Source organism: Methylocaldum sp. 14B (assembly GCF_002005105.1).
Lineage (GTDB): Bacteria > Pseudomonadota > Gammaproteobacteria > Methylococcales > Methylococcaceae > Methylocaldum.
Genome location: NZ_MSCV01000047.1, coordinates 1 through 43,019, shown reverse-complemented (window position 1 = coordinate 43,019; position 43,019 = coordinate 1). Strand labels below are relative to the sequence as shown.

Below are 43,019 nucleotides of genomic sequence, written 5' to 3'. Positions count from 1 at the left end.
CCCGGATTTCCCCTGGTGCGGGCGGTTCGGGCCGCAGGTATTCGCGTCGTTCCGATTCCGGGGCCATGTGCTCTCATCGCAGCCCTTTCGGCGTCCGGCCTCCCCGCCGACCGTTTTGCCTTCGAGGGATTTCTGCCGCGAAAATCGTCGGCGCGCAAGGCCAGCCTGGAGGTCCTGCGGAATGATTCGAGAACGCTGATTTTTTACGAATCCAGTCATCGCGTGTTCGAAAGTGTAGCGGACATCACGGCGATTTTTCCGTCTGATCGGCGATTGGTCATTGCCCGAGAGTTGACCAAGCTATTCGAAACGATAGTGGATACACGGGTCGGCGAGGCGCTCTCGCTCCTCGAAAGCGATCCGAATATGGAAAAAGGGGAATTCGTCCTGGTACTGGAAGGCGCGCCCGATCTCGGCAGGACGGAAGGGCTTACCGTGGATGAGGAACGAGTATTGCGGATTCTGCTCGAGGACTGTTCGGTCAAGACGGCAGTGTCCTTGACCGTAAAGATCACCGGAGCGCGTCGGGAAACGGTTTACCGGACGGCGCTCCGATTGACTGAAGAGTGGCGTAAGACCGATTGACTAGCCGTGTCTAGCGAAACTGTGAGTGGAGGTCGATCTTTGAGCCGATTTATTGAGGACGATCCGGACGCTCGGAGTCGCGTAAGGAGTGATCGGAAGAGGCATTGGGACGAGCGGACGGCTTCCTTCCATTACCATTGGTCAGCTTCTGAATCATATCGTCCCACGAGGTGTATTGCTTGAAATCGGGATGGCCGGCTGCAATCTTGGTGTTGACCTCTTGCTTCGCCATTTCGATGACTTCGTCGGGTGTCTTTCCGTCCACGGTGTTGACGAAGGCATCCGGTCCTTCTTCCGATTTGATTTTGTCTAAAATTCCCAAGGCGGTATCGAACAAAACGCGTTCGTCCGTATTGAGGTAGCGTTTGACTTGGATTGCCGATTTATAAACCGCTTCCCGCGAGGTCCCGTTGATTTCGTCGGACCGCGACATAAACGCGGGCAGAAAGTAAATGACGGCAAGCAATGCCAGAAAAAGACCGGCTAGTATTTTCATTGTTTATCTCCGAAAGTATTGGGGGCGAACATTATATAATCTCGCTGCAACATTGATGTCAAAAGCTCTCGCAGCGTCACGCCGAAGTCAAAGTCCTGCCTCGCGCCTTTTTATCATTTATTAATTTGGGGTACTTCTATGGCTCGAGATCGCGTTTTCAGGACAATATGGATCGGTTTAAGTTTTGCGCTTGTAGCATGCGCCCACGACATGAGGGTGATGAAAATGGAGGAGGCACTGAACAGCTATGGTTCAGCTATTCGATGGGGAGCTTTCCAAAAAGCCTGGGATTTTCAGACCGACAAACAGAAACGGGCGCCTGATTTCAAGGCGCTCAAAAATATAAAAGTTACCGGCTACGATTCAGTATTCCGGAAGGTGCAGAACGAGGGGACAATCGTGCTGCAAACCGTCGAGATTCGCTATATCGATAATGAGCGGCTCGTGGAAAAAAGTCTGACCGACGAGCAAAAATGGCATTTTGACGTCGAAAAAAAGCAGTGGCTATTGGATAGTTCTTTTCCAAAATTCGAATAGCGTGATTCAAGCGTTCAAAATCTAAAGCCATATCCCATCGCGTGACGAGCCAGCAAGCGCTTCGCCGGCGGGAAGCAATCCAGGGCGATCATGGCGGCATTACGCGCCAAGGCGAAGGGTGGAAAATCGGTGCAGAACGCCCGTATCAGGCCGTCGGTAAAATGGATCGTATTGGCCAGATCTCTCTGCCGGGCTCGGGCGTAACGATCGAGGAACGCTTTTTCGCCGATATCTTCGTTGAACGCCAGTTTGGTGAGCAATCGCTCCGCCAGGGATGCCGCATCACGGAGACCTAAGTTGAAGCCTTGACCGGCAACGGGGTGAACCTGATGCATCGCGTTGCCGATCAAGAGGACACGGTCGTCCGCCATCTTCTCTGCCCGGATCAGCTTGAGCGGAAAACCTTGCCGTCGCGATGCCAGTTGAATTTTCCCTAGCCAATAACCGAATGCCGACTGCAAGTTTGCGGTGAAGTTCGCGTCGGATTCACTCAAGAGTTCGTCGGCCTCCTGATCCTTCATCGTCCAGACCACCGAGCATTTTTTGCGCTCCAAGGGCAGCAGGGCCAACGGGCCGGCGGTCGTGAAACGCTCGTAAGCCGTGAAGTTCACATCTGCCTCCGTGCTGACTTCAGTCACGATCGCCGTCTGTCCATAGTCCCGGACGTTTTGTTCTATTCCCAGGAGCCTTCTCACTGTGGAATTTCCGCCGTCGGCGGCAACCACCAGAGCGGCCGTGAGATTGAGGCACTCCTCGCCTTTCTTGAGGGTGACGCACACGCCATTCGGGCCTGCTTTGAGACCGATGACCCTCGCCGGGCATATCAGCTCCGCATCGAGTCCGCGCAGTTCCCGAGCAATGCGATCCTCCAGCGTTCGGGCGACGATGACATGGCCCAGCGCGTCGACTCCTTTTTCAAGAGCATGCAGCCGCGTTTTTCCGAAACGGCCGCGATCGGAGACATGGATATGACGGATGGGCATGGCTTTGGGCGCCACGTCTTGCCATACGCCGAGCCGGTCGAGAATTTGGACCGTGCCTCGCGCTAGGGCCAAGGCGCGATCGCCGGCCGTCAGGGCCTGTCGTTGGGTTTCCGTCAGCGCTTCGACGATTCCCACGCGAAGCGGCGCGTCCCGCAGGGCCAGAGCGAGACTACCTCCGACCAGTCCGCCGCCCACGATCAATAGATCGAAATCGTGGTTCATTCGGGATTCGCCATGAATGCTTCGATTTCCGCTGCCGTTTTGGGCAGTCCGGCCGTGAGGATTTCACAACCGTCTTTGGTGACCAAAACATCATCTTCGATTCGGATGCCGATGCCGCGCCATTTGGGATCTACGTCATGGCAGTCCGGCGCGACATAAAGGCCGGGTTCCACCGTCAATACCATTCCGGGCTCCAGCGAACGCCATTCGCCATCGCTCCGGTATTCCCCGACATCATGCACGTCCATGCCCAGCCAGTGGCCGGTTCGATGCATATAGAACTTCTTGTAGGCTTCGTCCTTGATCAGCTTCGAAACACGCCCTTCCAACAAACCCAGCTTGACCAGCCCTTTGGTCAAGGTGTGTACGGCAGCATCGTGAGGCGCATTCCAGCGGTTGCCAGCACGCACCTGCTCGATAGCGTCGAGTTGGGCCTCCAGAACCAAGTCGTAAAGGAGTCGCTGACTTTCGCTGAATCTTCCATTGATGGGAAAAGTACGGGTGATGTCAGCAGCATAGTTTTCATACTCTGCCCCGGCGTCGATCAGAAGAAGGTCGCCGTCCTTCAGTACGTCCTTGTTTTCGGTGTAATGGAGTACGCAAGCGTTGTGTCCTCCTGCGACGATGCAAGGATAGGCAGGCGCTCGCATGCCATGCCGGGTGAATTCGTAGAGCAACTCGGCTTCGATTTCATATTCGTACTTTCCCGGTTTACAGACTGACATCGCGCGTTTATGAGCGCGTACCGAAACCTCGGCGGCCTTCTGCATCAATTGGATTTCATGCGACGTTTTGATCAGGCGCTGCTCATGAAGCAGATGCTCCAGAGATACGAATTCGAACGGCGCACGTACACCGGTACGGACTCTCGCCCGCACGTTGTTTACCGCGGAAAACACCTGACGATCGATCTTCGGATCGTGCCCGATGGGGAAATAAACCCGCTCGCGATTTTCCAGAAGGCCGGGCAAAACCTTGTCCAGTTCATCAATGGGGAATGCTTCGTCCGCTCCGAATGCGTTGCGAGCGCCCTCGAGCCCGGCATGCCTTCCGGTCCAGATCGCTTTTTCACGATCGAATTCGCGACAAAAAAGAATGTACTCCCCTTGTTTTCGGCCGGGGGCGAAGACGGCCACCGCTTCGGGTTCGTCGAATCCGGTCAGATAATGAAAATCGCTGTCTTGACGATACGGATATTCCACATCCCGGTTGCGTACGCTCGCAGACGCACTCGCGATCAGAGCTACGCTTTTCTTCTTGATACGGCGCGCTAGCTGTTTACGGCGCTGTTTGAATTCGCTCGGTTGAAGCATGAGTTTGCAATATCAGTGAAGTCGCGAGGGCGGTTGCTGTTGCAATTCGGTACGGATCAACTGTACGCCGATGCGGACATATTCCGTGATCTCGGCATAAGCCACTTCGTCCGACTCTCCGGCGGAATCCGGACTCAGGCGGGAGATTTCCAGAAGGTCGTGGAGGACTTCGGTGCTTTCTCCCGGCCAGTCGGCGCCATCCGACCGATAACCGAGGCCGTATAAGAAGCCTTGGCACCATTCTCCCAAAGCATTGGCGCGGTCACTCAGGGGGAGCGTGTCATCCGGCAGCAGCAACTCGAACGAAAAGTCGAAATCGTCCAATTGATGCCGAGTCGTCTCGCACAGCGCCGAAAGCAAGGCATGTTCCGCCGGGTTAAGGTTGGTCCTGCTTTCGCCGAAAACGGCTTCCAGCCACTGATCGCAATCGGTCTGGCTGTTCAGGCACAGCAATCCCGATAGCACCCCATGCACTTCGGCTGCGCTAGCCGCCGAGTCGTTGTTCAGGACGACGTCCTGGACATTCTGATAGGATAAATCGTTGCTCATTCCAGCCTTGTCGACCCTGCTCTAATTCTTTATGCTAACACTTCGAATAGCCGGATCGAAAGCTAGCACCGAAGTTTAACCCCATCTTTAAGGCTCCAAAATCATGATAGCCGATATGTTTGATTTGGATGCCGAGCTAGTACGATTGGAAAATAAGATCGATTCACTGGCCGCCATGTGCGAAAGGCTACGTGATGAAAATCAGGTGCTGAAGTCCACGTTAGACGAATGGATGCGAGAGCGGGTGCAACTATCCGATAAAACCGAGATGGCGAAGAGTCGCGTTGAAGCGATGATTTCCCGCCTGAAATCCATAGGACACGAATGATGAGCGAAATGAATCCGCCGATTAAAGTTCAGATCCTCGGCAAGGAATATCCTATTTCCTGCCCTGAAGACCAACAGCACGATCTTTTGATTGCAGCACGTTATTTGGATGAAAAAATGCGTCAAATACGCGGTACCGGCCGCGTGATCGGCACCGAACGCATTGCCGTGATGGCAGCGCTGAATATCGCGCATGAGCTATTACAAGCGCAACAGCAGAACAAATTGTTATCGCAGGATTTGCGGGATCGCTTTTCGTCGCTGCACGAAAGGCTAGACGCAGCCCTGGATACGGATTAAAGCTGTTTCGGCGCTGATACGTATTGCATCAATTTGTCGACCTAGTAGAATTTGATTCACGTATTCCCTGCGGCGTGCGAAAGCAGCTGGGTTACTTCTTGAGCCTAATCTAAAACCCCGGGAACCATCGAACGAGCGATGTGCGCAAGTCCGCTCCGAGCGGAAAGCCTAATTCGCCGTTCCTACGCTCCCACCTGAACCTTCCGGTTCAAGGGCGAAAGCGGTTTACGGCGCAGGCGGGGAATACTTCACTTCTCCTCGTTCTAGAGGAACTCCCTTTGCTGGATGTGCGAATATGCACTCGCCAGTTTCATCCGATCTATCTGAATGAATCTTCCGGCGGATATCCGGCGCCAGAGTCGAGCTCTTCGACAAAGCATGCCGCTCGTATTGGCTAGTAAGAAGAGTCTCCGCATCGCGGAACGCTTCATTACATCGCCGATTGCCGAACGCGGCCAGCATGTCGCGGCTTATCTCAGTAACGACGGCGAGGTCGAAACCCAGGCTATTATCGAGAGCTTGTGGGCATGTGGCAAAGCGTGTTACCTACCGATTCTCCGTTCGTCGCCCCAGCGTTCGCTATGGTTCGGGCATTACGGGCCGGGCACGGCGTTGACTCCGAATAAATTTCGGATTCCCGAGCCGTCTATCGGGGAAGATACGATTACTGAGCCGTGGATGCTGGATATGGCGTTCGTTCCCCTGGTGGCTTTCGATCTTTTCGGTAACCGCATCGGTATGGGCGGCGGCTATTACGACCGTACGTTCGCTTATCTTAAGAATGCAAATCAACCGCGCACGCCGATTCTCATCGGCCTGGCGTTCGAATGCCAGAAATGGGACCAAATACCGGCGCAGCCTTGGGATGTGCCGCTGAATGGCGTGATTACCGAAGAGGCTTATTACCTGTTCGACGACCTCTGTCGTTAAGATAAAGTGCAATGTGGCAGCGGCTGACGCGCTGGAGGCGGGACGAAAAGAGGTGGTCAGGAACCGGCCCACAGGTCGCTGAGGGCGATCGTGACGGCCTCGAAGGGTGCAGCGGAAACTTCGTCGTGGTCCTGGTATAAGCCGGTTACGGTCCACTGCCCGTCGGCCAAGGCATAGGTTTCCGAAATCCGCGCCAGGGGATCAACAAGCCACAAAAACGCTACGCCGTAGCGCGCGTAAGCTCTCGTTTTTGTGACCCTATCCTTTTTCTGGGGCGTCGGCGAAAGGATTTCGCACACCCAGTCCGGAACCACCTCGAAGCGATGGTCTTCCGGCAAGCTCGACATGCGCTCGCGGCGCCAACCGGCGATATCGGGGACCAGCACTTCGGTATCGCGGACGAAATGGAATTCCGGCTCATCGATGATCCACCAACCGCCCGGACCGCCCCGGCCGCGATGATAGGCTGAACCGATATCGATCCCGAGCACAGGGGCGACTGAAGCATGAGGCCCGGCTCGGCCGGGCTGGGTGTACAGTTCTCGGCCGATGATTTCTCCGACCAGATTTTCCGGCAGCGCCAGCAAGCGCTCATACGGGCTCGATTCCTGAATTACGGCGGACATCAGTTACCTCCGTTCTTTACGTCAAACATAGTCATTATCCACCGGCTCGACCAACAGTTGAGTCCCCGCTGTATCGGCCTCCCAATGTTCGACGGGCCGCTGGGACGGAAATTCGAGCAGCGTCGGACCATGCTGGCGGACTACAGCAGCCATTTTCCACAGATCTCTTTTTCGCGTGAACAATGGGGTTTTTGCTGCCGCGTCAGGATGTTTTAAGACGGCCACTTCCGCTAACATGCTGTAGTTAATAACGTTATTGAGAAATTACTTTTCGCGGGGGGAAGACAGATGCGTTACTGGTTGATGAAATCCGAACCTTCGGAGTTCAGCATCGACGACCTGGAGAAACGGCCTCATCAGATCGAGCACTGGGACGGCGTGCGCAATTATCAGGCGCGAAATATGATGCGCGATGAAATGAAAGTGGGGGACCTGGTGTTTTTTTACCATTCTAATTGCGATACGCCGGGCATCGTCGGCATCGCGAAAATTTCGCGTGAAGCCTATCCGGATTTCACCGCGTTTGACGCCGATAACAAGCATTACGATCCCGGCAGCAAGCCGGATGATCCGCGGTGGTTTATGGTGGATGTGCAGTTCGTCCGCAAGCTCAAACGCACTATCACTTTAAGCGAACTAAAAGACCGGCCGGAACTCGACGGTCTGGCGCTCGTTCGCCGCGGCAACCGGCTGTCCGTCATGCCGGTTACCGAGGCGCAGTGGACGTATATTTTGTCGCTGGAATAAACACTCCCACTGGATGCCTTTGTGCCGGGATATGATATGGCTTGCCGTCTTCTCCAGCCGTACCCGAAAACAATGGTGTGTCTGGGCGGGACGAGAAATCAGATGATAGAAATCGTGCTTGAGGTAATCGCTCTGGAAAGCCTGATCGTCCGTTTCTGCCGAATGACCGGCTGCAGCGCCGAACATATGCCAGATCGTGGAATACCTCGACGATGCGGTCGGTGTGAAGAAATTCGGAGTAATAGATTTTTTCCGGTACCTCCCGGCCCGGTAGTTCCCATTCGGCATAGAAATCGACCGAATTGAGATTCCCGTCGACCCAAGCGAAAAGGCACCCCGGGGAAACGGCACCAGTTCGCGCAACGCTCTCAAGCTCGGGTACGAATACACGGTTGTCCAATCCCAGCGAGCAGAGCTGTTTAATGTAACTTTCTTTTGCCGTGAAGACGCGAAAGCCGAAAAATGATGAGGCGTTCGGGCTATCTCTTCGATCTTGCCACCATGTTGCGGTGAAGCAAAGGAAATCAAGAGGTCGCGTTTCCGCCTGCGAACAGTCGATAGGCCGGGTTGTCCGTCTCCTCCCGATAGGCGAAGCCGATGGCGTCGAGAAATTCCTTGAAGGCTCGCCGTTCCGTCTTCGGTACCTGAATTCCCATCAGCACCCGCCCGAATGCAGCACCGTGGTTCCGGTAATGGAACAGGCTGATGTTCCAACGTCCGCCCATAAAAGATAAAAATTTCAAAAGCGCGCCGGGGCGTTCGGGAAACTCGAAGCTGTATACGGTTTCGTCCAACAGGCGCGGTGCATGGCCTCCCACCATGTAGCGGATGTGCTCCACCGCCAATTCGTTGCCGGTCATATTGGTAACCGTGAAGCCGTGTTCGCGCAGTTGTGCGATCAGTTCCTCGCTGTCCCGGCTGCCGTTGGCGATCGCCACGCCCGCGAAGATATGGGCGGCATTGTCGTCGAAATAGCGGTAGTTGAATTCGGTAATGCTGCGCCGACCTAGAACGCGGCAAAATTCGAGAAAGCTGCCGGGCTTTTCCGGAATCGTTACCGCCAGGAGCATTTCCTGGTGTTCGCCAACCTGGGCACGCTCCGCCACATGGCGCAGCCGGTCGAAATTGATATTGGCCCCGCTTTCAATGGCGATCAGGCACTGATCCCGCACCCCGGTCATCGATGCGTATTTTTTCAAGCCGGCAACACCCAAAGCGCCCGCGGGCTCGGCGACCGATCGGGTATCGTCGAAGATATCTTTGATGGCCGCGCAGATCTCATCCGTATCGACCGTAACGACGTCATCCACGTATTGATGTGCGACGTGGAACGGTTCCTTGCCGATTTGCCGGACGGCGACGCCATCGGCGAACAGTCCGACTTGTCTCAGGATGACCCGGCGTTTTGCCTTCAACGCCCGATTCAAGCAATCCGCATCGTCCGGTTCGACGCCGATGATCTTGATATCCGGGCGAACAAACTTCACGTAAGTCGCCACGCCCGCGATCAATCCGCCGCCCCCCACCGGGATGAAGATGGCGTGAATGTCGCCCGTGTGCTGCCTCAGAATTTCCATGCCGATGGTGCCTTGGCCGGCAATAACCTCGGGATCGTCATAGGGGTGGACGAAGCTCAATTTTTGCTCTTCGGCAAGACTCATAGCGTGCTCGTACGCTTCGTCGTACGAATCGCCGAACAAAACGGTTTCCGCCCCGAAATTCTGCACCGCCCGCACTTTGATGGCCGGCGTGGTGCAGGGCATCACGATGACCGCCCGGATGCCCAGTCGCTGGGCCGAGAGCGCAACGCCCTGAGCATGATTGCCGGCCGAGGCTGCGATTACGCCGGCCCGTTTTGCTGCATCATCCAGTGAAACGATCTTGTTGTAAGCGCCTCGAAGTTTAAAGGAAAAGACCGGCTGAAGGTCTTCGCGCTTGATGTAAACCGAGTTGTCGAAGCGGCGCGTCAGCCCCGGCGCGAAGTCTAGGGGAGTTTCCGAAGCAACATCGTAAACTCGGGCGCGCAAAATGCGCTCGATATACTTATGAATCATTTTTTAGTCTTAAAAGATACAAGTGAGAAACGCGGCCGGGACCGCTATGAAGCATGACAGCGCCGGCATGATCACGCTATTATCCCGCAATTTTCAAGTAACCACATGATGGAGCGACGAAAATGACCCAAGACGAGCTTAAGAAGAAAGTGGCGGAAGCCGCCCTAGACTATGTAAAGGGCGTGTCGGTGCTAGGCATCGGCACAGGATCGACGGTCAATCATTTCATCGATTTGCTGGCCGATTTCAAACAGGATATCGAAGGTGCCGTATCGAGCTCGGAGACGAGCACCGTTAAGCTCAAGAAAATCGGCATACCGGTTCTGGATTTAAATGCCGTGGGCTCATTGGAGGTGTACGTCGATGGAGCCGACGAGGTCAATCCTCACAAACAGATGGTCAAGGGCGGCGGCGGAGCCTTGACCCGGGAAAAAATCATCGCGGCGGCCAGTCGTAAATTCGTCTGTATCGTGGACGAGAGCAAATGTGTGGATGTCCTGGGCAAGTTTCCGCTGCCCGTGGAAGTCATCCCTATGGCCCGGAGCTATGTGGCCCGTCAGCTCGTAAAGTTGGGTGGGCAGCCGCAGTGGCGCGAGAACTATATCACCGATAACGGCAACCAGATTCTCGATGTGCACAATCTGAACATCCTGAATCCGGTGGAGATGGAGCGGGAGATCAACAACATCCCCGGTGTCGTGACCGTCGGCCTTTTCGCTTTGCGCGGCGCGGACATCGTTCTTCTCGGCAGCGAAAGCGGCGTTAGAAAGTTGGATTAGCCATCTTGTTTTGGCGGGTTACGCCCTTCGCCTTCGCTACTGCTACGCTCAGGGCTAACCCGCCCTACGATATCTTCAAGACAATTTTCCCGGTGGCATGCCCCGTCTCGATCAGGGCGTGAGCGGCGGCGGCTTTTTCCAGCGGCAATACCTGGCTGACATGAATGTCCAACACGCCTTGGTCTATCCATTCGCCGCATTGCTGCAGAATTTCCACGTGGTGATCGCGGGCTTCATGCAGGTTGCGCAGCATCGGGGTCAGCATCAGCTCGAAGCCTATCCGGAGATTGCGCATCCGCGCTTCTTGCAAAGAGATGTTGCCCGGGTCCAGCAGCGTGACCAGATCGCCGAAATGGGCGGTGCAGTCGATGCTATGTCTGAACACATCGGGTCCGACCGTGTCGATCACCAGATCCGCGCCCTGTCCGTCGGTCAGCTCGTTTACGCGCTGTGCGAAGTCTTCCTGTCGGTAATCGATCGCCGCATCCGCGCCCCAGTTCTTGGCGAGTTCGGCTTTCTCCGCCGAACCGACGGTGGCGAGCACCCGCGCATCGCGGAGTTTTGCCAGTTGGACCGCCACATGACCGACGCCGCCCGCTGCGGCGTGAATCAGAACGGTTTGGCCGGCTTGTAGCCGTCCGCGGTCGTAAAGGGCGCCCCAAGCGGTAATCAATACCAAGGGCGCTGCGGCGGCGTGTTCGAAATCGAGCGATTGCGGCATGGGAGCGGCCCAGCGCTCGTCCAACACGGTGTACTCGGCATAATTGCCCTGGTCGCCGCCCAGTCCGCCATGGCAGAACCATACCGAGTCGCCGATGTTGAATCGGCTTACGGCTCCGCCGATTTCGACCACTTCTCCGGCACCGTCGCAGCCGAGCACCGCCGGTAAGGGATTTGGGTAAAAAAGACCATTTCGCCGTATTTTGGTGTCGACCGGATTGATACCGGCCGCCCTGAGCCGGACTTTGATTTGGCTGGGCTCGGTAATACCTGGTTCTTCGATATCCCGCAGTTCGAGCAAATCCGGCAGTCCCGGTTGCGTCATCAAGATCGCTTTCATGGCTTTCCTACCCTGTGATGATTAAGTTCGTGTCTCTCGGCACTAGCGGCGACTGACGCACCGTTCGGGCGGTAAGGTCTGCGTACGCCCAAAAAGCGCTCCAACCAATAAGGACGTTCAAGACTGGAGACGATCACTTTCCCTTTCACGCTGCTGGAATGTACGAATGTATCGTTACCGATATAAATCCCGACATGGGAGAATGGCTGTCCGGTCGTATTGAAGAAGACCAAGTCGCCGGGCTGTCGGTTCCTGCTGTCGACACGCGGGGTCGCAGCAGCCATTTGATAAGCGGTTCGCGGCAGGCGAACGCCGTATTTTTCATAGACGTATTTGACGAAGCCGCTGCAATCGAATCCTTCCCGCGGCGATTCGGCACCGTAGCGATAGGGTGCTCCTTGCAAGCTGAGGGCGTAACGTGCCACTTCGTTCGAAGCGGGAAAATGGACCGTCCGCTTGACTTCCCGTGTCCCGGCGCATCCAGCGAGCAGAACCGAGACGGCGGCTAGTGCGAGCAGTTGCGAAACGATGGGTTTGCGGAAAAGTTGATAGATAGCCGACTCCATCTGTTGGCTCCGGGTGTTTGATTCGGGCTGGCGAAGTTGCCTTAAATTTAGTCTCGGCTGCGATTGGCGGCAAGATCGGGTTCGGAGGCCATCCATTGGTTTCGATAGTCTTCGTACCCGAAACGCTTCATTGCCTTGAGTCGGCCGTAACGATCGGATGCGAAAATCACGGGCAAATCGTAACCGTTGAAGCGGTTGGCCTTGATCAGGCTGTAAGCTCCCACATCGGGAAAGACCACACGGTCGCCGACTCTCAATGGTTCGCGAAATCGATATTCGCCGAAGACATCGCCGGCCAGGCAGGTGCTGCCGACGAGCAGGCATTCGAATGCCCCATCCGGCCGATGTTCAGCAACCGGAGGGACCTTCTGATATTCGAAGACCTCCGGAAGGTGGTTTACGCCCGTATCCAGGACGGCAATGAATTTGCCGCCCCGCTCGAATCGGTCGACAACGCTAGCGACGAGATAACCGGCGCGACCGACGACGGCTTTGCCCGGTTCGAAATAGATCTCGACGTCGCGCCGCCGTTTCAAGGCTGCGACCAACTCGGACAGTTCGTTCAGATCATCGCCATTTTCGAAGAGATAGCCGCCGCCCAGATTGATCCATTCGAGCCTGTTCATAAACCCGCCGAGCACGTTTTCGATCCGGTCGAGAGTTGACTTCAGGGGAGCGAAGGAGCGCGATTCGAACGAAGTATGAAAATGGAGTCCGGCAATACGGCTCATTAAAGACGGATTCCGATCCAGAATGCTGGCGAGATTATCGACAGGAATGCCCAATTTCGAGTGCGGCCGGCAAGGATCGTAGCGGCCATCGGCGAGGAACGAAAGCTGCGGATTGACACGCAGCCCGATGCTCGCCCGCCCGGCCACGCATGGTCCGAGCCGTTCGAACTGCTCCAGAGAATTGAAGCTGATGAAATCGCAGTGCGCGGCGACTTCTTCGATTTCGCTTGTTCTGAGGCCCGGGGTGGTGATATGCAGAGAGCTCTTCTGAGGCGGATGACCGCTCGTTTCGACAATTTCGGAGGCCAGGCGGGCTTCGAACAGAGAGCTGACCGAAAAACCGTCGATTCTGGGCTGAATCAGGCGCAGTGCCCCGGCGAAAGGAAATGCCTTGATCGAGTACAAGACACGTAAGCCGGAGGTTTCGCGTACTCGATCCAGGAGGTCAAGCATTTGAATGACCCGCGCTTCGTCGTAGACGAAGGCCGGGGTTTCCGGCAGGGCATTTTTGAGGCGCTCGATATCCAAGGTGCTGCGGGAAGAAGCGGGTTACGGCTTAATAATCTTCCAGCACAGTAGATGCCTGCAGATCGGCATGATAGGACGAGCGCACCATCGGCGCGCTGGCGACCGCGGAGAAGCCGAGATTTCGGCCGGTTTCGGCGAGGTGTTCGAATTCCTCGGGCGTCGCGTAGCGGGCTACCGGCAAGTGGTCGCGGCTCGGTTGCAGGTATTGGCCGACGGTCAGCATATCGCAGCCGTGTTCGCGCAAGTCCGCCATGACTTGTTTCACTTCATCGAGCGTTTCGCCCAAGCCCAGCATCAATCCCGACTTGGTGGGCACTTCCGGATGAATCTGCTTGAAGCGGGCCAGCAAGTTGAGAGATACATGGTAATCCGCGCCGGGGCGTGCTTGTCGGTAGAGGCGTGGTACGGTTTCGAGATTGTGGTTGAAGACATCGGGGGGCGTCGCTGCCAATCGATCGAGCGCGGCATCGATCCGGCCGCGAAAGTCCGGCACCAGTATCTCGATTTTGATGTCCTTATTCCGATGGCGGACGGCTTGGATGCAGGCGGCGAAATGACCGGCGCCGCCGTCGCGAAGGTCGTCCCGGTCTACAGAGGTGATGACGACGTATCGGAGCCTTAGCTGCCGAACGACCTCCGCGAGGTGTTCGGGTTCGTTGGGGTCCGGCTCCGAAGGACGGCCATGGGCCACGTCGCAGAATGGGCAGCGGCGGGTACAGATATCGCCCAGGATCATGAACGTGGCCGTGCCGTGGCCAAAGCACTCCGACAGATTCGGGCAAGCGGCTTCTTCGCAGACCGTATGGAGATTCTGTTCGCGCAGGATCTGCTTGATCCGATTCACGCTCTCGCCGCTCGCCGCCTTGACGCGTATCCAGGCAGGCTTGCGCAAAGGGGACTCGTTTGGAATCACCTTGATCGGGATACGCTTCAGCTTGTCGGCTTTGCGTTGATGGGTGTCGGGGCTCAGCCTGGAGGGGGCCAAATAGGAATCTTTGTCAGCCACGGATAGGGACCACTCGCTCGTAATTCAAAGTTTGCATGATTTCCACAGTCAATGGAGCGGCCGCCTCGTGGGGTTGAATCGCCACATCGAGCGCGGTCAGACTGGTGACTTCGAGACCTGCATAGCCGCATGGGTTGATGGCCGAAAACGGCGACAGATCCGAACTCACGTTAAGACTTAGACCATGATAGCTACAACCTTTGCGCACGCGCAGACCTAGCGACGCAATTTTACGTCCGTCGACGTAGACGCCGGGTGCGTCTCGCCGCGCCTCGGCCGTGATGCCATACTGCTTGAGCAGGCCGATCACCGCGTTTTCCAGGGTGCTGACCAAGCGCCTAATTCCCAGGTTTTTCCGTCGAAGATCGACCAGCACATAAGCGATCAGTTGGCCGGGGCCGTGGTAGGTGATCTGCCCGCCGCGGTCGGTTTTCACTACGGGAATGTCCGTCGTTCGAATCATGTGCCGGACATCTCCATTCAGCCCTAGGGTATAGACCGGATGATGTTCCAATAGCCACAGCTCATCCGGCGTGTCCTCGTCGCGCTGCTCGGTGAAGTCTTGCATGGCGCGCCAAGTGGTTTCGTACTCTGTAAGGCCCAGATTGCGCAGGTGCAGGACTTCGGTTGTGTCGCTCATGGGAGAGGTGTTACAGGAGAACCAGTGTCGCGAGACCCAGAAAGATGAAAAAGCCCATGCCGTCCGTCATGGCAGTCAGCAGTACGCTGGTGCCGACCGCGGGATCGAGCCCCAACCGGTCGCGCACCAGAGGCACGGCGATCCCCATGATCGCCGCCACCAATAGATTTAGCAAGGTGGCGCCCATCATGACCAGTCCGAGCTCGACGTCACGGTAAAGCAGATAGGCGATCAAGCCCAGCACGGAACCCCATACTGCTCCGTTGAGGAAACCGATGGCCAGTTCCTTGAAAACCAGCCGCTTCACATTCGAGGGATTGATCACCCCGAGGGCGATGGAGCGGACGATCATCATGCTGGTTTGATTGCCTGTGTTGCCCCCGATGCCGGCGACGATGGGCATGAGCGAAGCCAAAGCGACCACCTTGACGATAGTGTCCTCGAAAAGGCCGATTACCCGGGTGCTGATGAAAGCCGTGACGAGATTGATTGCCAGCCAGAACCAACGGTTTTGTGCGCTTTTCCAGACGCCGGAGAAAATGTCCTCTTCTTCCAACAGGCCGGCCTGGGACAGCATCTCTTCGTCCGATTTTCGGCGAATATAATCGACGATGGCGTCTACGCCGATACGCCCCTGCAGCTTTCCCTCGCGATCCACCACCGGTGCCGACAGGAGATCGTAGCGCTCGAAGGCTCGGGCCGCCTCTTCGGCGTCGTCATCGAGATGAAAGGACACCACGTCCTTGCTCATGATTTCCGAGACCGGCTTTTCGGGAGAGGTGGTGAGCAGGCGTTTCAGAGGCAGCACACCCTTCAATACATTGTGCTCATCGACCACGAACAGCTTGTCGGTGTGTTCGGGCAGATCGCCGCGACGTCTGAGATAGCGCAACACCACGCCCAGGCTGATATCTTCCCGTATCGTGACCATGCCGAAATCCATTAGGGCTGCCACGGTGTCCTCTTCGTGCGACAGCACCGATTGCAGACGTTTTCGGTTCTGATCGTTCAGTTTCTCCAGAAGTTCCTGCAAGACTTCTTCCGGCAAGTCCGGTGCAAGATCGGCGATTTCGTCCGTTTCAAGCTGTCCCGTGGCGGATAACAGCTCATCCGTGTCCATATCGGAAATGAGCGTTTCGCGCACGGCGTCGGACACGTCGAGCAGGATCTGTCCGTCGAGTTCGGACTTGACCAGGTTCCAGACCAACAGCCGCTGTTCCAGAGGCAGCGCTTCAAGAATGTAGGCGATGTCTGCTGCATGGAGTTGGTCTAGCTTTTGTTTCAGTGCCGCCTGATGGCGCTTGTGCAGCAGGGTTTCCACCAAGTCGTGGCGGGGCATCGCGCGCTGTTGGAGAATGGTCTCCTCGAGCTTCTGTTTGTTTAGGAGCGTGATGACCTCTTCCAGATGATGCTTGAGTGTTTCTTCGGGAGGAGTGGTATTCGGTTCGGCCATGAAACGCTCGGTCGGTGCTGCTAAGCGGGTTCGGAAGGACAATGCGAGGTGGGCGAAGTCGAGCAGATCGGTTATTGCATAAGGCGAGATTCCTCTCAAATATTAAATATTAGGTTGCGGCAGGCTCTTGCCCGGACTGTCCGAGCACCGCGCAACGCAGCCATCGGGCTGTTGCGTAGTAGCTTTACATCTCACAGAGCCATGATGACCTCGGTGCAATGGGTCAGATCCTGATAAATGGCATCCAGTTGCGCTTTGCTTTCGGCCCGGATAGTCACGGTGACTGCCGTGAACCTCCCTCCTTGGCTGGGACGAGCGGTCACGGCGTCTTCGGTTAGGTTCGGAGCGTGACGGCGCACAATTTCGGCAATCAACCCGTCGAAGTCCGGTCGGCTGTGGCCGAACGCCTTGATCGGAAAGTCGCAAGGGAACTGGAGCAGCGCAGCGGGAGTTTCGGTATTCATGCCGTGCGTAACCTCTGTTTATATGCTTGGTAAATGGCTTGCATTCGCGACCAAAGGGGCCCTGGTTCACCGCCGCCGACGGGTACGCCATCGAGTTCGATGACGGGGAGAATCTCCCGGGTCGAACTGGTCAGCCAAATTTCTGAAGCACGCTTCAAATCATCCAAACGGATGCGCTGTTCGACCGCAGGCACGTTGTTTTCCAGTGCCAGTTCCAACACCAGATCGCGGGTGATCCCAGGCAAGAGGTCGTTGCCCTTGGGGGGGGTCACCAGGATACCGTCGACAACCGCGAATACATTGCTCGCGGCGCCTTCGGTGACCCATCCGTCACGGACCAGGATGGCTTCCGCTGCGCCGCGATCCACGGCCTCTTGCCGCAACAGCACATTAGCGAGCAGCGTGATGGCTTTGATATGGCACCACTGCCAGCGGATATCGTCCATGGTGACGGCGCATACTCCGCTGGTGGGAATAGGCGCGATAGGCGAGCACATGACGAATACGGTCGGATTGACGTCCGCCGGGATGGCATGGTCCCGTTTTGGCGCGACTCCGCGCGTGACTTGTAGATAGAGATATTGATCATGCGCCCCGGCAATAAGACGGTCGAATATGTCCGCCCATTGACTATCCGAAAGGGGATTCGTCATCCGAATGCCGCGCAGGCTGTTATCTAGCCGGCGCAAATGTTCGTCCAGCCGGAACGGACGTCCCCCGTAGACGGGAATGACTTCGTAAACGCCGTCGCCGAATAGAAAGCCGCGGTCCAAAACGGATACCTTGGCGTTGTTCGGTGGTAAATAGTCCCCGTTCAAATAGACGAGGCAGTCGTTTTGTGCCATTTAAGCCGGCTCCCCGTGATTATTTGAAGAACAATCGGGCTTGGTCGAACGTTCGACGGAAAAATCCGCCTTGGTTGACGACTTTTAGGGCCACCAGATCCTGTTGGCCGACGGTCTGATCATTGAATGTCACTTTTACCATGCCGAGTTTGTCGCCTTGTTTCACCGGAGCGACGACCATGCCGTTGACTTCTATGCCAGCTTTGAGATTTTGGTACTGGCCGCGCGGGAACGTGACGTAGAAATCACGGTTGAGACCCAAAGCCAGTTCGGTGTCTTCGCCCTTCCACACTCGGGTTTCGGATAATTTTTCGTTGGCTTTGTAGATCGGCCGAGTTTCGAAGAAACGGTAGCCGTAATTGAGCAGAGCCTGGTTGGCATTGGCTCGATCATTATCGCTTTTGGTGCCCAAGACTACGGAGATCAGTCTCATGTCTTCTCTTACCGCGGATGTCACCAAACAGAATCCCGCGCCCTCGGTATGTCCGGTTTTCACGCCGTCAACGGTCGGGTCGCGCCATAATAGGCGGTTGCGGTTATGCTGCTTGATGCCGTTGAATTCAAATTCCTTGATGGCGTGCCATTTATAGAACTCGGGGAATTCGTCGATCATGGCACGAGTGAGAATAACCAAATCGCGAGCGGTCGTATAATGCTCGGGATCCGGCAAGCCCATGCTGTTCTTGTAATGGGTGTTCTTCATACCCAGCCGTTCGGCCTGTTGGTTCATCATCTGAGCGAACACGGCTTCGTCGCCGGCAATATGTTCGGCCAAGGCCACGCTAGCGTCATTTCCGGACTGAACGATCATGCCCTTGAGCAGCATTTCGACCGGAATCTGGGCGCCGACCTGGGCGAACATGCGCGATCCTTCGGTGCGCCAGGCTTTTTCACTCACCATGACCATGTCATCCAATTTTAGATGGCCTGCGGCCAATTCCCGGAATACCACGTAGGCGGTCATGATCTTGGTCAGGCTGGCAGGCTCGAGGCGTTCATCCGCATTGCTCTCGGCGAGCACGCGTCCGCTGTTGAAATCCGCCAGAATATAAGCCTTGGCGCCGATTTCGGGGGGCGCCGGGATCAAAACCTGATCGGCGAGGCTGAGACGGTAAAATCCGAGCAAGGCGAAAAGGAAAAGCAAGCTGGGTAATTTTATTTTCACGGCTTTCTGCTTTCGGTCAGGTTAAAAATCGGCGCCGCATTGTAACACGGGCATGCGGCGTTCCGGGGCCGCCGGATAAGGCATTGGAGTCTTTGGGTCAGGACGAACTACCGGCGCTACGGCGAGAAACCAATTCACGACTCAGTTCGTAGGCGGCCATCGCGTATAGCGGGCTATGGTTGTAGCGGGTGATGACGTAAAAATTGTGAAGCCCCAGCCAATAGACAGGCCCCGTTTCTTCATCGAGTTTGACCAGAGCAGCCTTGACGTTGGCGGGCAAGGACGCGCTGGAATCGATGACGCCAAGCGAAAGCCATTCCTGCAAGGTTCGGCTCGGTTTTAGGTTGCCGTTTGCCAGCCGCTCGTGTACAGCGCCGTTCACCGAAGCGGGGAAGGCTACCGGCTCGCCCGACTGCCATCCATGAACGGAGAAATAACGGGCGACACTGGCAATGGCGTCGGCCGGATTGTTCCAGATGTCGCGTCGTTGATCGCCGTCGCCATCGGCGGCATATCTCCGATAGCTGCTCGGCATGAACTGCGGCATACCCATCGCGCCCGCGTAGGATCCCGTGGGACTGCCGGGATTCATGTGTTCTTCCCGGCATAACACCAGGAACTCTTCTAACTCGCGCCGGAAAAACTCGGCCCGTTTCGGATAGGCAAAGGCCAGAGTTGAAAGTGCGTCGATCACCCGGTACTTGCCCGGCGACTGGCCGTAGCTGGTTTCGATTCCGATAATGGCGACGATCACCTCGGCGGGAACGCCGTATTTACTGGCCGTGGCCTTCAAAGCGGCAGCGTTCTTGCCCCAGAAGTCGACCCCGCTTTGTATGCGTTTCTCGGTGAGAAACAGCTTGCGGTAGACATGCCAAGGCTTGGCTTCATATGGTTTGGCCATGGCTTCGAGAATCTTTTCCTGGATGGTCACGTCCTGGAATATCTTGTTGAGTTCTGAGGCGCTGAAGTGATGTTTGCGGCTCATATCCCGAATGAAAGTTCGGACGTCCGGTCGCTGCGGCAGACTTTCCGCAGCCTTCCCGAGTGAAGAAAAGCCATAAAGAGAAGCAATGAGCAAAATGAGACTGAGGGATCTCATAATCATCCGTTCGGCAGGAGTTTACGATGGGTCTGGACGGACATTAGCATACCGAACCCGGCGAGCAGGGTCACCATTGACGTGCCGCCGTAGCTGATCAAGGGCAGGGGTACTCCCACCACAGGGAGAATGCCGATCACCATGCCGATGTTGACGAATACATATACAAAGAAAGTCACGGTCAGCGCCCCGGCCAGGAGTCGGCTATAGTTGTCCTGCGCCTGGACCACGATGTAAAAACAACGCCCGAGAACAAACAAATAAAGCCCCAAAAGGCCCAAGCAGCCGACCAATCCGAACTCCTCGGCGAACACCGCAAAAATGAAATCGGTGGAGCGCTCCGGCAGAAATTCCAGGTGCGCCTGCGTGCCGTGTAGCCATCCTTTGCCGTAGATGCCGCCGGAACCGATCGCGATTTTGGATTGAATAATGTGATAACCGCGTCCTAAAGGGTCCCCTTCCGGGTTCAGGAATGTCAAAACCCGATCCCGCTGATAGCCGTGCATAAAGTGCCAGCCTACAGGTAGCAAGCTTCCACCCAAAATTGCAAGGGCCAGTATGTAGCGCCACGGGATTCCCGCGAGGAACACCACGGCGGAGCCGGCGCTGGCTACCAATACAGCCGTGCCGAGGTCCGGCTGCTTGGCGATCAGCGCCGTGGGAATCAGAACCAATACACCGGCAAGAACCAATTGCTTCAATCGTAGCGGAGATGTATTTCCGGACAAATACCAGGCGATCATCATGGGGGTGGACAACTTGGTCAGTTCGGATGGTTGAAAGCGAATGATTCCGAGGTCTAGCCAGCGTTGGGCGCCCATGCTTATCTTGCCCATCACCAGAACGGCTGTCAGAAGCAGTGCTCCGAGCAGATAAAGAACCGGACTATAAAACTTGAAGTGACGCGGGTGAATTTGCGCGATGGCGATCATGATGGCCATCGCCAGCCCGAGGCGCGCCGACTGACGTAAGAGTACGTTTATATCTTGGCCGCCGGAGCTATAAAGGATGATGAAGGCGAGAGTGCACAATCCTCCCAGTCCGGCCAACAGCGGCACGTCGATATGGAACTTTTGCAGCGGCGAAACGTGCTGAGGCGGCGTGATCCGGAGTTGAGCGAGAACAGGGTCTATGTTCATGGGTTTTCCAGTAGATACTGATCCATGATGGCGCGGGCGATCGGGGCAGCGACGGACCCGCCATGCCCACCGTTTTCGGCAAGTACGGCGATCGCGATGCGAGGCGCTTCCGCCGGCGCGAAGGCTATGAACCAGGCATGATCGCGCATAGCCTTGGTAATCTTCAAGTTCTTGTATTCTTGGTCTTGCCTCACGGTGAACACCTGTGCGGTCCCGGTTTTGCCGGCGACGGTATATGAAAGCCCGTGGGCTATTCCTTTGGCTGTACCCCGTTGGCTATGGACCACATCGACCATAGCATCAATCACCGTACGCCAGTGCTCGGGTCTGAGATCGGCGACAAATTCGTCACCGCTCTTAGGGTAGGGGTTTTGGATCTCGTACGGAGCTTTCATGGTGTCCACGACCCGAGGTTCCACGTTTCGCCCTCGACTGGCGAGTACCGCCGTGGCTCTGGCTAGTTGGACAGGCGTAACTTGGACATAGCCCTGTCCAATGCCCGCGATGACCGTCTCGCCGGGATACCATACTTGCTTGCGCTTTTTTTTCTTCCATTCCTTCGAAGGAAAGAGGCCTGATTTTTCGCCGACGAGATCGATTCCGGTTCGCTCCCCGAAGCCGAATAGCTGCATGAAATCATGTAGCTGGTCGATGCCGATATGGTGGGCGAGGTCGTAGAAGAAAACGTCGCAGGATTGGGTGATGGCCGATTTGAGATCCACTGAGCCGTGTCCTTGCTTGCGCCAGTCCCGGTACTTGTGGTCCGCGTTGGGAAGGCGGTAATAACCGGGGCAAAGCACTCGTCTTGCCGGACTTATGTCCAGGATTTTTAAACCCGCCAAGCTCACGAACGGCTTAATCGTCGAGCCCGGGGGATACGCGCCCCGCAGTGCCCGGTCGTATAGCGGCCGCTCCGGTGCATTCTGAAGGATATCGTAGTCTTCTTTGCGGATGCCGTGGATAAACGGATTAGGATCGAAGCCTGGTTTACTAACTAATACCAATACTCTGCCGGTAGCAGGATCTAGGGCGACCACCGATCCGTCATACTCGCCGAGCGCATCGAACGCGGTTTTCTGCAATCGGATGTCCAGCGAAAGATAAAGATCGGCTCCCGCTACGGGATCAGTGGTGTTCAGCACCTGGATAGCGCGGCCCTGGACGTTGGTCTCGTATTCCTCGTAGCCAGTCTTGCCATGCAAAACGGATTCGTAGGCCTTTTCGATGCCGCTCTTTCCGATATGGTAGGTTCCGCGGTATTGTGCCGGATCCAGTGATCGGAGCTCAGCTTCGTTAATGCGAGCTACGTAGCCTACGACATGGGATGTCAAATGGCCGTAAGGGTAACTGCGCATGAACCGAGTTCGGATTTCGACGCCGGGGAAATAAGGCATCTTGACAGCGAAGCGGGCAATTTCTTCCTCTGTCAATTCCAGGCGCAAGGGTACGCTTTCGAAACTTTTTCGTTGGCTTTTTTGAGCTTTGAATCGGCTTATATCTTCGTCGCTCAGATTGAGCAGGTTCTTGAGTTCGGCTAAGGTGGCGTTCAGATCCGGAACCTGCTCGGGAATGATTTCCAAACTATAAGTGGCCGTATTGTCTGCCAGAACTTCGCCATTACGGTCGAGAATCAAGCCGCGGGACGGCGCTAATGGAGATATCTTGACCTGATTGTCTCGCGATAAGGTCGTGTAGTGCTCGTGCCCCATCACCTGGAGATAAATCAGGCGAATTACAAGTCCCGCGGTAGCCAGCAGCATGAATAGCACGCTGGCGGCGATGCGGTTGAGAAACAGTCGGTTCTCGTAAAACTTGCCTTTGAGGTCGAAGGGGCGGCTCATAGCGATCACTTACCGCATAGCCGAACGTTAGAAGATGCTGAAATGGCGCCTGATTCGCCGTAGCGTCATCAAAACCGCCGGCCAGGCGAGTGCGCCGGTGAATGATGGTAGCCAATATGTCCAATTTAGGACACTCATGTTTTTGATGTTTTGCGTCCAGAGGATCAGAAATTGGCTGATCAGCAGGAGCAGGAGTATCCAGAGGGATTGCTGGGGGAGCGGGTAAAGGCGCAGTCGGCGATACAATCGCAGACTGACATAGGCAATGACGGAGTAAGCCAGGGCATGCTGACCTAACATGCGGCCGGTTAGGGTGTCGACGAAAAGTCCGGTGAGCCAGGCCGTGCCTACCCCTACACGGTCCGGTATCGCAATCGTCCAGTAAATCAGGAACAAAGCGGTCCAATCAGGGTTGAGTACGAATAGCTCGTGAGGTAAAGGCAGAATGCGCAAAGTCATGGCAAATACCAGGCTTAGCGGTACCACCATCAGTCCGGCCGAGGACGATTTAACGGTCGCCATTAGGGGGTAAAGTGTTTGAATGCTGCTCTTGACCGGCAGGGATGCGCGGGATGGATCGCGAGTCGCTCCAGACCAACAACAGCTCGCGGTTTCGGTCGAGCTGGGCTACCGGCGCGGCAGAGATTTTTGCAAAGGATGTTTTTTGCGGTGCGACGTCTGTTACCGTCGCCACGGGATAACCATGGGGAAAAACGCCTCCGAGTCCCGAGGTCACGAGGAGGTCGCCTACCTGAATATCGGCATTGCTGGAAAGATAGGGTAGTGCCAGGCGATCGGTTTGTCCGGTGCCCAAAGCAAGAGTACGAAGGCCGTTCCGATTTACCTGTACCGGAATGGCATGATTCGGGTCAGTAATCAGCATCACTTCGGCGCTGTAGGGCCCAACTCGCAGCACCTGCCCCACGACTCCGTTCGCGTCGAACACAGGTTGGCCGGCATGAACGCCGAATCGGGCACCTTTGTTTACCACGACGATATGCTCGTAGGGGACGAGGTTGACGGACAGTAGCTCGGCTATCGATACCTGCTCGCCAACTTTATAAGAGGTGTCCAAAAGCCCGCGAAGCCGGATATTCTCCTGCTCCAAGGCGGCGAATTTCAACAGCTTCGTCTTGAGGACGAGCTGCTCCTCCCTTAATTTTTGGTTTTCCGCCACCAGCCCCGCGTATGTAGATACGGATTCTATAATGTGCTGTCCAAAACGTACGGGCGAGCTAACGATTTGCTGTAAAGGGTAGGTCGCGGACGCGAAAGGCGTTCGCGCGGCATGAAAGACGCCGTGTTGCTCGGCGGCGAGCAAGACCAAGGCAGCCGCCAAACACAGCAATAGACGGATATTGAGTGAATAGCCTCGCGTGAACAGCCGTTTGATATCCCAATCCTCTTAAAACGACGCGAGCCGGCAGCCGGCCGACTTCATTCAAGTGAGAATGCTGCCGCGCCAATTTCGTCCAGCAGTTCCAGTACTCGCCCACCTCCGCGAGCAACGCAGGTCATCGGATCTTCCGCGATAAAAACGGGAAGTCCGGTTTCTTCGGCGATCAGGCGGTCCATGTCCTTAAGCAACGCGCCCCCGCCGGTCAAAACGATGCCCCGATCCGCGACATCAGCACCCAGTTCGGGCGGTGTCTGTTCCAGCGCCACTTTTACCGCTCCGATAATCCCCTGTAAAGGTTCCTGAAGCGCTTCGAGGATTTCGTTGCTGTTCAAGACAAAGCTGCGCGGGACGCCTTCCGCCAGGTTGCGTCCCTTGACTTCAATTTCCTTGATCTCGCTACCCGGATAGGCAGTACCGATTTCGTACTTGATCCGTTCGGCGGTGGACTCTCCGATCAGTGTCCCATAGTTCCGGCGTACGTAATTCATAATGGCTTCGTCCATGCGGTCGCCACCGATACGCACCGAGGCGGAGTAGACGATACCGTTCAGCGAGATTACCGCTACTTCGGATGTTCCGCCGCCAATGTCCAGGACCATCGATCCGCGCGCTTCATGCACCGGCAGTCCGGCACCGATGGCTGCCGCCATGGGCTCTTCGATGAGATAGACCTCCCGTGCCCCAGCTCCGGCCGCCGATTCCTTGATCGCCCGTCGTTCTACTTGGGTAGAACCGCACGGTACGCAGATCAAAACCCTGGGGCTAGGCCGAAAAAGCTTGTTCCTGTGTACCTTGTGGATGAAGTACTGGAGCATCTTCTCCGTGACGGTGAAGTCGGCGATCACTCCGTCCTTGAGAGGCCGGATGGCAGTGATGTTGCCGGGGGTTCGCCCCAACATCGACTTTGCAGCCGAACCGACTGCCGCGATGGATTTCTGTCCGCGGGTGCGATCCTCGCGGATAGCCACCACTGACGGCTCGTTCACCACGATGCCTTGGCCACGGATGTAGATCAAGGTGTTTGCGGTGCCAAGGTCGATGGACAAGTCGTTCGAGAAAAATCCTCGGAGGTGTCTGAAGAACATAGGCATATAGTCCTTGTGAATGCCGTGATTTTACAACGGATAGCCCGGAGCGACAAAAGCCATATATCAGGTATTATATGACTGAAAGAAACATCGGATGCAAATATGTCCTTAAATATTGACCAAGTTTACAAAATTGCTTGGCTTGCCCGGCTTGCCATTGATGCGGAAAAAGCGGCCGCTTATGCTCGAGATCTTACAGGCATATTGGATTTTGTCGAGGAAATGAGCACCGTGGATACCTCGGAGGTCACTCCGATGGCTCACCCTTTGGATCAGGCTCAGCGCTTGAGGCCGGATACGGTGAGCGAGACCGACCAGCGGGAGTTATTCCAGGCCCATGCACCCTTGGTGGAAGCGGGGCTTTATCTGGTGCCCAAGGTTATCGAGTGATCGATAGGAACGGCCGAAGCCGGAGGGCTACCGCCGTTTCGCGCGTATTCTGGATTTCGGAACTATCTCATGCACGACAAAACCATTGCCGAATTAGCTGACGGACTCAGAAAAAAAGAATTCAGCAGCATCGAATTGACACAGACTTTTCTGGCACGCATCCGGCTCTACGATCCGCATCTCAATTGCTTTGTGACCGTCACTGAAGAGCAGGCGCTAGCGCAGTCTGCAGCGGCGGATGCGGCGATATCACAGGGTTCTGCCGGTGTCTTGACCGGCGTCCCCATCGCTCAGAAAGATATCTTCTGCACCAAAGGCGTGAAGACGAGTTGCGGTTCGAAGATGCTCGATAATTTTATCGCCCCGTACGATGCCACGGTCGTTGAGCGATTCAAGCAGGCCGGAACGGTCATGCTGGGCAAACTCAACATGGATGAGTTTGCCATGGGGTCATCCAACGAAACGAGCTATTTCGGACCGGTAAAAAATCCGTGGGACACCGATGCGGTTCCGGGCGGTTCGTCCGGCGGCTCGGCGGCATCGGTGGCGGCCCGTCTGACTCCGGGGGCCACCGGTACCGATACTGGCGGATCGATTCGCCAGCCTGCGTCTTTTTGCGGCATCACTGGCTTGAAACCCACCTATGGTTTGGTTTCCCGCTGGGGAATGATCGCATTCGCGTCCAGCCTCGACCAAGGTGGTCCCATGGCCCGAACCGCGGAAGACTGCGCGCTCATGCTCCAAGTCATGGCCGGGTTCGACGAAAAGGACTCGACTAGCGTAGATAGGCCGGTGCCGAATTATTCCGCCTCTCTCAACAACAGCTTGGAAGGGCTCAGGATCGGCCTGCCCAAAGAGTTTTTCGATGAGGCCTTGGATTCGGACATCGCGCGCCTGATTGACGACGCTATTGACGAATATCGGAAGCTGGGCGCGACCGTGAAAGAGATTTCGTTGCCCAACATGAAGTTGTCGGTACCGGCTTATTACGTTGTGGCACCCGCCGAATGTTCGTCCAACCTGGCCCGCTATGACGGCGTCCGTTTCGGGTATCGCTGTAAGGATCCGAAAGACTTGCACGATCTGTACATGCGCTCTCGCGGTGAAGGTTTCGGTGCGGAAGTGAAGCGGCGCATTCTCATCGGCACTTATGCGCTGTCCGCGGGTTACTACGATGCCTATTACCTTAAAGCCCAAAAAGTCCGACGCTTGATCAGCGACGATTTCAAACGGGCCTTTGAGGATGTCGACGTGATCATGGGGCCTACCTCGCCGTCCGCTGCATTCCGCTTCGGCGAGAAGACCGCCGACCCTATCGCGATGTACCTGTCGGACATCTATACGATCGCCGTAAATTTGGCCGGTCTCCCCGGCATGTCGGTTCCGGTCGGATTTTCCAAGAATTTGCCGGTCGGCATGCAGATCATCGGCAATTACTTTTCCGAGGAGCGTTTGCTCAATGTCGCGCATCGGTATCAGCGAGCGACCGATTGGCACCGGCGGGCTCCGAAAGATTTCGTTTAAGAGGTTTGTATGGAATGGGAAACGGTCATCGGGTTGGAAATTCACGCCCAGCTCGCTACTAAATCCAAGATTTTTTCGGGTGCGGCTACGGCCTATGGCGCCGAGCCCAACACCCAGGCCTGTACGGTGGATTTGGGTTTGCCCGGCGTATTGCCCGTTTTGAACGGCGAGGCGGTGCGCATGGCGGTCAAATTCGGTCTCGCCATCGGCGCCCGCGTGGCTCCTTTTTCGGTATTCGCGCGCAAGAACTACTTCTACCCCGACTTGCCGAAGGGCTATCAAATCAGCCAATACGATCTTCCGGTCGTAAGCCAGGGGCATTTGAACATTTCCGTGGACGGCATCGAGAAAATCATTGGGATCACGCGCGCCCATTTGGAAGAAGACGCCGGCAAGTCCTTGCATGAAGATTTTCACGGCTTTACCGGAATCGACTTGAACCGGGCCGGCACGCCGCTGCTGGAAATCGTGTCCGAGCCGGATCTTCGCTCGGCGAAGGAGGCGGTGGTTTACATGAAAAAGCTGCATGCCCTAGTTCGATATTTGGAGATCTGCGACGGCAACATGCAGGAGGGATCGTTCCGTTGCGACGCCAACGTGTCGGTTCGCCCTAAAGGTCAGGAAAAATTCGGTACCCGTGCCGAAATCAAGAACCTGAACTCGTTCCGCTTCGTGGAGCGTGCCATCAACTACGAAATCGAGCGGCAGATCGAAATTCTCGAAAACGGCGGACAAGTCGTACAGGAAACCCGTTTGTACGATGCCAACAAGGACGAAACCCGCTCCATGCGCAGCAAGGAAGAAGCGAACGACTACCGCTATTTTCCCGATCCCGATCTGCTGCCTTTGGAAATATCGAGCAATTTTGTCGAAGACGTGCGCAAGGGGTTGCCCGAGTTGCCGGACGAAAAGCGCGACCGTTTCAAGTCCCAGTACGGTCTGAACGATTACGACGCGACCGTGCTGACGGCCACGCGGGAGCTTGCCGATTATTACGAAGCCGTGGTCAGGGAGTCGGCGGGCAGCGATCCCAAGTTATGTGCCAACTGGGTCATGGGCGACTTGTCCGGTGCACTCAACAAGGCCGGTCTAGAGATCGAGAAATGTCCGATCGAAGCGCCTCGCCTCGCGGGTCTCATCAGGCGCATCGCCGATAGTACGATCTCAGGAAAACTGGCTAAGCAGGTCTTCGAAGCGCTTTGGGAATCCGGCGAGACCGCCGACGCCATTATCGAAAAACAGGGGCTGAAACAAATCACCGATACCGGAGCGATCGAGAAAATCATCGATGAAATCATTGCGGCGAATCCGGAGCAGTTGGCACAGTACAAGGCCGGTAAAGACAAGCTGTTCGGATTTTTCGTCGGCCAGGCTATGAAGGCGACCCAAGGCAAGGCCAATCCGCAGCAGTTGAACGATTTGCTAAAGAAAAAATTGCAGTAGCCTTGCGTCATACCGCGGCGATCAGCAAGCCCTTAAGGTCCCATCGATCACTTCCCGAATCTAAGTGCCGCCCGAAGCGAGATGTTTCGGCGCGGTGGGACCGTTCGCGCGTTTGCCGGCCCAAGCCCCGTTTCTTGGCCGCACTCCATCGCCGGCGCAAGATCCCTGCCCCTTTCAATTGGCCGTTTTGACGCCCTATCCCGCTATGGAGACTTATTCGATTCCTGGTTTTGCCGATCCCGTAAGCTCTCTCATGCATTTGCTGGCCGCAGGCGTGTTTGCCGTTCTGGGGTTTTTCTTGATTCGCCGGGCCAGGGGCAACGTCGGCCACATAGTGGCTGTCGGGGTGTTCGTTTTTACCTGCATTTTTCTCCTCTCCATGAGCGGCGTGTTCCATCTGCTGTCCGTCGGCGGGGCAGGACGTGCGGTATTGCAGCGGCTGGATCATGCCGCGATCTTTTTGTTGATCGCCGGGAGTTTCACCCCTGTCCACTGCATTCTTTTCTCCGGTCTTTGGCGCTGGGGCTTTTTGCTTTTGATTTGGGGATTGGCGATTACGGGGTTGACCCTCAAGGTCATCTTTTTCCAGGACATCCCGGAAGCGCTCGGTTTGACGCTGTATTTAGGGTTAGGCTGGCTGGGGCTGGCGTCCGGGATAGCTGTTTGGCGCCGTTACGGTTTTTCATTCGTCAAAACGCTGCTGTTCAGCGCATTGGCTTACACCTCGGGAGCGCTTCTCGACTTTTTGCGATGGCCGGTTATCGTCGGCGGGGTGTTAGGCCCCCACGAGTTGTTCCATGTTGCTGTGTTGGCCGGCATCGGTTTCCATTGGCGGTTCGTGTGGAATAGTCTGAATCGGATCGAGCTGATAAAACCCGATCTGGCCGATGTAACGGAGCAGCAACCGTCCTGGCATGCCAGGACGGTTGAACAGATTTATGAGGCCGTTAGATCCGGTCCAAGCGGATTGACCGAAGAGGAGGCGGATCACCGTCTCGCCAAGCATGGATTCAATGAGATCGAGCAGGGCAAGGGGGCCCCGGCGTTCAGACTTTTTCTGTCGCAGTTCAAAAGCGTTCTGGTCGTTATTCTGCTGGTCGCCATCGGCTTTTCGGCTTATTTGGGGCATACCGTCGAATCCATCGTCATCGCGGTGATCGTTTTATTCGCCGTATTGCTCGGATTTTTCCAGGAGTACCGCGCCGAACGCGCGATGGAAGCCCTGCAGCAGATGGCGGCACCGATGGCTAGCGTGATGCGCGACGGCAAGTTCGTGGAGATACCCGCACGCTATCTGGTTCCCGGAGACGTTGTCCGTTTGCTGACCGGCAACCGCATTCCCGCCGATCTGCGTCTGATCGAAGCCGTAAACCTTCAAATCGACGAGGCGCCCCTAACAGGTGAATCGGCGCCGGTGGAAAAGCGTACCGCGCCGCTGAACGATCCTGGGCTAGCCATCGGTGATCGCCAAAATATGGGGTTTGCCGGCACCGCCGTGACCTATGGGCGGGGCCAGGGCATTGTCGTCGCGACCGGGATGGAAACCGAATTCGGGCGTATCGTGGGGCTCTTGCGCGGGGCTGAACAGCGCGAGACGCCGCTGCAGAAGAGCCTGGACAAAGTCGGGAACGTGCTCGCCGTCGCCGCCGTTTTCATCGTCGCTGTTATCGTTTCTCTCGGTATTTGGCGCGGCGAATCCTTCGAGCACATGCTGATCTTCGGCATTGCCCTGGCCGTTGCCGTGGTGCCCGAAGCCCTGCCTGCCGTGGTGACGATTTCTCTGGCCATCGGCGCTCGCCGGATGGTCCGGCGTCACGCGCTCATCCGGCGTTTGCCGGCCGTCGAGACCTTGGGCAGCACGTCAGTCATTTGTTCGGATAAGACCGGGACCTTGACCAAGGACGAAATGACCGTCCGCAAGATTTGGGTCTCCGGAAACCTGTTCAGCGTTACCGGTGCCGGTTACGAACCGGTGGGCCGGTTTCTCCATAAGGCTCGGGAAGTCGCTCCTACCCCTCCAGTGTTGAATCTGCTTCAAGCGGCGGCACTGGCGAGCGATGCGGGCGTGCATCGAACTGAAGAGGGCCGCTGGCAGGTTAAAGGCGATCCCACGGAAGGCGCGTTAGTGGTCGCTGCCGCCAAGGCCGGGTTAAAACTCTCCGAATTGGACCGCCGGTTTCCGCGCGTGGGCGAGATTCCCTTTACCTCGGAATCCAAGCGGATGACGACGCTCCATGAGAATGCCGAGGGCGGGCGGATAGCTTATTCCAAAGGTGCCTTGGAGGTCATTCTTAGCGCCAGCGATCGCTGGCTGAGCGCAGAGGGGGAGGCTCCTTTGGACGATGCGGCCCGCGGCGTGATACAGGCCGAAGCCGAGCGCTTGGCCGGCGAGGCGCTTCGTGTTCTGGCAGTGGCGCAAAAGGAAGACACGTCTCTGGAAACGGCTGAAAAAGACATGTGTTTCCTGGGGCTGGTCGGGATGATCGACCCGCCTCGCTCCGAGTCCAAGTCCGCCATCGCCACCTGCGAAAAGGCCGGCATTAAGGTCATCATGATTACGGGGGACCATCCTGCCACCGCCCGAGCGGTTGCCCGCGAGCTGGGCATTTTGAACCACGGACGAGTGATTACGGGCGTCGAACTGGACGCGATGAGCGATGAAGAATTCGCGCAGGCGGTCAGGCGAATCGAGGTCTTCGCCCGTGTCGCTCCCGAGCATAAGATTCGCATCGTCCGGACTCTGCAAGAACAAGGCCGCATCGTCGCCATGACCGGAGACGGCGTGAACGACGCTCCGGCTCTCAAACAGGCCGACATCGGAGTGGCTATGGGCATCACCGGCACCGATGTATCCAAGGAGGCCGCTGCAATGATGCTCACCGACGACAATTTCGCCTCCATCGTCGCCGCCGTAGAGGAAGGGCGGGGGATTTTCAGCAACATCAAGAAATACCTGATGTATCTGTTGTCTTCCAACATCGGTGAAATCGGCCTGATGGCGGGCGCTACGCTGGCAGGGTTGCCGCTGCCTTTAAGCGCGGTGCAAATTCTTTACGTGAATTTGGCTACCGATGGACTTCCCGCTCTGGCGTTGGCGGTCGATCCGATGGACAAAGCCTTGATGCAACAGAAGCCGCGCGACCCGAAGCAGGGGATTTTCAGTTTTCCCGTCGTTTCGCTGATGCTGGTCGGCGGTATTTGGTCGACTCTGGTCAATCTCAGTGTCTTTGTCTGGGCGTTACACAACGGCAACGAGCTTTCCAAGGCGATGACGGTGACTTTCGCGACGCTGGTCTCGATCGAGTTCTTCAAGGCCTACAATTTTCGATCCGACCGTTTTTCCGTGTTTCGTCGGCCGTTCGCGAACAAATGGCTGAATCTGGCGATCGCTTGGGAGGCGATGTTGCTCCTCGCTATCATCTATGTGCCGTTCTTTCAGGAGGCATTCGGCACTTTCGGCCTGTCGCGAATCGAGTGGGCGGTAGTGCTGGGCGCGTCGGCCACGATACTCCCGGTGTTGGAAGCAGCGAAGTGGATGATTCGGCGCGGGTGGTTCGACAGCCGGACCGAAGTCGGGCCAAGTCAGTGAAGGAGCCGCCGCTTCAGGCATGAGGAGGCCTGGTGATCATTGTTGCGCGGCGTATTGTCTAACAAGGCAAATTAGACATTCAGGGAGAAAACTCATGGCGCCGAGTAATTTCGCTGAGGCCAAGCACCTCGCCAAGATCGTCTTGAACAATTTCTTGATCGGTACTCTGGCGGTACTGCCAATCATCGTAGTGGCGCAGATCGTCATATTTCTCGCCCATTTGATTCTGAGTACGGTATTCGGCGTGCAAGAGGCGGTCGGCAATTACGGCATAACTTTTCTCGCGTTCGCCGGCGTTTTCGGCCTGCTGACTTACATCGGGCACACCGTCAACAAACGGCGCCATTCCCTGGTTCTTTCCCTAGTCGATCTCGCGATAGAGCGAGTTCCGTTCCTAAACACGGTTTACCGGGTGACCAAAAAGATTGTCGATATGTTTCGCAGCAGGCCCGATGAGCAAAAGCGGGAAATCGTTTATGTGGAATATCCTAGGGAAGGGATGTGGCTGCCGGCTTACGTCACGAACCGAGAGGGCGACAGATATGTTCTATACGTGCCCACTTCGCCGAATCCGACCAATGGGTTCACCGTCATCGTGCACGAGTCGAAGGTAGTCAAATCCGCTCTCGATATCTCGGAGGTGACGAGTTTCGTCATGAGCGTGGGGTCTGATTTTCCGAAATCGCAAGAGGCTCTAGGCCTGCCCCGTTAGCCGACTTTGCGCCGTGAGCGTTACAGGAGCAACGCGATTTCTTCGATTTGGCGCGCTTGATTGATCCGGAAACCTCGCATTTCAAGAACTCCCTTTGTGTTCAGGGAGATAATGATATATACCGCATCGGGATAGGCCGCTTGTTCGAGATCGACGGCGGAAGGCTCGGCGGGAGCGGCCGGATGCGAATGAAAGATCGCGAACAGTTCCTCTCCTCGCTCCCGCATTTTACGCATGGCATCGATTTGGTCCTGAGGTTCCATCTGGAACCGGCAGTCGGGCGTAGTCGACGCATTCTTGACCGGATAACAGTGGCTTGGGGTGCCGTCTTTCGCGCCGATCAGACCACAGACTTCAACTTCCGGCGATGTTTGGGCATAGTGCAACAGTTGGTTGACTAAGGGGCGGGGGATATGAATTTCTTTATCGTGCATGCTTTTATTCCGAAAAGGATCGGCTGCTCGGTTCCCACCGTGCGGTTGTGACGCGGAAGTGACCTTGAAGGTCGGAATGGCGGCTGATTTCGGCGTAACCGAATTCGTTCAGAAGGTCAGCCAGAGAATCCGCCTGATCGAAACCGTGTTCCAGTATGAGTTGTCCATGCGGTTTTAAGTAATCGCAGGCTTCCCGAGCAATGATCCGGAAAGCATCCAGTCCGTGTAGTCCGCCTGTTAGTGCCAAACTCGGTTCGAAGCGCACATCGCCTCGGTTTAAATGCGGATCATCGTCTGCGACATAAGGCGGATTGCTGACAATCAAATCGAACTGCTCGTCGCTTGCTACCGCATCGAACCAATCGCCCAGTCGAAAGCGAACGTTGCGGACGCCGTGCAGAACCGCATTTTCCTGCGCGAGGTTCAAAGCGCCGGGGCTAAGATCCGTTGCGGTGACGCGGGCTGCCGGGCGCTCTGCGGCGAGAGTCACGGCAATGGCGCCGCTGCCGGTCCCCAGATCCAGAATATCGGCCGTCTGGGATGCCGGAGTGGCCGCCAGCGCCAATTCGACCAGCAACTCGGTTTCGGGGCGTGGGATGAGCACGTCGGGGCTAACCCTAAACGTACGAGACCAGAACTCCTTTTCGCCGAATAGGTACGCGACCGGAGTTCCGGACTGTCGTCGCTCGATCAGATGGTGAAAACGGTCTTCTACATCGGGCGAAAGCTTTCGCTCCGGCCATGCGCGAAGATACGATCGATCTCGGTTTAATGCGCGGGCTAACAAAATTTCCGCATCGAGCCGCGCCGTTTCGCTCAAACCTTCGAGGCGACTTCTGGCGGTCTGAAGCGCGGCCGCTATGGTGATGCCGCTGGATCTCGGTGAGGCAAGAGGAGTACTCATCGCATTAGTCCTGGGCCAGTTGCGCCAGCAATTCGGCTTGGTGCTCATTGATCAAGGGATCGATTACCGGGTCGAGATCGCCCTCCATGATGGCTTCGAGCCGATAAAGAGTCAGGTTGATGCGATGGTCGGTGAGTCGGCCCTGGGGAAAGTTGTACGTACGTATGCGTTCCGAACGGTCGCCGCTGCCGACTTGCAGTTTACGTGAGGCGGCGATTTCGGCGCTCTGTTTTTCCTGTTCGGCGGAGAGGATGCGCGATTTCAGCAAAGACATGGCGCGAGCGCGGTTCTTGTGTTGAGAGCGCTCGTCCTGGCATTCCACGACAATCCCGGTGGGTATATGGGTAATGCGCACCGCCGAATCGGTCCGGTTGACGTGCTGGCCGCCGGCGCCCGATGCGCGGTAGGTATCGACTCTAAGATCGGCCGGGCTGATGTCGACGTCGATTTCGTCGGCCTCGGCCAGTACCGCGACCGTGCAGGCCGAAGTGTGAATACGGCCCTGGGCCTCTGTTTCCGGCACGCGTTGTACACGATGGGTGCCGGCCTCGAATTTGAGGCGTGAATAAACGTCCTGACCGCTGATGCGGACGATGATTTCTTTGTAGCCGCCGTGTTCGCCCTCGCTTTCGCTGATCACCTCCGCCTTCCATCCCTTTTGCTCGGCATAGCGGCTGTACATGCGGTATAAATCGCCGGAGAACAGTGCGGCCTCGGCACCACCGGTGCCGGCCCGGATTTCCAGAAAGATATTGCGTTCGTCGTTTGGATCCTTAGGCAGCAAAAGGATTTGCAATTCCTTTTCCAAGGCTTCCTTTCTGTCCTCGGCATCGACCAGTTCTTCCTTGGCGAGGCTACGCACCTGCGGGTCTCTGTCGTCGAGCAGACTCTGCGCGTAGGAAAGATCTTCGATTGCACCGAGATACTTGTTGAAACAGCCGACCAACGGATTGAGTTGAGCGTACTCGCGGCTCAGGGCACGGAAGCGGTCTTGATCGTTCTGAATCGACGGTTCGGCAAGGAGGGCGGTAATTTCTTCGAATCGCTGGGCAAGATGATCGAGTTTTTGGCGAATGGATGGTTTCACGTATTAAGAAGAGCTGTTTTTGAGTTGAAAAAGTTCTCGGGCGGCGGCAATCAGATCGTGCCGTTCATGGATGCCCGCTTGCTTGATTTGGACGCTGGGTATGTGAATCAATTTATTGGTGAGCAGATTCGCCAAAAGATCCAGCGCCTCTTCGGGAGATTTACCGCATCGTAATGCCTGTTTTGCTCGATGTAAGGCTTCGGCTCGGATCGTTTCGGCGTGGCTGCGGAAGTCGCGGATGGTGGAGGTCGCACCCTGAGCGCGCAACCAGCCCAAAAAATGCTCCACTTCGGTGTCGATAATTTCTTCGGCCTTCTTGGCTGCTTCCTGGCGCGATTTCAGGTTTTCTTCGATGGTGTTCCGCAGGTCGTCGACGGTATAGAGATAAACGTCCCTCAGTTGGGCGACTTCCGGTTCGATGTCGCGAGGCACGGCCAAATCCACCATGAACATCGGCTTATGCTTGCGGGCTTTGAGGGCGCTCTCGACGCCGCCTTTACCCAAAATCGGCAATTGGCTGGCGGTGGATGAAACGACGATGTCGGCCTTGGCCAAGTGCTTCGGCAATTCGGCCAATGAGATGGCAAACCCGTTGAACTGGGTGGCCAAAGTGTGTGCTTTGTCGTAGGTGCGGTTGGCGATTATCAGATGGCCGATTTTGCTTTCGGCCAGATGGCGGGCTGTCAGTTCGATCGTTTCTCCGGCGCCGATCAGTATGGCAGTCTGTTCGGAAAGATTGTCGAAAATTCGTTGTGCTAGGCGCACAGCCGCGAAAGCAACGGAAACGGGGCTGGAACCTATCGCGGTGTCGGTTCGTACCTTCTTGGCGGCGGTGAAGGTGTGCTGAAACAGTTTGCTCAGGGTTTTGCCGAGAGTTCCGGCTTCGGCTGCGGCTTGATAGGCCGATTTCATCTGTCCGAGAATCTGCGGCTCTCCCAGTATCATCGAGTCCAACCCGCAGGCGACGCGAAACATGTGACGGATCGTCTCAGCGTCGGTGTGGACATAGAGATACGGTTGAAAATCTTCCCGTTGAAGACTCTGCTCTTGAGCGATCCAGTCGATCAGAATGTTTTGATCGTCGGTTTCGACGCCACAGTACAATTCCGTTCGGTTGCACGTGGATAGAATCGCGGCTTCGCCAATTTGGGGTAATTGAATCAGATCCCGCAAGGCACATTTGATTCGTTCGGCCGGAAAGACCAGGCGTTCTCTGATCAAAATCGGTGCTGTGTTGTGATTCAACCCTAAGGTTAAAATGCTCATGAGCTCAAATTTCTGAGACTTTCCAAATATAATTCTAAGAAAAACCTCAAATGCAGCCAAATACCGTTGGTTCGGGTCTATTGTTGCATGTTACGGACAGCGTACAATCTCGCCGGCTTATAAGTCAGTCTACCCCGCTTTAATCGAAAGCTCGGGACATTTTCGCGATGCTGCTTCGGATGAAGGGAGAAAAGCGTTGTCAATACTATCCAAGGTTCTTTTATTAACTTCGGCTTAGGAATTTCGTCAGTGTTGAAACGATTGGTCTGTTTGGCGTGTGTCGGTGCTATTGGGCTATCGGGATGCGCGGGTATTAATCCATCGCGGCCTCATACTGACGAGTCCTTGGAAGGGGTCCGTCAAGCAGATGTCCAAGAGCTTAATCAGCATTCGGAAGTCGTCTACTTGTTATTGTCGGCAGAATTGGCCGGCCAGCGCGGGCAGTACGAGATTGCTCTGAACAATTATTTGGAAGCAGCCAAGCTTACCCAAGATGCTCAGGTTGCAGAGCGAGCAACACAAATCGGGCTCTATCTTAAGAATACAGAAAAAGCTCTAACAGCGGCTACATTGTGGAGCGAACGAGATCCGGGAAATGCCTCGGCGCGTCGTGTTGCGGCTTTGTTGCTTCTGAAAGCCGGGCAAACTGATAAGGCTCTGGATCAATTGAGGGCGCTACTGACCCTGCCCGACGTAGACCTGGAAAATGCATTGATCGAATTGGTCAAGTGGCTGGATTCGGAGGTTCCGAAGGAAGATGGGGCGAAAGTAATGCAGCGCTTGGTCACAGAATTTCCGAGTATGGCCGAGATTCACTTCGCGTATGCGCTTTTGGCCAGCAGCCGGGGTGAGTATCAGTTAGCCCTGCAGGAAGCAGAAAAAGCGCTGGCTCTGCACCCTGATTGGAATAGGGCTCGCCTATTGCAGGCCCAAGTCATGTCTCAGATGGGTGACTCCGAGGCGGCGAGGGCTACGGTTCAGAAGGCGCTGAGGAGCGATCCCAATAATGTCCGTTTGCGCCTGATCTATTCCCAATTTTTGGCGAAAGCTGGAGATTTTCGAGGGGCGGAGAAAGAGCTGACTCGTATTTTGGAGAAGGATCCGGATAACCATGATGCGCGTTTCGGCCTTGCGACATTGTTGATGGAGGCGGGGCAAGACGAGAAGGCGAGGAAAGAGTTTTCCGATCTAACGACCGTACCCAAGTGGCGGGGACAGGCCTATTTCTATTTGGGGTTGATCGAAGCGCGCCAGAATCGCCTGCAAAATGCGCTGGAGCGGTTCGACAAAGTTGGGTCCGGGCCATTGGAATTCGACGCTAAGGTTAATTCAATTACCGCGTTGATTAATCTCGGCCGTATGGCCGACGCTCGGCAGCGTTTAGTTGACGTGCGCAAAGAATTTCCGAATGAGGCGTTGCGGCTCTACCTGCTGGAGGCAGAGCTCTTGTCCAAAACTAAGGACTATGAGGCGGCGTTTGATTTGCTGACGGAGGCGTTGGAAGAAATGCCGGGCCAGATGGAGTTGCTTTATTCCCGCGCTTTGGTTGCCGAACAGCTAGACCGTGTCGAGGTGTTAGAGGCGGACCTGCGTGCAGTATTGGAAAAGAATCCAGACGATGCCAACGCGCTTAATGCCTTGGGTTACACCCTGGCCGATCGCGGCGACCGATTGGATGAAGCCAAGCGGTATCTCGATCGGGCAATAGAGCTGAAGCCAGACGATCCGGCTATCCTGGATAGTTACGGTTGGCTGCAATACCGTTTGGGAAACTACGATTCGGCACTCGATTATCTGCGGCGCGCTTATGAGTCGGTCAGTGATCCTGAGATAGCGGCACATTTGGGGGAGGTGTTGTGGGAGTCCGGTCGACATCAAGAAGCCAAAAAGATATGGAAAGAGGCGCTCAAGAAGGATCCAGGCCATGAGGACATGAAAAAAATTAAGATCAAGTATCGGGAAGCCTTCAAATAGCGGGTGTTAGAAAGGCCTAATTTTGTTTAGATTCCTTGTTTTTGTGTTGGTCGCGTCGCTGACCGGTTGCGCTGTTTTCAAAAAGGAGCCGCCTCGTCCTGCTCTAGCCCCAAAGGCCGAAGAGAAAAATTATGACTTAAAAGTCTGGCAGCTGGAGGGGCGGATTGGCGTGCAAACCGCGAACGATGCCTGGCAGGCTAATCTGTTCTGGGAGCACGATGCGGAGCAGGATCGCTTGCGAGTGTCGGGGCCTTTTAGCCAGGGCATGGTTTCTATCATTCTGCAAAAAGACCTGATTTACGTTAACGAAGGCGATGGGGTTACAGAGTTGTCCCGCGATCCCGACGCCATGTTAAAGGACCGGCTGGGGTTCGCCGTGCCATTGTCGAGCTTGCGGTACTGGATTGTGGGGTTGCCCGATCCGAACGAAACGCATACCCCTGTTTATGGGGAGTCCGGTTCCTTGCTGGGGTTTAGGCAATCGGGTTGGACGCTCCAGTTCCAAAATTATATGAATGTGGGGGGCCGGGTTATGCCGCAGAAGATCGCGATTCAAGGGCCAGATGTTAGGCTCAAACTAATAGCGGATAGCTGGCGTGTTAAGGGGTAGTGCATGATGGACGCGGAAGTGCTTCGTCTGCCAGCACCGGCCAAGCTTAATCTAATGCTGAGAATAGTGGGCCGGCGAGACGATGGTTACCACTTGCTCCAAACCGTATTTCAATTCATCGATCGTTGCGACTGGATTACGCTGCGCCGTCGCTCCGATGGCCGCATTCGGCTGTTGAGCCCGCTCCCCGGTGTGCCGGAAGAGCAGGATCTCACGGTAAGGGCTGCGCAACTCCTGCGTCGCGTAACCGATGTTGAATACGGAGTCGAGATTGAAATTGAGAAAAATCTGCCCATGGGAGGTGGGCTTGGGGGCGGAAGCTCGGATGCCGCAACAGCGCTGCTTGGGTTGAATGCCTTATGGCGGACAGGCTTGTCTTTGCAGGATCTGATGGTGTTGGGTCTGCAGTTGGGCGCTGACGTTCCGGTTTTTGTCAATGGTTGTTCGACCTGGGCCGAGGGGGTTGGGGAGGTGTTGACTCCATTGGAGCTGCCGGAGCCTTGGTATGTCGTCGTGGTGCCTAGCTGCCATGTGGCGACCGCGCAAATTTTTTCGGCGCCCGGTTTGACACGAAATAACAAACCGATCAAAATAGCGGACTTTCTTGCGGGGCAGCAGGAAAACCATTGTTTGCCTGTGGTTTCGGAATTCTACCCGGAAGTTGGAGTTGCCTTGAGCAGTTTGGGGCGTTTTGCGCCCGCCAGACTTACCGGTACCGGGGCCTGCGTGTTTGCCGCATTTTCTGATGAAGCTGATGCGCGGGCGGCGGCCATGACATTAGAGAGCGACTGGTCGGTGTTTGTCGCGCGAGGACGGAATCGGTCGGCTCTCCATCAGGCGCTGAAGCTGGTCTGAATAGGGCCGTCAACAACATTATTGGGGCGTAGCCAAGCGGTAAGGCACCGGGTTTTGATCCCGGCATTCCCAGGTTCGAATCCTGGCGCCCCAGCCATAGTAATTCCGACTCGACGTCTCGACTTTGGAGTGTCTTGAATGACAGACGCCTCGTTTATGGTGTTTTCCGGGAATGCCAACCCTGCCTTGGCCGAAGGCATTGTGCGCAAGCTGAACATGCGCTTGGGGATGGCAACCATTGGAAGATTCATTGACGGCGAAATAGCAGTCGAGATCGAGGAAAATGTCCGTGGGCGAGAGGTTTTTCTGATTCAGCCCACCTGCGCGCCAATCAATGAAAATATCATGGAATTGCTAGTCATGATCGACGCTTTTCGTCGGTCGTCGGCGTCCGTGATTACGGCAGTGATTCCTTACTACGGCTATGCGCGCCAAGACCGACGGATCAGGTCGGCCCGCGTTCCTATCACGGCAAAGCTGGTTGCCAAGATGATTTGTGCGGCAGGGGCGGATCGGGTGTTGACCGTGGATCTCCATGCCGATCAGATTCAAGGTTTTTTTGATGTTCCTGTGGATAACGTCTACGCGTCGCCAATTTTATTGGGCGATGTTTGGCGGCAGAAATATCAGAATCTGATTGTTGTTTCCCCCGACGTGGGCGGGGTGGTAAGGGCGCGGGCATTGGCCAAACGTCTCGACGATGCCGATTTGGCGATCATCGACAAGCGTCGTCCGAGGCCGAATGAGGCTAAAGTGATGAATATCATCGGCGATGTCGAAGGGCGCACCTGTATCATGGTCGATGACCTGGTGGACACGGCCGGAACCTTGTGCCGGGCGGCCGGCGCATTAAAGGACCATGGTGCGCGGCGAGTAGTGGCGTATTGTACTCACCCTGTGTTGTCCGGGCGGGCGATAGAAAATATCGAAGATTCGGTGCTCGATGAGTTGGTTGTGACGGATACGATTCCGCTGCGTCGGGATGCTCAGCAATGTAAAAAGATCCGGCAGTTGAGCGTCGCTGAGATGTTGGCGGAGACGATACGCCGTATCGCGGTCGGCGAGTCGGTCAGTTCGCTTTATGTAGATTGATCCAATTTTTTAACTCACTGCTAAGAGTATTTTGGAGAGAAAGATGGTAGGCAGTTTTGTCTTTGATGCTGAATTGAGAACGAATACCGGTAAAGGTGATGCGCGGCGGCTGCGTCGGGCTGGCAAGGTTCCGGCGGTTTTGTACGGCGGTAACGCCGACCCGATTGGCTTGGTGCTGGAGCACAATAAGGTCGTGAAGAGTCTGGAGAGCGAGGCCGTTTATTCCCATGTTCTGACTGTTAAGGTCAGTGGCCGAGAGGAGCGGGCGATCCTGAAGGGTTTGCAGAGGCATCCGAGTAAGCCGATTATCATGCATATGGATTTTCAGCGTGTAAGCCGGGGAGAGAAGATTCGCGTTCATGTGCCTTTGCATTTCGTCAATCAGGATATCTCGGTTGGCGTGAAAAAAGGCGGGGTAGTAACCCACAACTTGGTCGACGTGGAGGTCGCTTGTACACCGGACCAGCTACCCGAATACATAGAGGTTGATCTGGCGCATGTTGATGTGGGGCAGTCGGTCCATCTCTCGGATTTGAAGGTGCCTGAAGGAGTTGAAATTCTCGCTCTCGCTCATGGACCGGAGCACGATTTGCCGGTCGCGGCGATTCAGTCCGGGAAGGTTGCTGAATCGTCGGAGAGTCCGGCTGAATAGGCTGGTTCATTGCTGACAAAATGGCCGGGAGGGGCTTTTGTCTATTCGATTCCGGCTGGTTGTCGGTTTAGGGAATCCGACGACCAAATATGAAAAAACCCGGCATAACGCCGGGTTTTGGTTTGTGGATGAGCTCGCATCTTCGTATGGCGTTCCGTTTAGGGAGGATCGGCGTTTCGAGGGATTGGTCGCGACGCCGGAACTCGAAAACGAAAGCGTTCTGCTCCTAAAGCCGATGACGTTCATGAACCGGAGTGGGCAATCGGTCGCGGCACTGGCTCGATATTATAAAATCGGTGTCGAGCAGATATTGGTGGCTCACGATGAGCTCGATTTTGCTCCTGGTGTCGCTCGACTGAAATGCGGCGGTGGGCACGGGGGGCATAACGGTTTGAGGGATCTAATCGACAAGTTGGGGGCGGCTGGGTTTTGTCGTATACGCATTGGCATCGGTCACCCCGGTAATCGCGACGATGTCGTACCTTATGTGCTCGGCAAGCCGGGTAGTGACGAGCGCGAATCAATAGATCGCGCAATTTCTCGAGTGATCGAGCTGTTTCCCGCGATCTTGCAGGGGGATCTCGGCGCTGTAACAAGCTGTCTGCATAACGATTCAAGAATTGGCGCGTCTTGAATATTGACACCGACAATCGAATGCCGAATAATTCACATCTTAACCCTTGGAGGGGTTCCCGAGCGGTCAAAGGGATCAGACTGTAAATCTGACGGCTCTGCCTTCGAAGGTTCGAATCCTTCCCCCTCCACCATTAGATTTAGGATTTTGCGCGCGGGTGTAGTTCAATGGTAGAACCTCAGCCTTCCAAGCTGATGGCGTGGGTTCGATTCCCATCACCCGCTCCAGCAAAAAGGGCGTCAGGTTTCTTGCCCATATAGCTCAGTCGGTAGAGCACTTCCTTGGTAAGGAAGAGGTCACCGGTTCAAGTCCGGTTATGGGCTCCAGTTTGAATGTATCGGTTATCAGATTAAGGGGTATTGGCGGATGTCCAAAGAAAAG

44 protein-coding genes, 4 tRNA genes and 1 other RNA gene are annotated in these 43,019 nt (G+C 55.9%); 23 read left to right on the top strand and 26 right to left on the bottom strand.

The window, feature by feature from the left end; genetic code table 11:
* Positions 1–585: SAM-dependent methyltransferase (locus B2A78_RS24225; RefSeq protein WP_240502662.1), on the top strand; the 585-nt coding region annotated here is incomplete at its 5' end.
* Between the two features lie 49 nt (positions 586–634).
* Here B2A78_RS24225 and B2A78_RS24220 read toward each other — a convergent pair.
* A complete protein-coding gene (locus B2A78_RS24220; protein WP_077732618.1) occupies positions 635–1,081 on the bottom strand; it encodes a hypothetical protein in 447 nt (148 codons plus the stop codon).
* 138 nt (positions 1,082–1,219) lie between these two features.
* Here B2A78_RS24220 and B2A78_RS24215 point away from each other — a divergent pair, with 138 nt between their 5' ends.
* The gene (locus tag B2A78_RS24215; protein WP_139841035.1) at positions 1,220–1,618 is read left to right on the top strand and encodes a hypothetical protein; all 399 of its coding nucleotides are present in this window, start codon (positions 1,220–1,222) and stop codon (positions 1,616–1,618) included.
* A 14-nt stretch (positions 1,619–1,632) separates the two neighbouring features.
* Here B2A78_RS24215 and ubiH read toward each other — a convergent pair whose 3' ends face one another.
* Genes ubiH through B2A78_RS24200 form a run of 3 tightly spaced genes read right to left on the bottom strand, consistent with a single transcriptional unit; the run spans position 1,633 to position 4,685 of the window.
* Positions 1,633–2,823 carry a 2-octaprenyl-6-methoxyphenyl hydroxylase gene (gene ubiH / locus B2A78_RS24210; protein WP_077732616.1) on the bottom strand — a complete coding sequence of 397 codons (1,191 nt, stop codon included), beginning with the start codon at positions 2,821–2,823 and terminating at the stop codon, positions 1,633–1,635.
* Entirely contained in the window at positions 2,820–4,136 is a 1,317-nt protein-coding gene (gene pepP / locus B2A78_RS24205) for a Xaa-Pro aminopeptidase (RefSeq protein WP_077732615.1), read from the bottom strand. The genes ubiH and pepP overlap by 4 nt, the downstream gene beginning before the upstream one ends.
* A 12-nt stretch (positions 4,137–4,148) precedes the next feature.
* Positions 4,149–4,685, bottom strand: coding sequence for a UPF0149 family protein (locus B2A78_RS24200; RefSeq protein ID WP_077732614.1), 537 nt, complete (start codon positions 4,683–4,685; stop codon positions 4,149–4,151).
* A gap of 115 nt (positions 4,686–4,800) precedes the next feature.
* On the opposite strand from B2A78_RS24200, the gene B2A78_RS24195 reads away from it, so the two are divergent.
* The 4 genes from B2A78_RS24195 to B2A78_RS24180 all read left to right on the top strand — a co-directional run bounded on the left by B2A78_RS24195 (position 4,801) and on the right by B2A78_RS24180 (position 6,242).
* Positions 4,801–5,013: a TIGR02449 family protein gene (locus B2A78_RS24195; RefSeq protein ID WP_205780892.1), complete on the top strand. Its 213-nt coding sequence runs from the start codon at positions 4,801–4,803 to the stop codon at positions 5,011–5,013.
* Positions 5,010–5,312, top strand: coding sequence for a cell division protein ZapA (locus B2A78_RS24190; protein WP_240502661.1), 303 nt, complete (start codon positions 5,010–5,012; stop codon positions 5,310–5,312). The genes B2A78_RS24195 and B2A78_RS24190 overlap by 4 nt, the downstream gene beginning before the upstream one ends.
* A gap of 61 nt (positions 5,313–5,373) precedes the next feature.
* Positions 5,374–5,559: non-coding RNA, 6S RNA (ssrS, locus tag B2A78_RS24185), on the top strand.
* An 80-nt stretch (positions 5,560–5,639) separates the two neighbouring features.
* Entirely contained in the window at positions 5,640–6,242 is a 603-nt protein-coding gene (locus tag B2A78_RS24180; RefSeq protein WP_077732611.1) for a 5-formyltetrahydrofolate cyclo-ligase, read from the top strand.
* Positions 6,243–6,298: 56 nt separating this feature from the next.
* Here the strand turns inward: B2A78_RS24180 and B2A78_RS24175 are convergent, their stop codons facing one another.
* Together B2A78_RS24175 and B2A78_RS26960 are read right to left on the bottom strand one after the other, a co-directional pair.
* A complete protein-coding gene (locus B2A78_RS24175) occupies positions 6,299–6,868 on the bottom strand; it encodes a Uma2 family endonuclease (protein WP_077732610.1) in 570 nt (189 codons plus the stop codon).
* A gap of 21 nt (positions 6,869–6,889) precedes the next feature.
* Positions 6,890–7,021 carry a hypothetical protein gene (locus tag B2A78_RS26960; protein WP_276205425.1) on the bottom strand — a complete coding sequence of 44 codons (132 nt, stop codon included), beginning with the start codon at positions 7,019–7,021 and terminating at the stop codon, positions 6,890–6,892.
* Positions 7,022–7,156: 135 nt separating this feature from the next.
* Between B2A78_RS26960 and B2A78_RS24165 the strand changes: the two genes are divergently transcribed.
* A complete protein-coding gene (locus tag B2A78_RS24165; protein WP_077732608.1) occupies positions 7,157–7,615 on the top strand; it encodes an EVE domain-containing protein in 459 nt (152 codons plus the stop codon).
* 524 nt (positions 7,616–8,139) lie between these two features.
* Here the strand turns inward: B2A78_RS24165 and ilvA are convergent.
* A complete protein-coding gene (gene ilvA / locus B2A78_RS24160; RefSeq protein WP_077732607.1) occupies positions 8,140–9,669 on the bottom strand; it encodes a threonine ammonia-lyase, biosynthetic in 1,530 nt (509 codons plus the stop codon).
* A 122-nt stretch (positions 9,670–9,791) separates the two neighbouring features.
* Here ilvA and rpiA point away from each other — a divergent pair, with 122 nt between their 5' ends.
* The gene (gene rpiA, locus B2A78_RS24155) at positions 9,792–10,448 is read left to right on the top strand and encodes a ribose-5-phosphate isomerase RpiA (RefSeq protein WP_077732606.1); all 657 of its coding nucleotides are present in this window, start codon (positions 9,792–9,794) and stop codon (positions 10,446–10,448) included.
* 64 nt (positions 10,449–10,512) lie between these two features.
* Here the strand turns inward: rpiA and B2A78_RS24150 are convergent, their stop codons facing one another.
* The 15 genes from B2A78_RS24150 to B2A78_RS24080 all read right to left on the bottom strand — a co-directional run bounded on the left by B2A78_RS24150 (position 10,513) and on the right by B2A78_RS24080 (position 25,469).
* Positions 10,513–11,508 (bottom strand): zinc-dependent alcohol dehydrogenase family protein, encoded by a 996-nt coding sequence (locus tag B2A78_RS24150; protein ID WP_077732605.1) that lies wholly within the window; start codon positions 11,506–11,508, stop codon positions 10,513–10,515.
* Complete coding sequence (locus B2A78_RS24145; RefSeq protein ID WP_077732604.1) at positions 11,505–12,074, bottom strand: C40 family peptidase; 570 nt, start codon at positions 12,072–12,074, stop codon at positions 11,505–11,507. Before B2A78_RS24145 ends, B2A78_RS24150 begins: the two co-directional genes overlap by 4 nt.
* Positions 12,075–12,121: 47 nt before the next feature.
* Positions 12,122–13,333 (bottom strand): carboxynorspermidine decarboxylase, encoded by a 1,212-nt coding sequence (locus tag B2A78_RS24140; protein WP_143735302.1) that lies wholly within the window; start codon positions 13,331–13,333, stop codon positions 12,122–12,124.
* Between the two features lie 28 nt (positions 13,334–13,361).
* Positions 13,362–14,339 carry a lipoyl synthase gene (lipA, locus tag B2A78_RS24135; RefSeq protein WP_168175541.1) on the bottom strand — a complete coding sequence of 326 codons (978 nt, stop codon included), beginning with the start codon at positions 14,337–14,339 and terminating at the stop codon, positions 13,362–13,364.
* Complete coding sequence (gene lipB, locus B2A78_RS24130) at positions 14,332–14,979, bottom strand: lipoyl(octanoyl) transferase LipB (RefSeq protein ID WP_077732603.1); 648 nt, start codon at positions 14,977–14,979, stop codon at positions 14,332–14,334. The genes lipA and lipB overlap by 8 nt, the downstream gene beginning before the upstream one ends.
* 10 nt (positions 14,980–14,989) lie before the next feature.
* Positions 14,990–16,432, bottom strand: a complete 1,443-nt coding sequence (gene mgtE / locus B2A78_RS24125; protein WP_077732602.1) for a magnesium transporter — start codon at positions 16,430–16,432, stop codon at positions 14,990–14,992.
* A 191-nt stretch (positions 16,433–16,623) separates the two neighbouring features.
* On the bottom strand, positions 16,624–16,896 hold the full coding sequence (locus tag B2A78_RS24120) for a DUF493 domain-containing protein (protein ID WP_077732601.1): 273 nt from the start codon (positions 16,894–16,896) through the stop codon (positions 16,624–16,626).
* Positions 16,893–17,741 carry an aminotransferase class IV gene (locus B2A78_RS24115; protein WP_077732600.1) on the bottom strand — a complete coding sequence of 283 codons (849 nt, stop codon included), beginning with the start codon at positions 17,739–17,741 and terminating at the stop codon, positions 16,893–16,895. Before B2A78_RS24115 ends, B2A78_RS24120 begins: the two co-directional genes overlap by 4 nt.
* A 19-nt stretch (positions 17,742–17,760) precedes the next feature.
* Entirely contained in the window at positions 17,761–18,906 is a 1,146-nt protein-coding gene (locus B2A78_RS24110) for a D-alanyl-D-alanine carboxypeptidase family protein (protein WP_077732599.1), read from the bottom strand.
* Positions 18,907–19,003: 97 nt separating this feature from the next.
* Positions 19,004–20,005 (bottom strand): lytic murein transglycosylase B, encoded by a 1,002-nt coding sequence (gene mltB, locus B2A78_RS24105; protein ID WP_077732598.1) that lies wholly within the window; start codon positions 20,003–20,005, stop codon positions 19,004–19,006.
* Between the two features lie 2 nt (positions 20,006–20,007).
* The gene (gene rodA / locus B2A78_RS24100; protein ID WP_077732597.1) at positions 20,008–21,144 is read right to left on the bottom strand and encodes a rod shape-determining protein RodA; all 1,137 of its coding nucleotides are present in this window, start codon (positions 21,142–21,144) and stop codon (positions 20,008–20,010) included.
* Positions 21,141–22,985 (bottom strand): penicillin-binding protein 2, encoded by a 1,845-nt coding sequence (mrdA, locus tag B2A78_RS24095; protein WP_077732596.1) that lies wholly within the window; start codon positions 22,983–22,985, stop codon positions 21,141–21,143. Before mrdA ends, rodA begins: the two co-directional genes overlap by 4 nt.
* 27 nt (positions 22,986–23,012) lie before the next feature.
* The gene (gene mreD, locus B2A78_RS24090; protein WP_276205426.1) at positions 23,013–23,474 is read right to left on the bottom strand and encodes a rod shape-determining protein MreD; all 462 of its coding nucleotides are present in this window, start codon (positions 23,472–23,474) and stop codon (positions 23,013–23,015) included.
* Positions 23,475–23,493: 19 nt separating this feature from the next.
* A complete protein-coding gene (mreC, locus tag B2A78_RS24085; protein ID WP_077732594.1) occupies positions 23,494–24,378 on the bottom strand; it encodes a rod shape-determining protein MreC in 885 nt (294 codons plus the stop codon).
* 44 nt (positions 24,379–24,422) lie between these two features.
* Positions 24,423–25,469 carry a rod shape-determining protein gene (locus B2A78_RS24080; protein ID WP_077732593.1) on the bottom strand — a complete coding sequence of 349 codons (1,047 nt, stop codon included), beginning with the start codon at positions 25,467–25,469 and terminating at the stop codon, positions 24,423–24,425.
* A 105-nt stretch (positions 25,470–25,574) separates the two neighbouring features.
* On the opposite strand from B2A78_RS24080, the gene gatC reads away from it, so the two are divergent.
* The 5 genes from gatC (at position 25,575) to B2A78_RS24055 (ending at position 33,130) form a co-directional block, all read left to right on the top strand.
* Complete coding sequence (gatC, locus tag B2A78_RS24075; protein WP_077732592.1) at positions 25,575–25,862, top strand: Asp-tRNA(Asn)/Glu-tRNA(Gln) amidotransferase subunit GatC; 288 nt, start codon at positions 25,575–25,577, stop codon at positions 25,860–25,862.
* Positions 25,863–25,931: 69 nt separating this feature from the next.
* Positions 25,932–27,386 carry an Asp-tRNA(Asn)/Glu-tRNA(Gln) amidotransferase subunit GatA gene (gene gatA / locus B2A78_RS24070; protein ID WP_077732591.1) on the top strand — a complete coding sequence of 485 codons (1,455 nt, stop codon included), beginning with the start codon at positions 25,932–25,934 and terminating at the stop codon, positions 27,384–27,386.
* Between the two features lie 9 nt (positions 27,387–27,395).
* Complete coding sequence (gene gatB / locus B2A78_RS24065) at positions 27,396–28,829, top strand: Asp-tRNA(Asn)/Glu-tRNA(Gln) amidotransferase subunit GatB (protein WP_077732590.1); 1,434 nt, start codon at positions 27,396–27,398, stop codon at positions 28,827–28,829.
* Between the two features lie 205 nt (positions 28,830–29,034).
* Positions 29,035–32,418, top strand: a complete 3,384-nt coding sequence (locus tag B2A78_RS24060; protein WP_346425858.1) for a hemolysin III family protein — start codon at positions 29,035–29,037, stop codon at positions 32,416–32,418.
* A 94-nt stretch (positions 32,419–32,512) separates the two neighbouring features.
* Positions 32,513–33,130, top strand: coding sequence for a DUF502 domain-containing protein (locus tag B2A78_RS24055; RefSeq protein WP_077732588.1), 618 nt, complete (start codon positions 32,513–32,515; stop codon positions 33,128–33,130).
* A 20-nt stretch (positions 33,131–33,150) separates the two neighbouring features.
* Here B2A78_RS24055 and B2A78_RS24050 read toward each other — a convergent pair whose 3' ends face one another.
* The 4 genes from B2A78_RS24050 to hemA are packed head-to-tail and all read right to left on the bottom strand — an operon-like array spanning position 33,151 to position 36,821.
* Positions 33,151–33,564, bottom strand: coding sequence for a M67 family metallopeptidase (locus B2A78_RS24050; RefSeq protein WP_077732587.1), 414 nt, complete (start codon positions 33,562–33,564; stop codon positions 33,151–33,153).
* 4 nt (positions 33,565–33,568) lie between these two features.
* The gene (gene prmC, locus B2A78_RS24045) at positions 33,569–34,468 is read right to left on the bottom strand and encodes a peptide chain release factor N(5)-glutamine methyltransferase (protein WP_077732586.1); all 900 of its coding nucleotides are present in this window, start codon (positions 34,466–34,468) and stop codon (positions 33,569–33,571) included.
* Positions 34,469–34,472: 4 nt separating this feature from the next.
* Complete coding sequence (gene prfA / locus B2A78_RS24040) at positions 34,473–35,555, bottom strand: peptide chain release factor 1 (RefSeq protein ID WP_077732585.1); 1,083 nt, start codon at positions 35,553–35,555, stop codon at positions 34,473–34,475.
* Positions 35,556–35,558: 3 nt separating this feature from the next.
* Positions 35,559–36,821 carry a glutamyl-tRNA reductase gene (gene hemA / locus B2A78_RS24035; RefSeq protein ID WP_077732584.1) on the bottom strand — a complete coding sequence of 421 codons (1,263 nt, stop codon included), beginning with the start codon at positions 36,819–36,821 and terminating at the stop codon, positions 35,559–35,561.
* Between the two features lie 249 nt (positions 36,822–37,070).
* Between hemA and B2A78_RS24030 the strand changes: the two genes are divergently transcribed.
* The 10 genes from B2A78_RS24030 (at position 37,071) to B2A78_RS23985 (ending at position 42,964) form a co-directional block, all read left to right on the top strand.
* Positions 37,071–38,795, top strand: a complete 1,725-nt coding sequence (locus B2A78_RS24030) for a tetratricopeptide repeat protein (protein WP_240502656.1) — start codon at positions 37,071–37,073, stop codon at positions 38,793–38,795.
* Between the two features lie 22 nt (positions 38,796–38,817).
* Positions 38,818–39,405 carry a lipoprotein insertase outer membrane protein LolB gene (gene lolB / locus B2A78_RS24025; protein ID WP_168175540.1) on the top strand — a complete coding sequence of 196 codons (588 nt, stop codon included), beginning with the start codon at positions 38,818–38,820 and terminating at the stop codon, positions 39,403–39,405.
* 3 nt (positions 39,406–39,408) lie between these two features.
* Positions 39,409–40,260, top strand: a complete 852-nt coding sequence (gene ispE / locus B2A78_RS24020) for a 4-(cytidine 5'-diphospho)-2-C-methyl-D-erythritol kinase (RefSeq protein ID WP_205780891.1) — start codon at positions 39,409–39,411, stop codon at positions 40,258–40,260.
* 22 nt (positions 40,261–40,282) lie between these two features.
* Positions 40,283–40,357, top strand: a tRNA-Gln gene (locus tag B2A78_RS24015).
* Positions 40,358–40,398: 41 nt separating this feature from the next.
* Positions 40,399–41,352 carry a ribose-phosphate diphosphokinase gene (locus tag B2A78_RS24010; RefSeq protein WP_077732582.1) on the top strand — a complete coding sequence of 318 codons (954 nt, stop codon included), beginning with the start codon at positions 40,399–40,401 and terminating at the stop codon, positions 41,350–41,352.
* A 43-nt stretch (positions 41,353–41,395) separates the two neighbouring features.
* Complete coding sequence (locus tag B2A78_RS24005) at positions 41,396–42,004, top strand: 50S ribosomal protein L25/general stress protein Ctc (protein WP_077732581.1); 609 nt, start codon at positions 41,396–41,398, stop codon at positions 42,002–42,004.
* 37 nt (positions 42,005–42,041) lie between these two features.
* Positions 42,042–42,638: an aminoacyl-tRNA hydrolase gene (pth, locus tag B2A78_RS24000; protein WP_077732580.1), complete on the top strand. Its 597-nt coding sequence runs from the start codon at positions 42,042–42,044 to the stop codon at positions 42,636–42,638.
* A gap of 48 nt (positions 42,639–42,686) precedes the next feature.
* A tRNA-Tyr gene (locus B2A78_RS23995) sits at positions 42,687–42,771 on the top strand.
* 20 nt (positions 42,772–42,791) lie between these two features.
* A tRNA-Gly gene (locus B2A78_RS23990) sits at positions 42,792–42,865 on the top strand.
* A 23-nt stretch (positions 42,866–42,888) separates the two neighbouring features.
* Positions 42,889–42,964 (top strand) — tRNA-Thr (locus tag B2A78_RS23985).
* Positions 42,965–43,019: the final 55 nt, after the last annotated feature.

Bases quoted from the DNA above. Each gene is read 5' to 3' on its own strand.
- B2A78_RS24220 (WP_077732618.1), bottom strand. From the start codon at position 1,081: ATGAAAATACTAGCCGGTCTTTTTCTGGCATTGCTTGCCGTCATTTAC.
- B2A78_RS24215 (WP_139841035.1), top strand. From the start codon at position 1,220: ATGGCTCGAGATCGCGTTTTCAGGACAATATGGATCGGTTTAAGTTTT.
- ubiH (WP_077732616.1), bottom strand. From the start codon at position 2,823: ATGAACCACGATTTCGATCTATTGATCGTGGGCGGCGGACTGGTCGGA.
- pepP (WP_077732615.1), bottom strand. From the start codon at position 4,136: ATGCTTCAACCGAGCGAATTCAAACAGCGCCGTAAACAGCTAGCGCGC.
- B2A78_RS24200 (WP_077732614.1), bottom strand. From the start codon at position 4,685: ATGAGCAACGATTTATCCTATCAGAATGTCCAGGACGTCGTCCTGAAC.
- B2A78_RS24195 (WP_205780892.1), top strand. From the start codon at position 4,801: ATGTTTGATTTGGATGCCGAGCTAGTACGATTGGAAAATAAGATCGAT.
- B2A78_RS24190 (WP_240502661.1), top strand. From the start codon at position 5,010: ATGATGAGCGAAATGAATCCGCCGATTAAAGTTCAGATCCTCGGCAAG.
- B2A78_RS24180 (WP_077732611.1), top strand. From the start codon at position 5,640: ATGAATCTTCCGGCGGATATCCGGCGCCAGAGTCGAGCTCTTCGACAA.
- B2A78_RS24175 (WP_077732610.1), bottom strand. From the start codon at position 6,868: ATGTCCGCCGTAATTCAGGAATCGAGCCCGTATGAGCGCTTGCTGGCG.
- B2A78_RS26960 (WP_276205425.1), bottom strand. From the start codon at position 7,021: ATGGCTGCTGTAGTCCGCCAGCATGGTCCGACGCTGCTCGAATTTCCG.
- B2A78_RS24165 (WP_077732608.1), top strand. From the start codon at position 7,157: ATGCGTTACTGGTTGATGAAATCCGAACCTTCGGAGTTCAGCATCGAC.
- ilvA (WP_077732607.1), bottom strand. From the start codon at position 9,669: ATGATTCATAAGTATATCGAGCGCATTTTGCGCGCCCGAGTTTACGAT.
- rpiA (WP_077732606.1), top strand. From the start codon at position 9,792: ATGACCCAAGACGAGCTTAAGAAGAAAGTGGCGGAAGCCGCCCTAGAC.
- B2A78_RS24150 (WP_077732605.1), bottom strand. From the start codon at position 11,508: ATGAAAGCGATCTTGATGACGCAACCGGGACTGCCGGATTTGCTCGAA.
- B2A78_RS24145 (WP_077732604.1), bottom strand. From the start codon at position 12,074: ATGGAGTCGGCTATCTATCAACTTTTCCGCAAACCCATCGTTTCGCAA.
- lipB (WP_077732603.1), bottom strand. From the start codon at position 14,979: ATGAGCGACACAACCGAAGTCCTGCACCTGCGCAATCTGGGCCTTACA.
- mgtE (WP_077732602.1), bottom strand. From the start codon at position 16,432: ATGGCCGAACCGAATACCACTCCTCCCGAAGAAACACTCAAGCATCAT.
- B2A78_RS24120 (WP_077732601.1), bottom strand. From the start codon at position 16,896: ATGAATACCGAAACTCCCGCTGCGCTGCTCCAGTTCCCTTGCGACTTT.
- B2A78_RS24115 (WP_077732600.1), bottom strand. From the start codon at position 17,741: ATGGCACAAAACGACTGCCTCGTCTATTTGAACGGGGACTATTTACCA.
- mltB (WP_077732598.1), bottom strand. From the start codon at position 20,005: ATGAGATCCCTCAGTCTCATTTTGCTCATTGCTTCTCTTTATGGCTTT.
- rodA (WP_077732597.1), bottom strand. From the start codon at position 21,144: ATGAACATAGACCCTGTTCTCGCTCAACTCCGGATCACGCCGCCTCAG.
- mrdA (WP_077732596.1), bottom strand. From the start codon at position 22,985: ATGAGCCGCCCCTTCGACCTCAAAGGCAAGTTTTACGAGAACCGACTG.
- mreD (WP_276205426.1), bottom strand. From the start codon at position 23,474: ATGGTGGTACCGCTAAGCCTGGTATTTGCCATGACTTTGCGCATTCTG.
- B2A78_RS24080 (WP_077732593.1), bottom strand. From the start codon at position 25,469: ATGTTCTTCAGACACCTCCGAGGATTTTTCTCGAACGACTTGTCCATC.
- gatC (WP_077732592.1), top strand. From the start codon at position 25,575: ATGTCCTTAAATATTGACCAAGTTTACAAAATTGCTTGGCTTGCCCGG.
- gatA (WP_077732591.1), top strand. From the start codon at position 25,932: ATGCACGACAAAACCATTGCCGAATTAGCTGACGGACTCAGAAAAAAA.
- gatB (WP_077732590.1), top strand. From the start codon at position 27,396: ATGGAATGGGAAACGGTCATCGGGTTGGAAATTCACGCCCAGCTCGCT.
- B2A78_RS24060 (WP_346425858.1), top strand. From the start codon at position 29,035: ATGGAGACTTATTCGATTCCTGGTTTTGCCGATCCCGTAAGCTCTCTC.
- B2A78_RS24055 (WP_077732588.1), top strand. From the start codon at position 32,513: ATGGCGCCGAGTAATTTCGCTGAGGCCAAGCACCTCGCCAAGATCGTC.
- B2A78_RS24050 (WP_077732587.1), bottom strand. From the start codon at position 33,564: ATGCACGATAAAGAAATTCATATCCCCCGCCCCTTAGTCAACCAACTG.
- prmC (WP_077732586.1), bottom strand. From the start codon at position 34,468: ATGAGTACTCCTCTTGCCTCACCGAGATCCAGCGGCATCACCATAGCG.
- hemA (WP_077732584.1), bottom strand. From the start codon at position 36,821: ATGAGCATTTTAACCTTAGGGTTGAATCACAACACAGCACCGATTTTG.
- ispE (WP_205780891.1), top strand. From the start codon at position 39,409: ATGATGGACGCGGAAGTGCTTCGTCTGCCAGCACCGGCCAAGCTTAAT.
- B2A78_RS24010 (WP_077732582.1), top strand. From the start codon at position 40,399: ATGACAGACGCCTCGTTTATGGTGTTTTCCGGGAATGCCAACCCTGCC.
- B2A78_RS24005 (WP_077732581.1), top strand. From the start codon at position 41,396: ATGGTAGGCAGTTTTGTCTTTGATGCTGAATTGAGAACGAATACCGGT.